The 57,671-nt window shown below is 58.2% G+C and carries 53 protein-coding genes (2 of these 53 only partly in view); 35 read left to right on the plus strand and 18 right to left on the minus strand.

Translation table 11 applies throughout. From position 1 onward, the window contains the following. The 25 genes from rpsA to fabF form a co-directional block, all read left to right on the plus strand. A protein-coding gene (gene rpsA / locus AAGQ88_RS07050) for a 30S ribosomal protein S1 (protein WP_093460660.1) crosses the window boundary here: on the plus strand, positions 1-1,353 show its 3' portion. Its footprint begins 333 nt before the window's first position; the window shows 1,353 of its 1,686 coding nt (coding positions 334-1,686); the start codon falls outside the window, past its left edge; its stop codon occupies positions 1,351-1,353. A 269-nt stretch (positions 1,354-1,622) separates the two neighbouring features. After that, positions 1,623-1,922, plus strand: a complete 300-nt coding sequence (ihfB, locus tag AAGQ88_RS07055) for an integration host factor subunit beta (RefSeq protein ID WP_037011901.1) — start codon at positions 1,623-1,625, stop codon at positions 1,920-1,922. 24 nt (positions 1,923-1,946) lie between these two features. Beyond that, on the plus strand, positions 1,947-2,204 hold the full coding sequence (locus AAGQ88_RS07060; RefSeq protein WP_093460657.1) for a LapA family protein: 258 nt from the start codon (positions 1,947-1,949) through the stop codon (positions 2,202-2,204). Positions 2,205-2,352: 148 nt separating this feature from the next. Next, entirely contained in the window at positions 2,353-3,420 is a 1,068-nt protein-coding gene (locus AAGQ88_RS07065; protein WP_342654830.1) for a Wzz/FepE/Etk N-terminal domain-containing protein, read from the plus strand. A gap of 160 nt (positions 3,421-3,580) precedes the next feature. After that, positions 3,581-4,666, plus strand: coding sequence for a Wzz/FepE/Etk N-terminal domain-containing protein (locus AAGQ88_RS07070; RefSeq protein WP_342654831.1), 1,086 nt, complete (start codon positions 3,581-3,583; stop codon positions 4,664-4,666). A gap of 115 nt (positions 4,667-4,781) precedes the next feature. Further along, a complete protein-coding gene (locus AAGQ88_RS07075; protein WP_342654832.1) occupies positions 4,782-6,233 on the plus strand; it encodes an MBL fold metallo-hydrolase in 1,452 nt (483 codons plus the stop codon). A gap of 117 nt (positions 6,234-6,350) precedes the next feature. Continuing rightward, entirely contained in the window at positions 6,351-6,872 is a 522-nt protein-coding gene (gene rfaH, locus AAGQ88_RS07080) for a transcription/translation regulatory transformer protein RfaH (RefSeq protein WP_285425075.1), read from the plus strand. Positions 6,873-6,950: 78 nt separating this feature from the next. Then, on the plus strand, positions 6,951-8,306 hold the full coding sequence (locus AAGQ88_RS07085; RefSeq protein WP_342654833.1) for a hypothetical protein: 1,356 nt from the start codon (positions 6,951-6,953) through the stop codon (positions 8,304-8,306). 2 nt (positions 8,307-8,308) lie between these two features. Continuing rightward, positions 8,309-9,307 carry a UDP-N-acetylglucosamine 4,6-dehydratase (inverting) gene (gene pseB / locus AAGQ88_RS07090; RefSeq protein WP_342654834.1) on the plus strand — a complete coding sequence of 333 codons (999 nt, stop codon included), beginning with the start codon at positions 8,309-8,311 and terminating at the stop codon, positions 9,305-9,307. A 2-nt stretch (positions 9,308-9,309) separates the two neighbouring features. After that, complete coding sequence (gene pseC, locus AAGQ88_RS07095) at positions 9,310-10,467, plus strand: UDP-4-amino-4,6-dideoxy-N-acetyl-beta-L-altrosamine transaminase (protein ID WP_342654835.1); 1,158 nt, start codon at positions 9,310-9,312, stop codon at positions 10,465-10,467. Then, entirely contained in the window at positions 10,467-11,165 is a 699-nt protein-coding gene (pseF, locus tag AAGQ88_RS07100) for a pseudaminic acid cytidylyltransferase (protein ID WP_342654836.1), read from the plus strand. Before pseC ends, pseF begins: the two co-directional genes overlap by 1 nt. 161 nt (positions 11,166-11,326) lie before the next feature. Then, positions 11,327-11,884, plus strand: coding sequence for a UDP-4-amino-4,6-dideoxy-N-acetyl-beta-L-altrosamine N-acetyltransferase (gene pseH / locus AAGQ88_RS07105; protein ID WP_342654837.1), 558 nt, complete (start codon positions 11,327-11,329; stop codon positions 11,882-11,884). Next, positions 11,881-12,948 carry a pseudaminic acid synthase gene (gene pseI, locus AAGQ88_RS07110; RefSeq protein ID WP_342654838.1) on the plus strand — a complete coding sequence of 356 codons (1,068 nt, stop codon included), beginning with the start codon at positions 11,881-11,883 and terminating at the stop codon, positions 12,946-12,948. The genes pseH and pseI overlap by 4 nt, the downstream gene beginning before the upstream one ends. Next, entirely contained in the window at positions 12,929-13,849 is a 921-nt protein-coding gene (locus tag AAGQ88_RS07115; RefSeq protein ID WP_342654839.1) for a hypothetical protein, read from the plus strand. Before pseI ends, AAGQ88_RS07115 begins: the two co-directional genes overlap by 20 nt. Further along, positions 13,839-14,963, plus strand: coding sequence for a hypothetical protein (locus AAGQ88_RS07120; RefSeq protein WP_342654840.1), 1,125 nt, complete (start codon positions 13,839-13,841; stop codon positions 14,961-14,963). The genes AAGQ88_RS07115 and AAGQ88_RS07120 overlap by 11 nt, the downstream gene beginning before the upstream one ends. 48 nt (positions 14,964-15,011) lie before the next feature. Next, positions 15,012-16,130, plus strand: a complete 1,119-nt coding sequence (gene gmd, locus AAGQ88_RS07125) for a GDP-mannose 4,6-dehydratase (protein ID WP_285425066.1) — start codon at positions 15,012-15,014, stop codon at positions 16,128-16,130. Between the two features lies 1 nt (position 16,131). Next, positions 16,132-17,106 carry a GDP-L-fucose synthase gene (locus tag AAGQ88_RS07130; RefSeq protein WP_342654841.1) on the plus strand — a complete coding sequence of 325 codons (975 nt, stop codon included), beginning with the start codon at positions 16,132-16,134 and terminating at the stop codon, positions 17,104-17,106. Positions 17,107-17,184: 78 nt separating this feature from the next. Next, the gene (locus AAGQ88_RS07135) at positions 17,185-18,600 is read left to right on the plus strand and encodes a mannose-1-phosphate guanylyltransferase/mannose-6-phosphate isomerase (protein WP_342654842.1); all 1,416 of its coding nucleotides are present in this window, start codon (positions 17,185-17,187) and stop codon (positions 18,598-18,600) included. Between the two features lie 4 nt (positions 18,601-18,604). Continuing rightward, positions 18,605-19,354 (plus strand): glycosyltransferase family 2 protein, encoded by a 750-nt coding sequence (locus AAGQ88_RS07140; protein ID WP_342654843.1) that lies wholly within the window; start codon positions 18,605-18,607, stop codon positions 19,352-19,354. 50 nt (positions 19,355-19,404) lie between these two features. Next, complete coding sequence (locus AAGQ88_RS07145; protein ID WP_342654844.1) at positions 19,405-20,424, plus strand: glycosyltransferase family 4 protein; 1,020 nt, start codon at positions 19,405-19,407, stop codon at positions 20,422-20,424. A gap of 63 nt (positions 20,425-20,487) precedes the next feature. Next, positions 20,488-22,482: a nucleoside-diphosphate sugar epimerase/dehydratase gene (locus tag AAGQ88_RS07150; protein WP_285425061.1), complete on the plus strand. Its 1,995-nt coding sequence runs from the start codon at positions 20,488-20,490 to the stop codon at positions 22,480-22,482. A gap of 269 nt (positions 22,483-22,751) precedes the next feature. After that, positions 22,752-24,128 (plus strand): phosphomannomutase, encoded by a 1,377-nt coding sequence (locus AAGQ88_RS07155; protein ID WP_342654845.1) that lies wholly within the window; start codon positions 22,752-22,754, stop codon positions 24,126-24,128. 223 nt (positions 24,129-24,351) lie between these two features. After that, positions 24,352-24,681: a helix-hairpin-helix domain-containing protein gene (locus tag AAGQ88_RS07160; RefSeq protein WP_342654846.1), complete on the plus strand. Its 330-nt coding sequence runs from the start codon at positions 24,352-24,354 to the stop codon at positions 24,679-24,681. 178 nt (positions 24,682-24,859) lie between these two features. Beyond that, positions 24,860-25,666: an SDR family oxidoreductase gene (locus AAGQ88_RS07165; protein ID WP_342654847.1), complete on the plus strand. Its 807-nt coding sequence runs from the start codon at positions 24,860-24,862 to the stop codon at positions 25,664-25,666. Between the two features lie 41 nt (positions 25,667-25,707). After that, positions 25,708-26,982, plus strand: a complete 1,275-nt coding sequence (gene fabF / locus AAGQ88_RS07170; protein WP_342654848.1) for a beta-ketoacyl-ACP synthase II — start codon at positions 25,708-25,710, stop codon at positions 26,980-26,982. 44 nt (positions 26,983-27,026) lie between these two features. Here the strand turns inward: fabF and AAGQ88_RS07175 are convergent, their stop codons facing one another. The 4 genes from AAGQ88_RS07175 to dsbD form a co-directional block, all read right to left on the minus strand. Next, positions 27,027-27,590, minus strand: coding sequence for a TetR/AcrR family transcriptional regulator (locus AAGQ88_RS07175; protein ID WP_285425056.1), 564 nt, complete (start codon positions 27,588-27,590; stop codon positions 27,027-27,029). A 125-nt stretch (positions 27,591-27,715) separates the two neighbouring features. Then, a complete protein-coding gene (gene dsbG / locus AAGQ88_RS07180) occupies positions 27,716-28,483 on the minus strand; it encodes a thiol:disulfide interchange protein DsbG (protein WP_342654849.1) in 768 nt (255 codons plus the stop codon). Further along, complete coding sequence (locus AAGQ88_RS07185) at positions 28,480-29,322, minus strand: prolipoprotein diacylglyceryl transferase family protein (RefSeq protein WP_342654850.1); 843 nt, start codon at positions 29,320-29,322, stop codon at positions 28,480-28,482. Before AAGQ88_RS07185 ends, dsbG begins: the two co-directional genes overlap by 4 nt. Continuing rightward, on the minus strand, positions 29,322-31,067 hold the full coding sequence (gene dsbD / locus AAGQ88_RS07190; RefSeq protein ID WP_342654851.1) for a protein-disulfide reductase DsbD: 1,746 nt from the start codon (positions 31,065-31,067) through the stop codon (positions 29,322-29,324). Before dsbD ends, AAGQ88_RS07185 begins: the two co-directional genes overlap by 1 nt. Before the next feature lie 205 nt (positions 31,068-31,272). Between dsbD and AAGQ88_RS07195 the strand changes: the two genes are divergently transcribed. The 5 genes from AAGQ88_RS07195 (at position 31,273) to AAGQ88_RS07215 (ending at position 36,236) form a co-directional block, all read left to right on the plus strand. After that, entirely contained in the window at positions 31,273-31,956 is a 684-nt protein-coding gene (locus AAGQ88_RS07195; protein WP_285425052.1) for a response regulator, read from the plus strand. After that, a complete protein-coding gene (locus tag AAGQ88_RS07200) occupies positions 31,953-33,281 on the plus strand; it encodes an ATP-binding protein (protein WP_285425051.1) in 1,329 nt (442 codons plus the stop codon). Before AAGQ88_RS07195 ends, AAGQ88_RS07200 begins: the two co-directional genes overlap by 4 nt. Before the next feature lie 283 nt (positions 33,282-33,564). Then, entirely contained in the window at positions 33,565-34,842 is a 1,278-nt protein-coding gene (locus tag AAGQ88_RS07205) for a serine/threonine transporter (RefSeq protein ID WP_342654852.1), read from the plus strand. 173 nt (positions 34,843-35,015) lie between these two features. Further along, the gene (locus AAGQ88_RS07210; RefSeq protein WP_342654853.1) at positions 35,016-35,957 is read left to right on the plus strand and encodes a diguanylate cyclase; all 942 of its coding nucleotides are present in this window, start codon (positions 35,016-35,018) and stop codon (positions 35,955-35,957) included. A 102-nt stretch (positions 35,958-36,059) separates the two neighbouring features. Next, positions 36,060-36,236, plus strand: a complete 177-nt coding sequence (locus tag AAGQ88_RS07215; RefSeq protein ID WP_285425048.1) for a hypothetical protein — start codon at positions 36,060-36,062, stop codon at positions 36,234-36,236. A gap of 85 nt (positions 36,237-36,321) precedes the next feature. Here the strand turns inward: AAGQ88_RS07215 and AAGQ88_RS07220 are convergent, their stop codons facing one another. Then, entirely contained in the window at positions 36,322-37,116 is a 795-nt protein-coding gene (locus AAGQ88_RS07220; RefSeq protein WP_285425047.1) for an SDR family oxidoreductase, read from the minus strand. Between the two features lie 604 nt (positions 37,117-37,720). Between AAGQ88_RS07220 and AAGQ88_RS07225 the strand changes: the two genes are divergently transcribed. After that, on the plus strand, positions 37,721-38,503 hold the full coding sequence (locus tag AAGQ88_RS07225) for a DeoR/GlpR family DNA-binding transcription regulator (RefSeq protein WP_285425046.1): 783 nt from the start codon (positions 37,721-37,723) through the stop codon (positions 38,501-38,503). On the opposite strand, the gene AAGQ88_RS07230 is transcribed toward AAGQ88_RS07225, so the two are convergent. The 4 genes from AAGQ88_RS07230 to AAGQ88_RS07245 form a co-directional block, all read right to left on the minus strand. After that, the gene (locus tag AAGQ88_RS07230; protein ID WP_342654854.1) at positions 38,497-40,047 is read right to left on the minus strand and encodes a sensor domain-containing diguanylate cyclase; all 1,551 of its coding nucleotides are present in this window, start codon (positions 40,045-40,047) and stop codon (positions 38,497-38,499) included. The two genes, AAGQ88_RS07225 and AAGQ88_RS07230, sit on opposite strands and share 7 nt — an antisense overlap. A gap of 304 nt (positions 40,048-40,351) precedes the next feature. Then, complete coding sequence (locus tag AAGQ88_RS07235; protein WP_342654855.1) at positions 40,352-41,677, minus strand: MFS transporter; 1,326 nt, start codon at positions 41,675-41,677, stop codon at positions 40,352-40,354. Between the two features lie 96 nt (positions 41,678-41,773). Then, positions 41,774-43,327 (minus strand): altronate dehydratase family protein, encoded by a 1,554-nt coding sequence (locus AAGQ88_RS07240; protein ID WP_342654856.1) that lies wholly within the window; start codon positions 43,325-43,327, stop codon positions 41,774-41,776. 202 nt (positions 43,328-43,529) lie between these two features. Next, positions 43,530-44,477, minus strand: coding sequence for a LysR family transcriptional regulator (locus AAGQ88_RS07245; RefSeq protein ID WP_342654857.1), 948 nt, complete (start codon positions 44,475-44,477; stop codon positions 43,530-43,532). 137 nt (positions 44,478-44,614) lie between these two features. Here AAGQ88_RS07245 and AAGQ88_RS07250 point away from each other — a divergent pair, with 137 nt between their 5' ends. The 3 genes from AAGQ88_RS07250 to AAGQ88_RS07260 all read left to right on the plus strand — a co-directional run bounded on the left by AAGQ88_RS07250 (position 44,615) and on the right by AAGQ88_RS07260 (position 46,797). Further along, positions 44,615-45,928, plus strand: coding sequence for an L-fuconate dehydratase (locus AAGQ88_RS07250; protein WP_342654858.1), 1,314 nt, complete (start codon positions 44,615-44,617; stop codon positions 45,926-45,928). 117 nt (positions 45,929-46,045) lie between these two features. After that, positions 46,046-46,462 carry a DUF202 domain-containing protein gene (locus tag AAGQ88_RS07255; RefSeq protein WP_093460565.1) on the plus strand — a complete coding sequence of 139 codons (417 nt, stop codon included), beginning with the start codon at positions 46,046-46,048 and terminating at the stop codon, positions 46,460-46,462. Beyond that, positions 46,459-46,797 carry a DUF202 domain-containing protein gene (locus AAGQ88_RS07260; RefSeq protein ID WP_342654859.1) on the plus strand — a complete coding sequence of 113 codons (339 nt, stop codon included), beginning with the start codon at positions 46,459-46,461 and terminating at the stop codon, positions 46,795-46,797. The genes AAGQ88_RS07255 and AAGQ88_RS07260 overlap by 4 nt, the downstream gene beginning before the upstream one ends. Before the next feature lie 41 nt (positions 46,798-46,838). Here AAGQ88_RS07260 and AAGQ88_RS07265 read toward each other — a convergent pair whose 3' ends face one another. Beyond that, positions 46,839-47,396 carry an Rrf2 family transcriptional regulator gene (locus AAGQ88_RS07265; protein WP_342654860.1) on the minus strand — a complete coding sequence of 186 codons (558 nt, stop codon included), beginning with the start codon at positions 47,394-47,396 and terminating at the stop codon, positions 46,839-46,841. A gap of 363 nt (positions 47,397-47,759) precedes the next feature. Here AAGQ88_RS07265 and AAGQ88_RS07270 point away from each other — a divergent pair, with 363 nt between their 5' ends. Beyond that, entirely contained in the window at positions 47,760-48,965 is a 1,206-nt protein-coding gene (locus tag AAGQ88_RS07270; protein WP_342654861.1) for an FAD-dependent oxidoreductase, read from the plus strand. 179 nt (positions 48,966-49,144) lie between these two features. Here the strand turns inward: AAGQ88_RS07270 and AAGQ88_RS07275 are convergent, their stop codons facing one another. The 8 genes from AAGQ88_RS07275 to dkgB all read right to left on the minus strand — a co-directional run. Then, positions 49,145-50,740, minus strand: coding sequence for a gamma-glutamyltransferase family protein (locus AAGQ88_RS07275; protein WP_342654862.1), 1,596 nt, complete (start codon positions 50,738-50,740; stop codon positions 49,145-49,147). A gap of 60 nt (positions 50,741-50,800) precedes the next feature. Then, a complete protein-coding gene (locus AAGQ88_RS07280; RefSeq protein ID WP_342654863.1) occupies positions 50,801-51,685 on the minus strand; it encodes an ABC transporter permease in 885 nt (294 codons plus the stop codon). Further along, the gene (locus tag AAGQ88_RS07285) at positions 51,685-52,629 is read right to left on the minus strand and encodes an ABC transporter permease (protein ID WP_093460557.1); all 945 of its coding nucleotides are present in this window, start codon (positions 52,627-52,629) and stop codon (positions 51,685-51,687) included. The genes AAGQ88_RS07280 and AAGQ88_RS07285 overlap by 1 nt, the downstream gene beginning before the upstream one ends. A gap of 43 nt (positions 52,630-52,672) precedes the next feature. Next, complete coding sequence (locus tag AAGQ88_RS07290) at positions 52,673-54,172, minus strand: ABC transporter substrate-binding protein (RefSeq protein ID WP_342654864.1); 1,500 nt, start codon at positions 54,170-54,172, stop codon at positions 52,673-52,675. Further along, complete coding sequence (locus AAGQ88_RS07295) at positions 54,169-55,290, minus strand: oligopeptide/dipeptide ABC transporter ATP-binding protein (RefSeq protein WP_342654865.1); 1,122 nt, start codon at positions 55,288-55,290, stop codon at positions 54,169-54,171. Before AAGQ88_RS07295 ends, AAGQ88_RS07290 begins: the two co-directional genes overlap by 4 nt. Next, positions 55,287-56,294: an ABC transporter ATP-binding protein gene (locus AAGQ88_RS07300; protein WP_342654866.1), complete on the minus strand. Its 1,008-nt coding sequence runs from the start codon at positions 56,292-56,294 to the stop codon at positions 55,287-55,289. Before AAGQ88_RS07300 ends, AAGQ88_RS07295 begins: the two co-directional genes overlap by 4 nt. Further along, positions 56,291-57,028, minus strand: coding sequence for an FCD domain-containing protein (locus AAGQ88_RS07305; RefSeq protein ID WP_342655757.1), 738 nt, complete (start codon positions 57,026-57,028; stop codon positions 56,291-56,293). Before AAGQ88_RS07305 ends, AAGQ88_RS07300 begins: the two co-directional genes overlap by 4 nt. 484 nt (positions 57,029-57,512) lie before the next feature. Then, on the minus strand, positions 57,513-57,671 hold the end of the coding sequence (dkgB, locus tag AAGQ88_RS07310; protein WP_285425030.1) for a 2,5-didehydrogluconate reductase DkgB. The gene runs 645 nt beyond the window's last position; 159 of the gene's 804 nt are visible here — the last part of the coding sequence; the start codon falls outside the window, past its right edge; the stop codon is at positions 57,513-57,515.

Here is a 57,671-nt window from a genome sequence, read left to right on the forward strand (position 1 = left end):
ATCAACGGTAAGGTTAAAGGCGGCTTCACTGTCGACGTTAACGGCATCCGTGCGTTCCTGCCAGGTTCTCTGGTTGACGTCCGTCCAGTGCGCGACACCACGCACCTGGAAGGCAAAGAGCTGGAATTCAAGGTCATCAAGCTGGACCAGAAGCGCAACAACGTTGTCGTTTCCCGCCGCAGCGTCCTGGAAGCCGAGAACAGCGCCGAGCGCGAAGCTCTGCTGGAATCCCTGCAGGAAGGTCAGCAAGTCAAAGGTATCGTCAAGAACCTCACCGATTACGGCGCATTCGTCGATCTGGGTGGCGTCGATGGCCTGCTGCACATCACCGACATGGCCTGGAAGCGCATCAAGCATCCATCTGAAATCGTCAACGTTGGCGACGAGATCGATGTAAAAGTCCTGAAGTACGATCGCGAGCGCAATCGTGTTTCCCTGGGCCTGAAGCAACTGGGCGAAGACCCATGGGTTGCTATCAAGGCTCGTTACCCGGAAGGCACTCGCGTCACCGCGCGTGTTACCAACCTGACCGACTACGGCTGCTTCGCGGAGCTGGAAGAAGGCGTGGAAGGCCTGGTACACGTTTCCGAAATGGACTGGACCAACAAGAACATCCACCCATCCAAAGTCGTTCAGGTTGGCGACGAAGTGGAAGTCATGGTTCTGGACATCGACGAAGAGCGTCGTCGTATCTCCCTGGGCATCAAGCAGTGCAAATCTAACCCATGGGAAGATTTCTCTGGCCAGTTCAACAAGGGCGACAAGATCTCCGGCACCATCAAGTCGATCACCGATTTCGGTATCTTCATTGGTCTGGACGGCGGCATCGACGGTCTGGTTCACCTGTCCGACATCTCCTGGAACGAAGTGGGCGAAGAAGCCGTACGTCGCTTCAAGAAGGGCGACGAGCTCGACACCGTGATCCTGTCTGTTGATCCAGAGCGTGAGCGCATCTCGCTGGGTATCAAGCAGCTGGAAAGCGATCCGTTCTCCGAGTACGTCACTGTCAATGACAAAGGCGCTATCGTTCGCGGTACCGTTAAAGAAGTTGACGCCAAAGGCGCCATCATCACTCTGGCCGACGACATCGAAGCTACCCTCAAAGCCTCCGAAATCAGCCGTGACCGCGTTGAAGACGCGCGTAACGTCCTGAAAGAAGGCGAAGAGATCGAAGCCAAGATCATCAGCGTTGACCGCAAGAGCCGCGTGATCAGCTTGTCCATCAAGTCGAAAGACGTTGAAGACGAGAAAGAAGCGATTCAGAGCCTGCGTAGCAAGCCTGACACCGCTGAGAACACAGGTCCTACCACTCTGGGTGACCTGCTGCGTGCTCAAATGGAAAAGCAGAACTGAGTTCTGTCTGACCATTGAAAAGGGCGACTTCGGTCGCCCTTTTTTGTGGGCGATGGTTTTGCGGGCTGCAACCCAGGGTCCTGAAGCTTAAGTCGTCGCAGCGAGCCATAAGGTCGCCAGGCCACGGTTCATGAGGCTTGGGCGCGATAATGGCCTCTTGCCTGGAAACGGCTTTCACATAAGTCGAAACATGGGCTGTTCAAAATCTTCCGGTCATGCTAAAACCTTCAAAGCGCTTTACCTAGCTGCTTGAAAAAGAAGGGAAAAATATGACGAAGTCGGAGTTGATCGAACGAATTGTCACCCATCAAGGACTGCTCTCATCCAAAGATGTGGAGCTGGCCATCAAGACGATGCTTGAGCAGATGTCGCAATGCCTTGCCACTGGCGACCGTATCGAGATACGGGGCTTTGGCAGTTTCTCCTTGCACTACCGCGCGCCCCGCGTCGGTCGCAATCCCAAGACTGGACAATCCGTCAGCCTCGACGGGAAATTCGTCCCTCACTTCAAGCCTGGAAAAGAATTGCGTGACCGGGTGAACGAAGAGGAAGAGCACGAACTCCAATAGCCGGTATGGGGGAGTGGGTGCTGTATGAGAAATCTAAAACGTCTGAGCTTTTTCGTAGTCGTCCTGCTGATCGTATCGGCGACGGTAGTATTCGTGCTTGAAAACCAGCAGTCCGTGACGCTGGTGTTTTTCGGATGGACTGCACCCGAGCTGTCCATTGCCGTGCCGGTTATTCTGGCGTTTCTCTTGGGTATGTTGATTGGTCCGGTAGTAGCCTTTATTTTGGGGTTCGGAAAGCGCCGTCGGCTTGCGGTTCGCGGGAATCGGCAGGCTGTGCAGTAAACAATTTGCAAAACATATCGCTTGGGATGTCCTGTTCGGACATCTATCATGCCGCCCCTCCCGCAATCTCCTATTGATCAGGCTACTCTTGATACGCTCTGTTTCGTATCTGCCGTTTGATCTTGCTCCAAATATAAAGGACTAATACATGACGACTTCTTCCCGATATTCGCAGGACGCGGACGAGATTGACTTGATCGAAGTGGCCCGGGAACTGTGGGCTCAAAAGACGTTGATTATCCTCATCACCCTTATCGTTACCGTCGCTGTCGGGGCTTACGCGTTTCTGAGCAAGCCCGTGTACGAAGCGAAACTGTTCCTGCAGCCTCCCACCTACAACAGCATCGCTGATTTCAACTATGGCCGCACCAAAGAGGCCGAACTTGATCCGTACTCGGTGAAGGATGTCTACGATGTATTCATTCGTCGTCTTCAATCCGAGTCATTGCGTCGCAAGTTCTTTGATGATGTTTATCTGCCATCACTTCCCAAAGATAAACAAGAAGGTTCCAGAGAACTGCTATACGCCGCCTTGCTGGCTGATCTGACCATTGCCCCGGTTCGAGGGTCATCAGACCGCTATGAAATCAGTGCGCGGACGAACGATCCCTCTGTAGCAGTCCAGTGGATAACGGAATACCTCAAGCGCGCGGATGACGTTGCGAAAGCCGAGATGATTCGCAACGTGACCCGCGAGGCCGAGGTCCGCGCTCGCAATATCGAGCAGCAGATCGAAACCCTGCGCATCAGCGGCAAGGAAGCTCAGGAAGACAGCATCGTGCAGTTGAAGGAAGCGCTGCGCATCGCAGAGTCGATTGGTCTGGAGAACCCGCCCCTGATCTCCGGCAATCTCTCTTCTGAAGTCTCTGCTGCCATGGACGGTCAACTGACCTACATGCGCGGTGCGAAAGCGCTGAGGGCCGAGATCAGAAATCTCGAAGAGCGCGAGTCGAACGACCCCTTCATCGAGAACCTGCGCGACCTGCAAATCAAGGCCGGCTTTTATCATGGGCTTAATGTTAACCCCGAAGATGTTGCCTTATATCGACAAGATGGCAACGTGGAAGAGCCCGATCGTCCAATCAAACCGAAGAAGGCGCTCTTGTTGCTGCTGGGTGTATTAGGTGGCGGCATCTTGGGTGTCGTAGTCGCGATCGCTAGGTATGTTGTGAGACGCTTCCGAAGTGCGAAGAGAATAGAGTCATCACAATTGTAGGAAAATTCGTTACGCATTGATGTCAAGTCTTGGAAATCCACTCGTTTGATGGCACGATGACTTCATACCTGTAGGTGGAAACATGCCGTGGCATTTCCAAGCACATCAACCGTTAGAGTTGACGCGCCTGCATTGATTGGACTGATGACAGGCGGTTGGTTTGAACAAGGCTGTTTTAGAACGCAGTGATTCTCATTTAGAGTCAATTAATCTCTTTTCTTTTCTTGAAGTGGTCTGGCAGCGCAAGTTGTCAGTCGCGCTAAGCGTTGGCGTGTGCCTTATCGTTGCGTGCGCTTACTTATTCCTGACCCCGTCAATGTATGAGGCCAGGACTTCCGTGCTGCCACCTTCGGCGAACGGCATAGCCGCTTTCAACGCGGGCCGTTCGGAAGACGAAGGGGTCGTGCCTTTCACCGTTGATGACGTCTACGGCATCTTCCTGCGCAATCTGCAATCCGAAGCGTTGCGTCAGAGATTCTTCGAAGAGCTCTACCTGCCTTCGCTCAGTGCCGAGCAACGCGCGGGTTCGCGCACCGCGCTGTACAGCAAGTTCATGCGGTCCATTTCGGTTGTGGCCACCGATCCCGTGGTGCGTGGGCAGAGCCTTGCTCCACTTGGCCGCAATAGCGTGCGCTTCCTGCACACCAACGCGCCACAAGCAGCGCACTGGCTGCAGACCTATATCGACTGGATCGAAGAAGCGTCCAAGACCGAGATGATCCTCAACGTTTCAAGCGAGAACCAGGTGCTGGCGCGCAATATCGAATTGCAAATCGCTGGCCTGCGCGAGAGCGCGCAGTTGAACCGTCGCGACTTGCTGGCTCGTTTGAATGAGGCCTTGCGCATCGCCGAAAACATCGGCCTGGAGAACCCACCCATTATCACGGCCGGTGGGCCCTCGCGTATTTCCGCAGACATGAACGGCTCGCTTGTTTATATGAGGGGCGCCAAAGCATTGCGCGCAGAGATCGACAATCTGAAGGCGCGTACTTCCGACGATCCTTTTATCCCGAACTTGCGAGCCCTGCAGGCGCGCGCCGAATACCTGCATGCCATCCAGATCGATCCTGCCACGGTGAGGGTATATATCGGCGATGGTGCGGTCGAGGCGCCTGAGAGACCTGTCAAACCGCAGAAGGTATTGATCGTCTGCCTCGCACTGATTCTGGGTGCCGTCATTGGCGTGCTGATCGCCAGCATTCAGCATTTGGCAGGCATGCGTCGCAGCAGACCCCTCTTCAAGTGAGCCGATACCTGGTCATACCTTGAAACGTTAAAGACAAGACGTCGCTGGCTCAGCCGCTATGCTACGTCGCCCTTTTTGAGGGCGTGGTTCTTTAAGTCTGTTGAGAGGGACTCTCATGCAATACCCGAAAATCATTCACCATGGTGCAGTCGAGGGCGTCACGGGTTCGTGTCACCAGTTGGCGCTGGACGCCGCGCTGAGCCTGTTGATTGACTGTGGGCTGTTTCAGGGTGAGGAGGCAGCGACCCAGCACCGGCTGAACCCGGAGGGCGCTCCGTTTGAAAACGTGGTTGCCTCGATCAAGGCGCTGGTCATCACCCATGTACACGCCGATCATGTAGGAAGACTTCCCGAACTTCTCGCCGCCGGGTTCAAGGGCCCGATCCTTTGCAGCGAACCATCGGCGTTACTGCTGCCAGTAGTGCTTGAAGACGCGTTCAGCATTCAGTACAGCCACGATGGTGCGCTGGTCGAGCGCTACCTCAAGCAGATCGCCGAACGCGTCATTGCACTGCCGTTCGATCACTGGTTCGGCATCGTCGACACCCCTGAGCTCAAATGCCGCATCAGGCTTCAGCGTGCCGGGCATATTCTGGGGTCGGCGTACGTCGAATGTGACATTGAGTACCCGCTGGAAAACCGGAGCAAGCGGATCGTATTCTCGGGTGATCTGGGAGCATCGGACACGCCGATCCTGCCGAGTCCGATGTCACCCGAGCGCGCCGACACGCTGGTGCTGGAAAGCACCTATGGTGATCGCCTGCATGAAGACCGCAGCACGCGGCATGAGCGCCTCGAGAAGGTGATCGAACAGGCGCTCGCCGATCAGGGCACGATCCTTATCCCTGCATTCAGTCTGGGGCGCACGCAGGAACTGCTGTACGAAATCGAGGATATTCTCCACCGCAAAGCCATTCCCGTTAGCGTGGCGGCCAAGAGCGAAACGGCGCAAGCGGGCGGAATGGGCATTGACTGGCCAACCCTTCCGATCATCCTCGACTCGCCATTGGCGACCAGGCTGAGCGCGGTGTACGAGGGGCTTGCCGATTACTGGGACGAAGAAGCAACCCTTCGTGCGGCTGGCGGGCGAAACCCGCTCAATTTCAAACAGCTGATCAAGGTCGAAACCCATGCCGACCATTTGCAGGTAGTCAATTACCTGACCAGCACCCGCAGACCGGCTATCGTGATTGCGGGCAGCGGCATGTGCTCCGGCGGTCGCATTGTCGACTACCTCAAAGCCATGCTCGGTGACCCGAGGCATAATGTCGTATTCGTGGGTTATCAGGCCAAAGGCACGCCCGGCGCCTCGATTCAAAAGCATGGGCCGCAAGGCGGTTATGTCGAGCTTGATCGAGAGCGTTACGACATTCATGCGGGAATCACCACATTGGGCGGATATTCTGCACACGCCGATCAGCAGGGTTTGGTAAAGTTCGTGACTGAAATGTCACAGTGGCCGTCCGAAATCCGGCTTGTCCACGGCGAGCCACAAGCAAGGAAGGCATTACGCAGCGTGCTGATGAGGAAATACGAACTCAAGCGCATGCCGTTGATTATCGAATAAGCGGTCCTCCAACGATCTGCCTGGATGAAATCTGCCAGGCAGACGGACCGACTCAAGACGCATCAGCCAGCAGTAAGGCCGCAATGCGATGGACGCATACGCAAGCGGTGACAGGAGATGGATATTTTAAGCGTTACCAGTGCCCCACGTCAGATACCGCAGGAAAGCTGGTATCTGGTGCAATGCAAGCCTCGTCAGGACGCGCGTGCTCAAGACAACCTGCTTCGTCAGGGCTATGAGTGTGTTCGGCCCATGTGTGTGCGCCAGGAAGTGGTCAAGGGATCCATGCAGTCCCTTTCCGAATCGCTTTTTCCGGGTTATCTGTTCATCAACCTTCCATACGACACCAGTTGGGCGCCTTTGCGCTCGACTCGCGGCGTGGCCCGTATCGTCAGCTTTGGCGGTAAGCCACTGGCCGTTCGCGCGTCGTTAGTCGCCGAGTTGAAGAACCGGGTGATCGATACGACGGCTGCGCCGCTGAAGGCGGGCGTAACCGTGAAATTCCAGCACGAAGAGTACGCAGACCTCGACGCCGTTTTCCTCGGGAAGGACGGCGAGGAGCGTGTGATTCTGCTGATCAACATTTTGAACCGCCAGCAACAGGTCAGTGTGCCGCTGGCGAGCATAGCGTTGGGCTAAACCGGGCCGGCTTGTCGTCGGCCAGACAATCAGAAGCTGCGTTTTCAGGAAACGAACGTTAAATCCTGGGGCGGTAGCGTGTCCGAAGAGACCTATGACCAAGAATACAGACCTGCTGCTCACTCGTTCGCACCTTGCCCGACGTTCAGCGGAACCTTTGCGATGATGCCGGCAAGTTATCGAAGACTTCTGAGCGTGGCACTCCGCAGTCTGACGCTCGGCTGCAAATTTGTGCTCGTCTTTTTTTTGGCCCGGTTGCTGAATCCTGAGGACCTCGGGTTATACGGTTTGATGGTCGTGACTGTCAGTTATGCACTGTATGTGTTGGGTTTTGATTTCTACACCTACACGACCCGCGAACTCTTGAAATATGATCGGAGTCGTTGGGGTGAATTTTTGAAGTCTCAAGTTGCACTGACAGCAGTGCTGTACGCATTGGCGATGCCGGGGCTATCCATCTTGTTCTACCAAGACCTGTTGCCTTGGACGTTGATGAGCTGGTTTTTTTGTCTATTGGTGTTGGAACATCTCAATCAGGAGCTCAGCAGATTGCTCGTAGCAGTCTCAGAGCAATTAACGGTCAGCGTGATGCTGTTTGTCAGGTCAGGCGCTTGGGCGATTTTGGTGACGGCCTTGATGTATTACGACGTAGATTATCGTACGTTGTCAATGGTGCTGGGCGCTTGGCTGATTGGTGGTGGCGTGGCTATGGTGATCGCCCTCCATAAGCTTTCGCGGCTGAATATCGGAGGCTGGCGGGCCGACGTTGATTGGCGTTGGATTGCGACAGGCTTGAAGGTAGCGGTTCCTTTGGTGATCGCTACCTTAGCACTGAGAGGAATATCGACGGTTGACAGGTATTGGTTTGAACACACCGCCGGGCTGCGCTATTTGGGCGCTTATGTTCTATTCGCCGGTCTCAGTGCGGCGCTAATCTCATTTTTAGATGCTGGTGTATTTTCATTCATATATCCCAACATGATCAAATTGCATCATGACGGAAATGATGATGGATTCAATACAGAGTTTAAGAGGCTAGCGATACATACGATCGTCGTGAGTGTTTTATTTGGTTTTATTGCATTGTTAGCAATTGGCCCGATTCTAGAGTGGCTGGGGAAGGACCTTTACATCCAAGAAAAATATCTCTTCCCTTGGGTGCTGGCTGGGTCCGTGATGAGTGGCCTGAGTATGATTCCTCATTATGGTCTATATGCCAAGGGACTCGACTCTCCTATTATTAGAAGTCATTTGGCAGGATTTATAGTTTTCTGCGGTTTGGCGTGGGTCTTGGTTGATCTAATAGGCGCGATCGCAATTCCAGTAGCAGTGTTGGCGGCGCAGGTACTAATTCTGTGCTGGAAAACATTGAGTTATTTTTACGACACAAGATGTGCTCGTCAAAAAACCTATCAAAAGTATGTAAGGAAGTGAATATGTTCACTAATAAAACTATTCTTATCACCGGTGGTACAGGGTCCTTTGGTAACACCTTTGTTCCGATGACCCTGGCAAAATACAACCCGAAGAAGATAATCATTTTTTCTCGCGATGAAATGAAGCAGTGGGAGATGGCGAAGAAGTTCGCTAATGATCCAAGAGTGCGGTTTTTTATCGGTGATGTCAGGGATAAAGATCGCCTTTATCGTGCGTTAGACGGTGTGGATTTTGTTGTGCATGCGGCAGCTACTAAAATTGTTCCTACGGCAGAATATAATCCATTCGAATGCATCAAAACCAACATTAACGGCGCAATGAATCTGATTGACGCTTGTATCGACAAAGGCGTGAAGCGAGTAGTGGCGCTGTCTACTGACAAGGCCAGCAGTCCAATCAATTTGTACGGCGCTACCAAACTTGCGTCCGACAAGATGTTCGTAGCAGGAAACTCCTACGCCGGCGGACACGATACTCGGATGGCGGTAGTGCGGTACGGCAATGTCATGGGATCAAGGGGCTCGGTTATTCCGTTCTTCATGTCAGTGAAGGGCACAGGCGAAGTTCCAATCACCGATGCGCGAATGACGCGCTTCATGATCTCGCTGGAGGAGGGAGTTGAGCTAGTGTGGCACGCGTTCGAGGATATGGAAGGAGGCGAGATTTACGTCAAGAAAATTCCTTCCATGAAAGTTACGGATCTTGCGCGCGTAGTCGCTCCCAATGCCAGTCAAAAGATTGTCGGTATTCGCCCTGGGGAAAAACTGCACGAGCAGATGATTAGTGCAGAAGATGCTTACTATACGTACGAATACCCTGAGCACTTCAAAATTCTTCCTGTCATCAATGAGTGGGCTAGCTGCCCAACCAGAATAAAAGATGGCAAGAAAGTCCCCGAAGGGTTTGTTTATTCGAGCGATAATAACACTGAGTGGATGTCTGACGAAGATTTGCAGCGATGGATTAAAGCAAATGAAGGAAAAATAGGGAGTATCTAAGAATGATTCCATATGGCCGGCAGGACATCACGCAGGCGGACATCGAAAGCGTTGTTGAGGTTTTGCAATCTGACTTCCTGACGCAGGGACCCAAGGTTCCTGAATTCGAGGCCAGAGTGGCGAAACATGTAGGCGCGAAATATGCCCTCGCTGTTAACAGTGCAACTTCCGCCCTGCACATTGCCTGTTTGGCTTTGGATCTGGGTCCGGGAGATTGGTTGTGGACGTCGCCCGTGACCTTCGTAGCATCCGCGAATTGTGGTGTTTATTGCGGGGCAAACGTCGACTTCGTCGATATCGATCCGAAAACGTACAATCTTTGCCCAAACGCATTGAGCCTTAAGCTGGAAGATGCAGCTCGCGAAGGAAAGCTGCCGAAGGTACTGGTCGTCGTGCACCTTTGCGGCCAATCTTGTGATATGCAAGCCATACATGCTTTGGCGATGCGTTACAGTTTCAAGGTGATAGAGGATGCATCTCACGCGATTGGCGGTAAGTATAAAGATCAATTTATAGGTGGTTGCCAGTACAGTGATATTACGGTATTCAGTTTTCACCCTGTAAAGATTGTTACCACCGCCGAGGGCGGATTGGTGCTAACCAATAGCGCAGCGCTTTCGGGAAGGATGGAGTTGCTGCGAAGCCACGGTATTACGCGCAATCCAGATCTCATGGAAGAGACCAGTCCTGCTCCTTGGTATTATGAGCAAATTGATCTAGGGTACAACTATCGGATGACTGAATTGCAGGCCGCGTTGGGAATCAGTCAACTGGACCGCCTCAATGAGTATGTCAGTAAGCGGCACGCTCTTGCAGCTCGGTATGATGACTTGCTTGCCTCGCTACCGGTAGTAACGCCTTGGCAGCATCCTGAAAGCTATTCAGGCTTTCATCTCTATGTGATACGCCTTCAGTTAAATAAAATATCAAAAGGCCGCCTGGAAGTGTTCCGTTCTCTGCGCGCCCAAGGCATTGGTGTGAACGTGCACTACATTCCCGTGTATAAACAGCCTTACTATAAGCAAATGGGATTCAGCGGCGAGGGCTTTCCCGAGGCTGAGGCCTATTATGAGGAAGCGATTAGCCTCCCGCTTTTCCCAACGATGTCTGAAGTCGACCAGGATACTGTAATCGTAGCTCTACATCAGGCGTTGCTGTAATGAGACTGGCCATCATTCCTGCCCGCGGAGGAAGTAAGCGAATTCCTCGTAAAAATATTAAGGATTTTTGTGGAAAGCCCATGATAGCTTGGTCGATTCTGTCAGCGATCGAAAGCGGATGTTTTGACCAAGTGGTGGTTTCAACTGATGATCCAGAAATAGCGGACGTCGCCATGAAATACGGAGCTTCAGTCCCTTTTTTACGGCCATCAACTCTTGCTGACGACTATGCCGGGACAATACCGGTGATACAGCACGCAATACGAGAGTGCCAGCTGAGCAGTCTACATGATCAGGTTTGCTGCATTTACGCGACTGCGGCGTTCGTATCACCTTTCTATTTAAGAGAAGGCTTAAACCTACTCTTGGACAGCAATGCAAATTTTGTTATGTCGGTAGGCAGGTACTCATCGCCCATTCAACGCGCAGTTAAAATTGGCGCTGCGGGCAAAATACAGATGATTGACCCCTCATCTTACCAAAGTCGTTCGCAAGATTTGGAAGAAGCATTTCATGATGCAGGTCAGTTTTACTGGGGTACAGCTCGGGCCTGGCTAGAAGGCTTGCCGGTGTTTGCAGACCATACGGTACCAGTGGTATTGCCAGCGCATCTCGTGCAGGACATAGACACTCCCGAAGATTGGGTCCGCGCGGAAATCATGTTTCAGGCAATTCAATCGCTAGCGTTTGCTGAATAGCGCCAACGATAATGATGATAATGTCATGCAATCGTACTGCTCCCACGCTTAAAGTATGAATGCTCTTTTCAAAGCGTTTAATGCTTGGGCTAATTTTTTTATTTAAAGTACGAGTTGTTCATTTGATTGGTGCTCCTTGTCGGGGTTGAGGAAAGAAAAGTATGGACGGTTTTGGGGTGCTCAGGCCTATCCGTGACGAGGAGTTGGAGTTAATGCTCCAGTGGCGCAATGCTCCGAGCGTCAGAAGGAATATGTACACCAATCATATTATTTCAATAAGTGAGCACATCAATTGGTGGCGCAACGTTCAGGATCGAACTGATCAAATCTATTTTATGTATGAGTACGATGGATTGGCATTGGGTATCGTAGGATTCAATAAGGTCAATTTAGTAAGTAGAACTGCTGAATGGGCATTCTACGCTTCACCTGAAGCACCGCGTGGTACCGGAAGCCGGATGGAATTTCTAGCATTAGATTATGCATTTAATAACCTCCGCCTTCATAAATTGAGTTGTGAAGTTCTTGACTTTAATCAGTCGGTAATAAAATTACACGAAAAGTTCGGGTTTTCAACTGAGGGGGTATTTCGTCAGCAGCACTTCGTTGACGGAGCTTATTATGATATTCATCGGTTGGGTATTTTAGCCTCAGAGTGGGCAATGATTTCTGAAGATGTTTGGTGTAAACTTAGTACATTATTTAGGATAAAAAAATGAACCCTTTCATTGCGATCGATGGCAGGAAAATTGGAGTTGACTATTCACCTTATATAATTGCTGAGTTGTCTGCTAATCATAATGGCAAACTTCAAACAGCCAAAGATATTATATATCAGGCGAAGGCTGCAGGAGCTGATGCAGTCAAGCTCCAAACTTACACAGCGGATACAATCACACTAAACTCGGACTCCGACGAATTTCGTATCCGCGGCGGGCTTTGGGATGGTCGGACATTGTATGACTTGTATCAAGAAGCGCAGATGCCATGGCAGTGGCATGCCCCTTTGTTCGAATTTGCTCGAAGTTTGGGCATCACTATCTTTAGTTCCCCATTCGACAATACTGCCGTGGATCTACTTGAGGATTTAGGCGCTCCGGCGTATAAGATTGCATCATTTGAAGCTGTCGACTTGCCGCTGATTAGATACGTTGCGTCAACCGGCAAGCCAATGATAATTTCGACGGGTATGGCTGATGCTGAAGAGATTTATGAGGCAGTCAATGCTGCACGAGAAGGTGGTTGCTCAGAGCTTGCAATTTTGCACTGTGTAAGTGGATATCCGGCTCCAGCGGCTGACTATAATCTTCATACTATTTCAGATATGAGGGAGAGGTTTGGATTAGTGACAGGTTTGTCTGACCACACTTTGGATAACACTACTGCAATAACTAGCGTTGCGCTGGGGTCATCAATCATCGAAAAACATGTAACGCTTGATCGAAATAATGGCGGTCCTGACGACTCGTTTTCTTTACAGCCTACGGAACTGGCAGCGCTTTGCCGTGACACCAAGACCGCTTGGAGCGCCTTGGGAGGAATCGACTATGGGCGAAAGTCTAGTGAAATTGGAAATGTACAGTTCAGACGTTCCCTGTATTTCGTCAAAGCGCTTAGAGCAGGTTCTGTAATTACAGAAGACTGTATTCGAAGCGTCAGGCCTGGATTTGGTGCGTCTCCGAAAATGTTCGATAAAATTCTGGGATGCTCGGTGACACGTGACGTCTCAATTAACACGCCGGTAATACTCGATGAGCTCAAATTTGATCAAGAAAAAAATTAGATGGTTGCTGCAGCGGCTACCAGTACCGCTGCAATTGTTCATCGCTGATGCGTTCTGGGTGTTGTGGGAGTCTAAAGTTCAACTATATCGCGTGGGTCGTCTCCGCAAAGCTGGCATGGTCGAGTTCAAAGTGTCCGACCAGCATTCCTTAAAGTCGGATTGCCATATTCTTGCGTCAGGCTGGAGTCTCAATTACACTTTTTCCAGTATTCCTAGACCAGCCGCTTTTGTTATAGGATTTAATTATTCTTTTTTAAAGTGTTCTGATCCAGACCTACACTTCGTAGAATGTGCTTCATGTAAGAATCAACGTTTCCTGCACGGGTCAGTATTGCTATATTCTGGTCTTAAAAAATTAAAAGCATTTGATCATTCACGAGTCATATTTAAAAACATATCCGAACTAAAAAATTCCGTTGGCATGGTGGTTGGGCTTTATGGTGATAATGCGCTCTTCATGAAAGATCGTCACTTTCGAATTTTTAGCCCGGAAGGCGTCCCTTACGTTTTAAAAAAAGCATTGGCCGAACGTAGTGTTCTACCTCAGGCGGTTTCCAGCGTAGTCAGCATGATATTACTTGCGAGAAATATGGGATTTAAGAATATCGTTGTTCATGGATTGGACTTCGGCGGACCACATTTTTATGGCGGCAGCCCTGACGCTATGATTTTTGACGACGCTGCAGATATCGGCCCGGTTCCCCTTTCAGATGACTTGGCTACGCCGCATAAAACGGCGATTGGAGAGAATGGGGTGGGAACGCGTACTCTTCTAACACAGCTTAAGCGCTCACTGGAGCGTGAGGGCGTGACTCTGCTTTCTGCATCTAAGATATCTCCCTCGTCTGAAGTATTAGGCGTTTGGGCTTCGCCTGGTTCCGGAGTCGATAATGCGCCATAAGATCTTTACCAAATTATGCCATTTCACTTTGCTCGGGCTCAGTTTCGTTTACGTTGGGCTATGTGCCGCAGCGTTTTATTATGGCAACCTCACGTTGAGGACTTGTGTAGTTGTCATTGGTACACTTATTTTTTTTATTATGCTTATAAATCGAGATAGAAGAGCCGGGCAGCCATTCGTCTGTACTATTTTGGTATTTATATGCATATTTGGATTTTCATGGTTGAATTACGATGAGACGGCTTTTAGAAGTGTGTTTACATTTTTTATACTTTTGGGGTGCTTTGGTGTCGCATGGTTCATTGTAGATGCCGAAAAGTCTTTTGTGCTCTTCGAATGCCCATTTTACTTGATGCTTGGCTTCAGCTTGTACCTCATCGTCGCGGAGGGGTTCGGCCCTTCGCAGTTTAATAGCCTCCTAGAGGGTTCTAGTAGGAATGTCTATTCAGGTGCCTTGATAGCGCTTGCAAGTGGGTATATTTATTCCCGAATTTCAACAGGGAAAGTAATAGCGCTGTGGCCTTTGTTTTTAGTAGTCGTTGTGAGTATTCCTCTCTATAGTCGCAACGGGCTTGTTATTTCAGCCCTTCTATTTTCTTCTGTATTAATTAAGCGTAGCCCCGTAGCAGCAGCGCTGTGCGCGTTTTTTTCAATGCTTTCAATTGCTCTGTTTTGGGGCCAGATAATGGAAGTTATCATGATGGACACCAATCTTGGCGCAGGGCTCACAAGTGACCGTTTCAAAATTGCCGGAGATTTTGTCGATCACTTGAATTTCTTGAACATCCTGAAAGGTATGGACTTAAGTCAGGTGAATGCTGTTGTCGATTTCGGTGGGAACCCGCACAACGCTTATATCAGATTGCAATCCTTCTATGGTGCTGCTCTGTTGCCCTTTCTTGTTATAGTATTTGCTTCTTTCGTTCAATTGGTAATAGATAAACTATATTTGCTAGCATTCGTTCTTTTTTTATATTTGTTTAGAGCCTATTTCGATATTTTTTATTTATTCAATCTTTTCGATTTCCTCGTTTTCCCATTGGTTTTTCATTGGTACTTCCGTAGGTATCTGAACCAGTCTCGTAATAGTGGTGACGCGCTCTTGAGGTCTTGAGGCTCTCTTTAGCTAGTTGGCGAAAATAAACTCCAAGGTTAACTCTTCATGAAAAAAGCTTTAATTACCGGTATTACTGGCCAAGACGGCTCCTACCTAGCTGAGCTGCTGTTAGAAAAGGGCTACGAAGTTCACGGCATCAAGCGCCGTGCATCTTCATTCAATACCCAGCGGGTCGATCATATCTACCAAGACCCACACATCGACAATCGCAACTTCGTGCTTCACTACGGCGATTTAACTGATTCGTCAAACCTCACCAGGATCATCCAGGAGGTGGCTCCTGATGAGGTTTACAATCTCGGCGCTCAATCGCACGTTGCGGTGAGTTTCGAGTCGCCCGAATACACTGCCGATGTGGATGCCATGGGCACGTTGCGTATTCTGGAAGCGATTCGACTCCTGGGGCTTGAGAAAAAAACCCGGTTTTATCAGGCATCGACTTCTGAGTTGTACGGCTTGGTGCAGGAAACACCGCAGAAAGAAACCACTCCCTTCTATCCAAGGTCTCCCTACGCAGTCGCAAAGCTCTATGCGTACTGGATTACGGTCAATTACCGTGAGTCATACGGCATGTTTGCGTGCAATGGCATTCTGTTCAACCATGAGTCGCCACGTCGGGGAGAGACGTTTGTAACCAGAAAGATTACTCGAGCGCTTGCCAATATCTCTCAAGGTTTGGAGCCGTGTCTGTATCTGGGCAATATGGATGCGCTGCGTGATTGGGGGCATGCGAAGGATTATGTGCGCATGCAGTGGATGATGCTTCAACAAGACACCCCTGAGGACTATGTGATCGCGACCGGTGTGCAGCACTCGGTGCGCGACTTCGTACGGTGGTCCGCGGCTGAGTTGGGTATTGTTCTTAGATTCGAAGGAACAGGTGTTGACGAAGTCGGTATCGTGGACAGCGTAGACAGGGCCATTTCGACCGTCCTGAATGTGGGAGACGTCATCGTCCGCGTTGACCCTCGCTATTTCCGTCCGGCAGAAGTCGAAACATTGCTGGGGGATCCTTCAAAAGCGAAAGAAAAGCTTGGCTGGACCCCTGAGATCACCGTTCAGGAAATGTGCGCGGAAATGGTCAGGGAAGACTTGAAGGCAGCCCAACGGCATGCCCTGCTGAAGTCCCACGGCCACGAAATTCCCGTATCTGTGGAGAATTGAGATGGCTATGGAAACGTCAGCGAAGGTTTTTGTCGCCGGACATAAGGGCATGGTCGGGTCCGCGATCGTCCGCCAATTGAAGAAGCTTGGGTACACGAACATCGTCTGCGCTGGGCGTGATGAAGTAGATTTTCTCAATCAGAATGCGGTCAACGAATACTTCGGCGCGCATTCGTTTGATCAGGTTTATCTGGCTGCTGCAAAGGTGGGGGGGATTCACGCCAATAACGTCATGCCCGCCGACTTTATCTATCAAAACCTCATGATCCAGGCAAACATCATCCAGGCCGCGCATTTGTCTGGTGTGCAAAAGCTGTTGTTTCTCGGGTCGTCCTGCATCTATCCCCGTGATGCTGAACAACCTATGAAAGAAGACGCGCTATTGACCGGCGTGCTGGAGCCTACCAATGAGCCGTACGCGATCGCGAAGATTGCAGGCATCAAGTTATGTGAAAGTTACAATCGCCAGTTTGGGCGTGACTATCGAAGCGTGATGCCAACGAACCTGTATGGCCCCAACGACAATTTTCATCCTGAAAACAGCCACGTTATCCCTGCACTGCTGAGAAGATTTCATGAGGCTGTGTCGGAGAATGTAACTGAGGTGGTGATCTGGGGGAGCGGTAAACCGATGCGCGAGTTTCTCCACGTTGACGACATGGCCGCAGCAAGCGTGCATGTCATGGAGCTGCCTTCCGATGTCTATGCCACACACACACAACCCATGCTTTCCCACATCAACGTTGGCACAGGGGAAGATTGCACGATCAGGGAGTTGGCCGAGACCGTTGCTCAGGTAACCGGCTTTCGCGGCAACCTGGTTTTCGACAGCACTAAACCTGATGGGACGCCTCGTAAACTGATGGATGTCAGTCGTCTACAACGCTTGGGCTGGAAGTCCAGCATCAGTCTGGAAGCCGGCCTGGCAGATGCTTACCGTTGGTTCGTGGAGCATCGTCTTGAGGCGAGAAGCTGACGTTTGCATCCCCCGGAATTCAGCTCATTTTAAAGTCACCAGCAGCGTTAACCCTGCATCCGTGTGAAGGATTGCACAATGTTTTATCCGGTAATTTTGGCGGGTGGCTCTGGCTCCAGGCTCTGGCCACAGTCGCGGCATTTGAACCCAAAGCAGTTTTTACCTCTGGTCGATCCCGAAGTATCAATGCTGCAATCGACGGTAGGTCGTCTGACTGGCTATACGTTCGGTGCGCCGATCGTGATTTGCAATGAAGAGCATCGCTTTCTTGCAGCTGAACAGCTGAGGCATCTCAAAGGTATCCACGCGCATATTTTGCTTGAGCCAGAGGGTAGAAACACCGCCCCAGCGGTAGCATTGGCAGCGTTGCACGCCTTGGAGTTCGAAGATGACCCGACGCTTCTCGTTCTGCCGGCGGATCATTTCATAGGAGACGTGAGCGCTTTCCACTCCAGCCTAGCTGACGCTGAGCGGCTTGCCGATAATGGAAAGCTTGTTACTTTTGGAATCGTGCCGACCTACGCAGAGACTGGATACGGGTATCTCAAATCCGGGGAGCCTTCTACGAACAGCAGCTACCTGTTAGATCAATTTGTTGAAAAACCTGATCGTCAGCACGCTGAAGAGTTCGTTAGCAAGGGCGGTTACTACTGGAACAGTGGCATGTTCATGTTCAAGGCACGTCGATATCTGGCGGAGCTGGATGTACATGCGCCTGCTATCGCTTCAGCATGTCGGGCCTCGATGGCCAGCGCTCGAAAAGATCTGGATTTCGTGCGCGTTGGTGTCGATGCTTTCGTGGGGTGCAAAAGCGACTCGATCGATTATGCCGTCATGGAGCACACCCAAGATGCGGTTGTTCTGCCGCTGAAGGCTGGCTGGAGCGACATCGGATCCTGGTCAGCGCTGTGGGATATTGGCGAGAAAGACAGCGCCAATAATGTCGTAGTAGGCGATGTGGTCACCGAAGCGAGCAAGAACAGCTATATCAGCGCCAATCATCGCCTCGTGGCTACGCTCGGCGTTGATAATCTGATCATCGTAGAAACAAAAGACGCCGTCCTGGTCGCCCAGAAGGACTGCGTTCAGGATGTTAAGCGCATCGTCGCACAGCTTGAGGAAAAAGGTCGTCAGGAACACCTTGAACACAGAGAGGTATACCGGCCGTGGGGCGTGTATGACTCTATTGATCAGGGCCCCCGATATCAGGTTAAAAGAATCACCGTCAACCCAGGCGCGAAGCTTTCCGTACAGAAGCATCATCATCGTGCGGAACACTGGATTGTTGTGAGCGGTACCGCGCAAGTGACTAATGGTGAGGATACCTATCTGGTCACTGAGAATCAGTCGACCTACATTCCAATTGGGCAGATCCACGCGCTTGAAAATCCGGGCGTCATTCCCCTTGAATTGATTGAAGTTCAGTCCGGCTCTTATCTGGGAGAGGATGATATCGTTCGTTTCGAAGATAAATACGGCCGGGTAAAAGGTTAAGCATTTGAAAATTTCTATAATTACAGTTTGCTACAACAGCGCGGCGACTATTCGCGATACGATCGAGTCCGTCCTGGCGCAGAGTTATCCTGAAATTGAATATATTGTTGTGGACGGTGCATCAAAGGATGCCACCGTTTCTATCGTGGGCGAGTACGAAGGGCGAATAGCGAAATTCATCAGCGAGCCCGATAAGGGAATCTACGATGCGATGAATAAGGGGGTTGCGCTCGCCACGGGTGATTACGTCGGGATCTTGAACTCTGATGACGTATTCAAGGATGCCAGTGTTATTGCTTTACTGGCCGAAGAATTGAAGCGTCAACCTGATATCGGCGCCGTGTACGCAGATCTTGTATTCGTCGAGAGAACCAACACCGATGCCGTCACGCGCACCTATTCTTCTGCTGGCTTTTCCCCATGGAAAATACGCTTTGGCTTCATGATTCCCCATCCTACCTTCTATGCGCGCCGCGAATTATTTTCGAAGTTGGGTCACTACAAGATTAATTACCGCGTCTCGGCTGACTTTGAATTGATGGCGAGGTTTATGTCGAAGGGCGTCACAATGGCGCGGATACCGGCGACGTTTGTGAAAATGCGCGATGGTGGCATCAGTACCACAGGATTTTGGTGGCGCGTGCACCAGAATATGGAGATCGTCAGAGCGTGCAGGGAAAACGGGATCTACACCAACCTGGCAATGATCGCGTTAAAGGTGCCCTTTAAGTTGGCAAGCTATCTAAAGCGCTGATGCTTGGTTTTTGCCCTCGGATGGAGTCCTTGGTACATGGGTGCGTTATCGTGAAAGTGTTATGGCTATCGGCGCTGGTCGTTTTTCTGTTGTCCGTTATTTTGACCTGGCTCTTGCGAATGTATGCGCTGCGAAACAGCGTGATCGATATTCCGAATGAGCGCAGTTCGCACAGTGTTCCTACCCCTCGTGGCGGCGGGGTGGCTATCGTCATCTCCTTCATGGCGGTGCTGCCTTACCTCTGGTATTCAGAGCTATTGCAGTTCTCCGATATGTGCGGGTTGCTTGGCGCAGGCGGCGCTTTGGCGATCCTGGGTTTTCTTGATGATCACGGGCATATCGCTGCTCGTTGGCGTCTAGCCGGGCACTTCATTGCTTCAGGATGGATTCTGTTCTGGCTTGGAGGCTTGCCAGCGATCGAGATGTTCGGCACCCGCTTTGACTTGGGGTGGATCGGAACCGTTTTGGGTGCTTTTTATATCGTCTGGCTGCTCAATCTCTATAATTTCATGGACGGTATTGACGGCCTCGCCAGTGTTCAAACCATTACTACATGCGTTGGCGCCTGCGTTTTGTATTTCTGGATTGGCGAGAACAAGCTCATCCCCACCTCGCTGCTTTTAGCCGTCAGTGCAGGTGGATTTTTGTGTTGGAATTTTCCGCCGGCCCGAATTTTCATGGGTGATGCGGGGAGCGGGTTCCTCGGCATTGTGCTGGCAGCGTTGTCACTGCAGGCCAGCCAAAGCAACCCTGATTTTCTGTGGGCCTGGTTAATTCTGTTAGGCGTGTTCATCGTCGACGCGACTTTCACCCTCATGCGCAGACTCCTTCGCGGTGAGCGTGTTTATGAAGCCCATCGCACCCATGCCTACCAATATGCTTCCCGCCGGCACAAGGCGCATTTGCCGGTCACCCTCACCGTATTGCTGATCAATGTACTTTGGTTGTTTCCCTGGGCGGCTGCCGTGGTGCTGTTCAAACTTGACGGTCCTGTTGCTCTATTGGTCGCCTATGCTCCACTGGTCGCACTGGCAATCAGATACAATGCTGGAACGCCTGAACACGTCTAGCGCGAGGTTATCGGGCTGTTTGAGGGCTGTCGTTTTTTCTGGAGAGTTTTGAGGCGTAGGATGATGGATAAATTGAAGGCTTATTTGTTGAGCTTGACCCGTCGCCAAAAACGATTTTTACAAGTCCTGGTCGATGTTGCTCTGGTGTGGCTGGCGCTTGAGATGGCATTCATCGTCAGGTTAGGCATTGAAAACCCGTGGATGCCCCTGACGCAGCATCGTTGGTTGTTTCTCACTGCACCGATAGTTGCACTGCCATTTTTCATCAGGATGGGAATGTATCGCGCAGTGCTGCGGTATTTCGGCAATGATGCGCTTATCACGATCATCAAAGCGGTCAGTCTGTCCTCACTGACTCTGTCGCTGATTGTCTACTGGAACAACCAACATATTCCGGTCGTCCCACGCTCCATTATTTTCAATTACTGGTGGCTTAGCCTGATTTTGATAGGCGGGCTGCGCCTTGCCATGCGCCAGTATTTCCTGGGTGACTGGTTTTCCGCGACGCGTCATGTTCCGTTCGTACCTCGTCATGATTCGCTTCCCAGGGTCGCAATCTATGGGGCAGGGGCCGCTGGCAATCAGCTGGTCGCGGCTTTGAGGATGGGCAGACTGATGCGCCCGGTTGCATTCATCGATGACGATCCGACGATTTCCAACCGCGTTATATCGGGGCTGCAGGTCTATAAGCCCAAGCATATTCAACAGATGCTGGATGTCACCGGGGCACAGGAAATACTGCTCGCAGTCCCATCATGTACCCGCACGAGACGCAGAGAGATTCTTGGTTTTCTCGAGCAATTCCCGCTGCATGTTCGCAGCGTTCCGGGATTTATGGATCTCGCCAGCGGGCGAGTGAAGGTCGACGATATTCAGGAAGTCGACATCGCTGATTTGTTGGGCCGCGATCCTGTACCTGCGCAAGCTGACCTTCTGGAGCGTTGCATCAGGGACAAAGTCGTGATGGTCACCGGCGCAGGTGGCTCCATAGGCTCGGAGTTGTGCCGTCAGATTCTTTCGATCGGTCCCGCTACGCTGTTGCTGTTTGATCACAGCGAATTCAACTTGTACAGCATCCTCTCGGAGCTTGAACTGCGCACGCGTCGTGAATCGCTGCAGGTCACAATTCTGCCCATTTTGGGCACTATCCGTAATGCGCCAAAGTTGCTGGACGTGATGAAAACGTGGCGGGTGGAAACTGTGTACCACGCCGCCGCGTACAAACATGTGCCTATGGTCGAGCACAACATCGCTGAGGGTGTGCTCAACAATGTCATAGGAACGCTGAACACAGCGCAATCTGCGTTACAGGCGGGCGTTGCTAACTTCGTGTTGATCTCGACGGATAAGGCCGTCAGACCTACCAATGTCATGGGAGGCACAAAACGGCTAGCCGAACTTGTCCTGCAGGCGCTCAGCAAGGAAGCTGCTCCGGTCATGTTCGGGGAACCGTCGAACGTGGCCAGGGTGAACAAGACGCGATTCACGATGGTGCGTTTCGGTAATGTTCTGGGATCCTCCGGATCGGTCATTCCACTGTTCCACCGGCAGATAAAATCCGGAGGACCCGTCACCGTGACTCACCCGAACATCACGCGTTATTTCATGACCATTCCGGAAGCAGCGCAGCTGGTTATTCAAGCTGGATCAATGGGCCTGGGGGGTGATGTGTTTGTCCTGGACATGGGCGAGCCCGTGAAGATAGTCGAGTTGGCTGAGAAAATGGTTCACCTGTCAGGGCTCAGCATATGCTCCGAACAAAATCCTCATGGCGACATCGAGATCGAGTTCACCGGTTTGCGCCCCGGAGAAAAACTCTACGAGGAGCTTTTGATCGGGGATAACGTGGTGCCCACTCGACACGCGATGATTATGAGTGCACACGAAGACTTTCTTACTTGGGATGTACTCAAAGCGAGATTGTCTGAGTTGCTCGCAGCTACTGGAGTGGATGATTACGGCAGAGTCCGTTCGATATTGCGCGAAACAGTGAGCGGCTACACTCCAGAAGGGGAAATCGTCGACTGGATTCATATGGCAAGAAAACCAAAGGTCTGAGACGTTTCAGATTTTTCAGGTGGTCAGCGCTGCCGTAAGCGACGCCCTGTTCCTTTACCTGACGCAAGCCCAGGCCTTTCCGGCCTGAGCCGCGCTGTATTCCTCGGCCCCGCCCAGAAAAATTTCCACCCCCCAGTTAACAAATCCCGTTTTCCACTGCCTAACCCTCGCCTCCGGACTGAAGTGCGCGAGGGATGCGTGTGGCCTGTCGTTTGGGCTGCTTCATACTGAACGGAACCCGTGGGTTCTTTGCATATAGGTTTTTAGACATGAATTCCGTCTATCCCGCTATTCAGACCCGCTGTTTCAAAGCTTATGACATCCGTGGCCAGGTCCCCACCGATCTGGACGACGACATTGCCTACCGTATCGGGCGGGCATTGGTGCTGGAGTTGGGTGCGAAAAATATCGTGGTGGGCCGCGACATGCGTCTCGAAAGCCCGCCGCTGGCTCAGGCGTTGATGAAAGGCATTCAGGATGCCGGCGCGGATGTCATCGACATCGGCCTGTGCGGCACCGAAGAAGTGTATTTTGCGACCAGCCACTACGAAGCCGACGGCGGCGTGATGGTGACCGCCAGCCATAACCCGAAAGGGTACAACGGCATGAAGCTGGTCAAGGGCCAGTCTCGGCCGATCAGCGGTGACACCGGGCTGGACGCCATCCGTGAGCGCGTCGATGCCGGCAATATCGGTGACAAGGCCGAACGTCCGGGCCGTGTGGATTCCCGCCCCGACAAGGCCGCTTACATCAAGCATCTGCTGAGTTACGTCAGCGGCGTCGATCTTCGCCCGCTGAAGATCCTTGCCGACCCGGGCAACGGCGCGGTCGGACCGGCACTTGAAGCCATCAGGTCGCAGCTGCCGTTCGAGTGGGTGATCATCAACGCCGAGCCAGATGGCAATTTCCCTAACGGTGTGCCAAACCCGCTGCTGCCGGAAAACCGCAGCATCACCCGCGACGCATTGCTCAAGCACGGTTGCGACATCGGCCTGGCGTGGGACGGCGACTTCGACCGTTGCTTCTTTTTCGACGAGAAAGGGCGCTTCGTAGAGGGCTATTACCTGGTCGGTCTGCTGGCAGAAATGCTGCTCAAGAAAGAGCCGGGTTCGAAGATCATTCACGACCCGCGCCTGACCTGGAACACCATCGATCAGGTTCAGCAGGCAGGCGGTACGCCGGTTCTGTGCAAAACCGGTCACGCGTTCATCAAGGAGCGCATGCGTAAAGAAGACGCGGTGTATGGCGGCGAGATGAGCGCCCACCATTACTTCCGCGACTTCGCCTACTGCGACAGCGGCATGATTCCGTGGCTGCTGGTGACTGCGTTGATGTCCGTTTCGGGCAAGAAGTTCTCCGAACTGGTTGACGAGCGCATGGCGGCGTATCCGTGCAGCGGCGAGATCAACTACAAGGTGGCCGACGTCAAATCGGTGCTGAGTCAGGTGCTCGAGCATTACTCGCCGAGCGCGTCGAACATCGATCGTACTGACGGCATCAGCCTTGAGTTCGCCGAATGGCGCTTCAACCTGCGTGGCTCCAACACCGAGCCGCTGCTGCGCCTGAACGTTGAAAGCCGTCGCGATCCGGCGTTGGTCGAGGCCAAGGTCAAAGAAATCGAAGGCCTGCTCAAACAAGGTCAGTAAGCTGCAACGAAACCCTTGGTCCGGTGACCAAGGGTTTCAATTTATCTCCCGCCGCCTGTTCTGGCTGGCAGATCGTCGTCGATCTTCGTAAAACACGCCGTCATTCACCAACGTTACACATCCCGTCACGCACACCCTCATCCGGGTTCCATCAGCATCGTCTAGGTTTGCAGGGCAGCTCAGGAAAGCTGCTTCCACTTACGATGTCCATGGAGCACCCCTCATGCGTATTCCCTACCTGTCCTCTTTGATTTTTGCACTGCTGGCCAGCACCTCGGTTGCAGTGACCGCAGCCCCCGCTGCGCCCGTCGAAGCCGCGAAACCTGCGGTCGCCTCGGCCAAGGTCGAGCAGACCGGCAGAGTCAATATCAACACCGCCAGCGCCGAAGTCCTGCAAAAAGAGCTGTCCGGCATCGGTGCAGCCAAGGCCGCCGCGATCGTCGCCTACCGTGACGAGCACGGAGGCTTCACCTCGGTCGATGAGCTGATCGAGGTCAAAGGCATCGGCAAAGCGCTCCTGGACAAGAACCGCGAAAAACTCTCGATGGACTGAAGCACCTCAAGCCAGAAAGACCGATCAAGCGATCGGTCTTTTTTTTTGCCCGTCAATCACCGGCCTGCCGCCCTGTTCTTCACGCTTGACATTAAAAATGTCGATCGACATATAATTTGTAAAATTACGAGCGTAATATGCGCTGGCGACTAACCTGAACATCCTTGGAGAAATGCCCATGAGCACTAACAGCAGCAAAGGTACAGCCCTGATCACCGGCGCATCCTCTGGCATCGGTTTCACCTACGCCGACCGCCTGGCCAAGCGGGGTTTCGACCTCTTGCTGGTGGCGCGCGACCAGTCACGTCTGGAAGCGCTTGCCAATGATCTGCGGGCGAACACGTCGGCCAGCGTCGAAGTGCTCAAGGCTGACCTGACCGATGTTGCCGACGTTGCCAAGGTCGAGCAGCGTCTGCGTGACGATGCGGCGATCACGCTGCTGGTCAATAACGCGGGCGTGGCCTTGAACGCGCCGCTGTCGGAAGCAGACCTGGGCGACGTCGACCGACTGATCTCGCTGAACATCACCGCGCTGACGCACCTGGCCGCAGCGGCCGCCGCTGGTTTCGTCGCTCGCAAGCGCGGAGCGATCATTAACATCGCGTCTGTGGTGCCGATGATTCCCGAGCGTTTTAACGCGGTCTACACAGCGAGCAAGGCATACGTGCTGAGCCTGACCCAATCGTTGAATGCTGAAATCGGTGAGAAGGGCGTGCAGGTTCAGGCGGTGATGCCTGGCGCGACGCGCACTGAAATCTGGGAACGTGCCGGCATGGACCTGAGCGCCTTCCCGGCAGAGATGGTGATGGACGTCAACGAAATGGTCGACGCGTCGCTGGCCGGCTTCGATCAGAAAGAGCTGGTCACCATTCCATCGCTGCCAAACGCAGAGGACTGGCAGAACTTCGTCAACGCGCGTCTCGCGATGGGGCCGAATCTCTCGCTGCAGCACGCAGCGGCGCGTTACAAAACGTCGGGTGCGTGAAACGTACCTGTTTACGCCATGAATGTTGAAAAGGTGAATGCATGAGCGAACGTCGCATCGTAGTGACGGGAATGGGGCTGGTCACGCCATTGGGCACAGGTGTCGAGGCGGTCTGGCGGCGCTTGCTCGAAGGGCGTTCCGGCATCGTCCGGTTGCCCGAGGAGACCGTTGCTGACTTGCCGGGCAAAGTGGGCGGGCCGGTTCCGACGCTGGCGGAAGATCCTGAAGCCGGTTTTGACGCCGACGCTGCAGCGCCTCCCAAAGAGCAGAAGAAAATGGACCGCTTCATCCTGTTTGCCCTCGGCGCTGCGCAACAGGCCGTGGCGCAGGCAGGCTGGGCACCCTCGACCGACGAAGAGCGCGAGCGTACTGCGACGATCATCGGCGCGGGCGTTGGCGGTTTCGGCGCCATTGCCGACGCGGTGCGCACGACCGACTCGCGCGGCCCGCGGCGTCTTTCGCCGTTCACCATTCCGTCGTTTCTGGTCAACCTGGCGGCCGGCCACGTGTCGATCCAGCACGGTTTCCAGGGTCCGCTCGGCGCACCGGTGACGGCCTGCGCGGCCGGGGTTCAGGCGATTGGCGATGCGGCCCGGCTGATCCGCAATGGCGAGGCGGACATCGCGATCTGCGGCGGTGCCGAAGCCTGTATTGATCGCGTCGCGCTGGGTGGATTCGCGGCTGCACGGGCGCTGTCCAGCGGTTTCAATGACACGCCGGAACGCGCTTCAAGGCCGTTCGACCGCGACCGCGACGGCTTCGTCATGGGCGAGGGCGCCGGCATCATGGTCATCGAGACCCTGGAGCACGCGCTTGCCCGGGGCGCCACGCCGATTGTCGAACTGGTGGGTTACGGCACCAGCGCCGATGCCTATCACCTCACTGCCGGTCCGGAAGACGGCAACGGGGCGCGTCGTGCGATGCAGGCGGCCATTCGGCAGGCGGGCATCGAGCCTGCGCAGATCCAGCACCTCAATGCGCACGCGACGTCCACGCCGGTCGGCGACAAGGGTGAAATGGCGGCGATCAAGACGGTATTTGGCGATCAGAATGGCGTCGCCGTGACCTCGACCAAATCCGCGACCGGGCACTTGCTGGGCGCGGCGGGAGGCATCGAGGCGATTTTCACGGCGCTGGCGATTCGCGATCAGGTCGCGCCGATGACCCTAAACTTCGAAAACCCGGACGAAGTTGCCGAAGGCATCGATATCGTTCACGGCAAGGCCCGCGAGATGGAGATCGAGTACGCGCTTTCCAATGGTTTCGGATTCGGGGGCGTGAATGCCAGCGTGCTGTTCCGTCGCTGGCACCCCTGAGTGACGCAAAGCTCCCCTGTCATCGCTGACAGGGGAGTGCGGGGTCAGGCGGCTTTGATCTGTTGCTTCAGCTGCTCACGGGTGCTGCTGAGAATGCGCTCGGCCAGTGCCGGATCCTTTGCACTGCGAGAGAGCACCAGTGCACCGACGAGGCTCGACATGAGCATCACGCTTTTTTCGCTGTCCTCTTCGGTTGCCATGCCCGACTCAAGGGTCTGCAGCATGTCGGTGATGAGTTCGTCGGTGATTTCGCTGGGCTGACCGCGCTGGCCCAGCTCCGACGCCATGGTGGGCAACGGGCAGCCTTTTTCCGGCTCGTCGCGATGGGCCTTGCTCAGGTACATATCAATGAAAGCCTGGGTCGAAGCGTCCCCGGCCAACTTCTCGTCCCGGGTCTCGCTCATCTGGTCCACTGCGCAACGCAGGGCTTTTTCGACCAGATCATCCTTGGATTTGAAATGGGCATAAAAGCCACCGTGGGTCAGGCCCAGGGCTTTCATCAGCGGCTGCAACCCCGTGGCACCGATACCGTCGCGACGAAAACGTGCGGCAGCCTCGTTGAGGATTCGCTGATGAGTCTGGGCTTTGTGATCTTCGGCGTAACGCATGGAACGAGCCTCCCGCTTGGCCCTTGAAATGTTGATCGACATTTTTACATGTATGGTGAGCCGATGCAGTATCCACTTTTCGGGCCAGGTTGCCATTGGTCAGTTGGTCACACGCGCGCAGACACTTATTTGGGGCCCATCATCTTCGCCAGCACCTCAGGCCGGGGCGCGCCTTGTTGCTGTTGCACGTGGCCGTTTTCGTCCTTGTAGAAGATCGACGGCGTTGCCGACAGTCCCATGTCTTCCATCAGTTTCATGTTGCCGTCGAGCTTGGCCTGAATGTCTTTGGGGATGGTCTGCAGAGGCTTCAGCGAACTGCTTTTGCCGGCTTGCTCGTGCTTTTGCAGCGCCATTTCCGGGTTGGCACCGGCCATCAGGGCGGCGGCTTTGGCAGCGCTGTCCTCGCGAATCACACCGACCATGATGTGGCGCAACTGCACTTTGCCGGACTTGACCCACGGCCGCGCCTGTTCCCAGAACATGTTGCAGTAGGGGCAATTGGCGTCGCTGAACAGATAGATCACCTTAGGCGCGGTCTTTGCGCCGTCCTCGATCCAGGCGCTGTTCTCCATCTGGGTCCACATGGCCTTGGTCATGGGCTCGTAGACCAGCTTCTGCAGCGGCGCTTCGCTGATGTCCTCGCCCTTTTCGTCGAACAGATTACCCGCCAGCACGTGCTTGCCATCGGGCGTGAGGTACAGCGCCATGCCCTGATTCTGGTATTGCGCGGCGTAACCCTTGAGCCCGCCGGGCGCATCGAAACTGCCCTTGATGGTCGCGCCTTTTGCCTCCAGCGCCTTGATCGGCGCGGGTAATTCTTCGGCCTGCAATAGCGTGCTCTGCAGGGTGAGCATGCCGGCTGCGGCCATGATCGATAAACGCATGAAACTCATTGAGTGCTCCTTGGCTGGGAGGAAGAAGGCATCGCCGGTGCGCTGAGGTTGTCCAGATAATGCTTCAGGCTGGCGTCGGAAAGTTCGCCCAGATGGCTGCCCGACAGGCTCGCGTCCGGGTTGTAGAACAGGGTGGTGGGCAGGGCGGCGGAACCGACGCTTCTGGCCAGCTCACCGCTGTCATCGAATAAAACGTTATCCAGATGCAGACCCTGGCTGGCGAAAAAAGTCGCCACCTCCCGAGGACTCTCTGCCTGATTGACGAACAGGAACACGACATCGGGATTGAGCCGTTGCGCGGCCTGCAGCACCGGCATTTCACGACGACACGGCGGGCACCAGGTCGCCCACAGGTTGATGACCAGCTGGCGTCCGGCATAGTCGCTCAGTTGCACCGGCCGTCCCGCGGTATCGCGCAGCGTGAGGTCGGGCAGGGAAACATTCTGATGCTGCGCGCTGACGACGAGCCCCGCCAGCCACCAGAAAAGCAATCCGCTCGCGACGCCAAGTCCCAGGGGCATGCGTTGCAGCGGCCGCTTCCAGGCCAGCACTGTGGTGGCGATCAGCACGGCGACAACGCCAGGCCAGATCAGAAAGCCGCCGTCACGAATGTCGACGATGCGCAGAATCTGGCTTTGATACTGCGGCCAGTACGCGGCGACGAAGGCCAGTCGTGCGACCAGAAGCCCGAGAAGGAACAGCGCAAACAGCGCGCGCTCCGGATTGATACGCTGCCTGCGACCGGCCAGCCAGCCGACCAGTGTCGCCAGCGCCAGGGCCATCAACAGCAGCAGATGCGTCAGCGAGAGCACGAACGGGCCGAGGGAAAAACTCAACATCAGCCGCGCTCCCGCGTCGCTTGCCAGTGCTCGGCGAAGCCTTTGGCGTCGATTTCACCGGTGATCCGCCGGTCCCGGCGCTCGCTGCCGTCAGGTCCGATCCACAACAGGCTGGGCGGCCCCGGAACCTGATAGCGACCGAGCAGCTCGCGGCTGGCGGCGTTGTCGGCGGTGACATCCAGACGCAGGAGTCGCACGCTGCTCAGCGCTTGCAGCACATCGTTTTTGCCGAACACTTCTTTTTCCATGATCTTGCACGACACGCACCAGTCGGCGTAGTAGTCGATCAGTACCCATTGGCTTTCTGCCCTGGCGCGGGCCAGTTCGCGGTCCAGTGCCTGCGGATCGCTGACGTTGATGAAGGCGTCGTGGCTTACGCCTGCGGCTTCGCTTGCCGAACCGCTGAAGACTTTGAGCGGCTGCCAGGGATCATGGCCGCCGCCTGCTGCGCCGATCAGCATCAGCACGCCCCAGAGGCTGATGATCGCACCGCCGGGCGCTCCCATCAGTGCGAAACGCTGAAGGGCGCGGGTCTGAACCACAGCGCAGAATCCGGCGACGACCAGCAGCGCGCCGAACAGCCCCAGCCACACGCTTTCGGCCAGCAGAGGGCGGACCATGATCAACGCCGTCCCCAGCAACAGGAAGCCGAAAACGCCCTTGACCGCATCCATCCACGCGCCGGGCTTGGGCAGGAAGCGACTTCCCACCGTGACCAGCAAGAGCAGCGGCAGCCCGATGCCCAATCCCATGGCGAACAACACCAGGCCACCGTGCACGGCATTGCCGCTTTGCGCGATGTAAAGCAGCGCGCCGGCGAGTGGCGCGGTCATGCACGGCCCGACCATCAGCCCCGACAGCGCACCGAGCAACGCTGCGCCCGGCAGGCTGCCGCCTTGACGCTGGCGCCCGGCGTTGGCCAGACGATCACGCAGGAAACCCGGCAGCTGCAGCTCGAAGAAGCCGAACATGGGTAACGACAGGATCACGAATAACCCGGCAAAGCTGCCGAGCAACCAGGGCTGTTGCAGCGTCGACTGCAGGTTGGCGCCGAGCAGCGCGGCGAGCACACCCAGCCCGGCATAAATCAGCGCCATGCTCAGGACATAGCAGCCCGCGAGCGCAAGACCACGACGCGGGCTCGCACCGCTGCCCACCACGACACCCGCCAGAATCGGCAGCATCGGCAACGAACAGGGCGTGAACGCCAGCAGCAGGCCCAGACCGAAAAAGATCAGCAGACTCCAGCCCAGCGAGCGTCGTTGCAGACCGGTTGCCAGCGCCTGATCTGGCGCCAGACCCTGGCTGACGGCAGGGCTGGTAGCAGGGCTGTCAGCGCCCAGATCGACCCGCAGACTCTGAGGCGGGTAACACAGGCCCGCGTCGGCGCAGCCCTGCCAGCCGATGGTCACCTGACCGCTGGCCGACGCTGGAATCGTCAACTCCAGGCCTTGCCGATAGACCTGTTGCTGGCCGAAGTACTCGTCGTTGTGATCCTCCCCGGCCGGCAGTGCAGGCTGCTGTTGCGGGGACAGGCCGTCGAACTTCAAGCGTTTCTGATAGAGGTAGTAACCGTCCGCGATCTGCCAGTACAGCCGCGTTTCCCCGGAATCCAGCCGCTCGGAACTGAAAATGAAAGCCTGCCCGACCGGCAGAAAATCAGGCTTCTTGAACAAGTCCCCACCGGGAAGCGCATGCGCCAACAGTGGAAACAACACCAGCAACAGCATCCATACCCTACGCATGCCCAACCCCAGCCAATCATCAATGCCCCGCAGCGTGGCGATCGGTGATTAAGGCCTCGTTAACGTCGGGTCCGCATCCGCCACCTGGTGTTGCCCGACGACGACTTTTCGGCAATCAACAAGACGACCAGCGACGCCTCGGGCCGGTGCATAATCCACGCTTAATCCCACGCTGTTCCAATCGCCTTTTTCTCCGGGGCCAGCCATGCACGTATTGCTTTGCGAAGACGACGACCTGATTGCCAGCGGCATCGCCGCCGGTCTGGACGCTCAAGGCCTGACGGTCGACCGGGTCGCCACCGCATCGGCGGCGCGGGCGATGCTGTCGGCGGCGCATTTCGATGTCATGGTGCTGGACTTGGGGCTGCCCGACGAAGACGGCCTCAAGCTGCTGCGTCAGTTGCGCCATCAAGGCGTCGAGATTCCCGTGCTGATCCTCACGGCCCGCGACACCGTCACCGATCGCGTCGACGGTTTGCAGGCCGGTGCCGACGACTATCTGCTCAAGCCCTTTGATCTGCGTGAACTGAGCGCACGCCTGCACACGCTGGTGCGGCGTATGGCCGGGCGCAGCGTCAATGTGATCGAACACGGCGTTTTGAGTTATGACCCCAGCACCCGCGAAGCGCGTCTGGCAGGCCAGCCGGTGGATTTGTCACGCCGAGAGCAGGCGCTGCTGCACGCGCTGCTGAACAACAACGGTCGGGTGCTTTCGGGCGAGCAACTCAAGGACTGCGTCTACGGTTTCGGCGACGAAGTCGAGAGCAACGCGCTCAACGTCCACATCCATCATCTGCGCCGCAAACTCGGCGGCGGCATCATCGAGACCGTACGCGGATTGGGTTATCGCCTCGGGCCGGCAGGTGACGGCCGGGAGTCGCCGCGATGATGAGCCTGCGCACCCGCCTGAGCCTAATCCTGGGCTCGGCGTTCATTCTGATCTGGGTGCTGGCCGCCGCGTGGATGCTGCGCGACCTGCGCACCCAGATGATGCAGTCGCTGGACCAGCGCCTGGAGGCGTCGGCACGCATGGTCGCCGGATTGCTTGAACAGATGCAGATGCCCGCGGCGGCTGACGGACGCTCGCTGCGCGCAGGCGACCTCGGGATTCCCAACGGCATGGCGTGCCAACTGAGCTCGCAGCGAGGCCAGGTGCTGGCGCGCACCGAAAGCTCGCCGATGGAGCCGCTGAAAGCCGACGCCAGCGGCTTCCATGACCAGATGATCAACGGCGATCACTGGCGCGTTTACACGATGATGCACGGCAGCATTCGGGTGAGCACCGCCGACCGCCAGATAGAACGCGACGTGCTCGGCCATTCGGTGTTGCTTGCCGCCTCCGTGCCGGTGCTGGTGGCGCTGTTCGGCAGCCTGATACTGGTCTGGTTCGGTATCGGACGCGGGCTGGCGCCGCTGAACCGAATGCGTGATGCGTTGAACCGCCACAGCGCCGATTCGGTCGAGCCGCTCGATGTGCCGAACCTGCCCAGCGAATTGCAGCCGCTGCTCAAGAGCCAGAATCAGCTGTTCCAGCGCATCGCCCAGACCCTTGAGCGTGAGCGCAGGCTGACCGGCGATGCGGCCCACGAATTGCGCAGCCCGCTGACGGCCATCAAGACCCACCTGCAAGTGGCGCGGATGACCGAAGGCGACAAACGCGACAAGGCGCTGGCCCATGCGGAGGAGGGCGCCGACCGGATGCACCGGACCCTCGAACAGCTGCTGTTGCTGGCGCGTGTCGAGGGCAGTCTGTCGTTCGACGACGGCGTGCAGTGTGACGCGGAAAAAGTCGCGCGGCTGGCGATCCATGACGCCAATCACGGCGACGACACGCGCATCGAGCTGATCCTCGCCTCGCGGCTCTCCACTGCGCCGGTGGAAATGCCGGCTGCACTGGCCGTGGCGGCGCTGCGCAATCTGCTCGATAACGCCCTGCGTCATACCCACGCGGCAGCGCGGGTGGAACTGAGCGTGGAGACTTTCGACGGCCAGGCGCACTTCCGGGTGCGTGATTACGGCCCGGGCATCCCCGAGCCTGATCTGGAAAAACTCACCCAGCGGTTCTGGCGCAATGGCAAGAGCCCGGGCGCGGGACTGGGGCTGGCCATCGTTCAGGCCATCGTTCAGCGCTGCGCCTGCTCGCTGCGTTTCGACAGCCGAAGTGATGGATTACGGGTCGAGTTGAGCATGCCGCTGAGGCCGATGTCGGCCTGACCGGTGTGCGCGAATGCAGGCGGCGCCTTTACAGCGCCGGGCATTTCGTTGCCGTGCGCGAGGGTGTGCGATCGATCGCCATGCCTGCGTAATCTTGTCGCAGTTACCCGTCAGAGGCGTCTGAAAGCATGACCATCCCTCCGACAACCCTTTGATTCTGCTCCCTAATCCCGGACAATCGCGCCCCTTTCCCTGTAGAGAACCGGTCAGGGGCGCCGACTGCCGAGCTTTTTGACGCGCTTTTGACCTTGTAGCTATCACCGGCAACGGAGAAATCGACCGGATGAATGATCAGGCCAACAGCGTCGAACAACGTCTCGACGCCGCGCCCGCGAGCGTGACTTCATGGAACCGCCAAGACACCACCTGGATGCTCGGGTTGTTCGGCACCGCCATTGGCGCAGGCACTCTGTTCCTGCCGATCAACGCCGGCATCGGCGGCTTCTGGCCGCTGTTGATTCTCGCCGTGCTGGCCTTCCCGATGACGTTTTATGCGCATCGCGGGCTGACCCGTTTCGTGCTGTCGGGCCGTGAAGGCGCAGACATCACCGACGTGGTCGAACAGCACTTCGGCAAAAAAGCCGGCGCCTTGATCACGCTGCTGTATTTCTTCGCGGTGTTCCCGATCCTGCTGATCTACAGCGTTGCGCTGACCAATACCGTCGGCAGTTTCCTCGAGCATCAACTGCACATCCAGCCGCCCCCGCGCGCGCTGCTGGCCTTCGTGCTGATCGTCGGCCTGCTCGCCGTAGTGCGTTGCGGCGAACAGATCATCGTCAAGGCCATGAGCCTGATGGTCTACCCGTTCATCGTCGCGCTGCTGATTCTGGCGGTGTTCCTCATTCCGCACTGGACCGGCGGCATCCTCAGCACCGCAAGCAGCGTGCCCGCGCCATCGGCCTTCGTGCACACCTTGTGGCTGGCGATTCCGGTGATGGTGTTCTCGTTCAACCATTCGCCGATCATCTCCGCCTTTGCAGTCGACCAGAAGCGTCAGTATGGTGAACAGGCCGAGCGACGCAGCTCGCAGATTCTCGCCCGCGCGCACCTGCTGATGGTGGTCATGGTGCTGTTCTTCGTGTTCAGTTGCGTGCTGACCCTTTCGCCGGAGCAACTGGCCGAGGCCAAGGCGCAGAACCTGTCGATCCTGTCTTACCTGGCCAACCATTTCAGCAACCCGACCATCGCGTTCGCGGCGCCGCTGATTGCGTTCGTGGCGATCACGAAGTCTTTTCTGGGTCATTACATCGGTGCCAGCGAAGGCCTGAAGGGGCTGGTGGTAAAAACCGGCCGTCGCCCTTCGCCACGCACGCTCGATCGGCTGACGGCGGGCTTCATGCTGGTGGTGTGCTGGCTGGTGGCGACGCTCAATCCAAGCATTCTGGGCATGATCGAAACCCTTGGCGGCCCGGTCATTGCCGCGCTGTTGTTCCTGATGCCGATGTATGCCGTGCGCAACGTGCCGGCCATGCGTCAGTACGCGGGCAAGGCGTCGAACGTATTCGTCGTGGCCCTGGGGCTGGTGTCGATTTCGGCGCTGGTTTATTCGCTGCTGCCTTGACCGCCTGACGGTCAGCCGGACGGCTGGGTGATCTGCCGGCGTGCTTCGTGGCGCTGGCGGATAACCGGTTGTCCGGAAATCCCGCGCCCCAGCCGCGGGTCCGTCGCGAGCTATTGCGTGGCGAAGATGGTGGCAACATGATGTCGCCATTCTTTCCTGCAGCGTGGCCGACCATGAGCGACGAATCCCTGCCTCCCGGCACCGACAGCGACGTCTACAAAACCCTTCTCGAATCGACCAAAGCCATCCCGTGGCGCATTGACTGGCAAAGCATGACCTTCAGCTACATCGGCCCGCAGATCGAGCAATTGCTGGGCTGGGAGCAGGGCAGTTGGGTCGGCATCAATGACTGGGTCGAGCGCATGCACCCCGATGATCGCGATTACGTGGTCAATTTCTGCGTGTCGCAATCCAAAGCCGGTGTCGACCATGAGGCCGATTATCGTGCGTTGACCAAAAGTGGCGATTACGTCTGGATCCGCGACGTCGTTCATGTGGTGCGCAAGGACGGTGAGGTCGAGGCACTGGTCGGCTTCATGTTCGATATCAGCGAGCGCAAGAAAACCGAGGAGCATCTGGTGCGGCTGCAGAAGCAGCTGGAAGCGTTCTCCTATCAAGATGGCCTGACCGGAATTGCCAACCGGCGCATGTTCGACACGGTTCTGGAACGCGAGTGGGCGAAAGCGCAGGAGACTCGTCAGCCGCTGTCGCTGATCCTGATGGATATCGATTACTTCAAGCAGTACAACGACCATTACGGCCATATCAAGGGTGACGAGGCGTTGCGCGCGGTAGCCCGCACGCTCTCGCTGGCGGCGAACAATCCGGGCGATTTCATCGCGCGCATCGGTGGCGAGGAGTTCGTCTGGCTGCTGCCCGACACGTCTCAGGAAAAAGCGCGTCAGGTGGCAGAGAAGTGCATGCAGCTGGTGCGGCAGCAGCAGATCGCTCATGCGAAATCCGACGTCTGCCCGCTGCTGACATTGAGTCTGGGCGTGGGCACCGTCGTACCCGATGCAGGCGACAATGCGCTGGCCTTCATCGAAAAGGTCGACGGCCTGCTGTACCGCGTCAAACGCAATGGCCGCATGCGCGCGGAGTATGCCGAGTTCTGATCCGTGTATGACCGCTGAGTCGCGAATCGACGAGCGGTTCATGGAGCTGGTCTATATTGACTCGGCGTTCTTACGCGCATCTTTGGACAGGGAGGCTCAAACATGGCTGACACATCCGTAGTATCGACGAGCGCCGAGATCGGTGATGCGTCCGTTTCGTTCAAAACCACTGACTTTCCCCGCATCGGGAGGGCCAGAGCGGAGTCAGGCAATTTCGAGCTGAGCGAACTGAAACCCTGGTTCACGTTAGTGGACGACGAGGAAGAAGAGGAGGAATAGACACCTTGAGACCGCCGAGACAGACCAGGGGCGTCACTTGAGGGCGCCTCTGGTCACTTGCTTCACTTGTTGCCCATCCTGCGCTTCACGCGATGGTATCGACCACGCCGCCATCGACCCGCAATGCCGCGCCACTGGTGGCTGATGCCTGCGTCGACGAGACATAGACCACCATGTTCGCGACCTCCTCAACCGTTGCCGCACGCTGAATCACCGAAGATGGACGGTGGGCCATCACGAATTCGGCGGCTGCGTCTTCCAGCGATTTCCCGGATTTTGCCACCTCGTCCTTGAGCATGTCGGCCACGCCTTCAGACAACGTCGGGCCCGGCAGGACCGCATTGACAGTGACGCCCGTGCCCGCCAGGCGCTTGGCCAGACCGCGGGAAATCGACAGATTGGAGGTTTTGGTGAAGCCGTAATGGATCATGTCGGCCGGAATGTTCAGGGCCGATTCGGACGAGATGAACACGATCCGCCCCCAGCCGCGTTTGGCCATGTCATCGGCATACGCACGGGACAGCCGCACGCCGGACAGCACATTGACCTCGAAAAAACGCTGCCAGACTTCATCCGGCGTTTCGAAGAAGTCCTGAGGGCCGTAAATGCCGACGTTGTTGATCAGAATGTCCACCTGCGGCACCGCCTTGACCAGGGCATCACAACCGTCGGCCGTCCCGACATCGGTCGCCACGCCACGCAGGCGCGCGCCGGACACTTCCTTCTGCAGGCTGGCGATGGCCTTGTCCACCGCATCCTGCTTGCGGCCGTTGACCACCACCTCAGCCCCGGCCTCGGCCAGCCCTTTGGCGATGGCATAACCGATGCCCACCGTAGAGCCTGTCACCAGCGCCGTCTTGCCCGTCAAATCGATCTTCATCACATGTCTCCGTTGAGGGTGCAAAGAAAGATGGAGTGCCGCAGACGAGCAGGGGTTCAGGCCGATGTGCAATCTTCATGTTGCCTCGCCGACGACGGGGCCTGAATCGTTGTCGCTGCGCAGCCATTCGTCCGAGTGCGGCCCAGAGCAAGCGCGCTTCTACGGGGGTTATGTATAGCCGGAGAATTCGGGAATGCTCGCAGATCTCTGTAGGAGTGAGCTTGCTCGCGAATTGGCCGGTACATCCGGTGGAGATGCAGCGGCTGGTAATCAGTCTTCGCGGGCAAGCGCGCTCCTACGGGATTTGGGTGTGGCCGGAGGATTCGGGAATGCCCGTAGATCATTGTAGGAGCGCGCTTGCCCGCGATCGGCTGCGCAGCAGTCGCAAACCAGCCGCCGCGTATGCCTGACATACCGCGTTCACCGGTCTTGCTGCCGGTCCCCGGCAGATCGTCCGAGTGCGGCCCAGAGCAAGCTCACTCCTACTGGGCTTGGGTGCGGCTGGGGAACTCGGGAATGCCCCAGCAAGTTTGACTTTTGCTTTTGACCGCACGCATGATTCTGCTCGTTTCTGATCGTTCAAGCGTGATGTGAGGTCCTTGTTATGTCTGCCAGTCCTGAAGCGTTTCCCGGCGAGCGTCAGCGTTTGATCACCGAGCGGCTGGCGATGCACGGTCGGGTGCTCGCGGCGGATCTGGCGACCGAGTTCAACGTCTCCGAGCATTCGATTCGCCGGGATCTGGGTGCGCTCGCCGCTGCCGGCTTGTGCAAACGGGTATACGGCGGCGCGATTTCGCTGGCGTCGGATGGGCCGCTGACCGCGCGCATCGAACACCAACCCAGTCGCAAACGTGACTTGGGCATCGCCGCCGCTGGCCTCATTGCGGCAGGCCAGCATGTCTTCATCGACGGAGGTTCCACCAACCTCGCCATCGCCAAGGCCATCGACCCTCACATGGCGCTGACGGTCACCACCAACGCGCCGCTGATCGCCGTGGAATTGATGAAGCTGCCTTCCGTCGAGGTCATCCTGCTGGGCGGGCGACTGAGTCCGGTGGCTGGCAGCACCTACGGTTTCACCACCATTCAGCAGCTGGCGCATTTCAATTTCGACCTGTGTTTTCTGGGCGCCTGCGCGCTGGATGCGCTCAAAGGCGTGACCGCTTTCGACATGGACGTTGCTGAATTCAAGCGGGCGGTGGTCGCGCGCAGTGGTCAGGTGGCGGTGGCGGTGATCAACGAGAAGCTCGCCAGCATTGCCCATTATCAAGTCGCGCAGTGCGAAGAAGTGGGGGCGCTGGTGGTCGAGCACGACGCGCCTGCCGACCGGCTCGACCTGTTCCGCGGCAAGGTCGCGCAGATTGTCCGGGCGCAGGCCGCTCAGTAACCGTCCGAAGCCTCCAGCCAGGCGACCGTCCGGTTGCGGCCCTGGTGCTTGGCCATGTACAACGCGGCGTCCGCCCGCTCGACGAACACTTCCATGCTCGGGCACTCCTGCGAAAGGCAGCCGTAGACCCCAAGGCTGATGCTGACGATGCCCAAAGGGTTGCCATGGTGCTCCAGGGCGCGGGCGAGCACTGACTGACGAATCTTTTCCGCCAGCGCGAATGCGCCCTGCAGGTCGCTGTAGGGCAGGAACACCGCCATTTCCTCGCCGCCGTAACGCACGGCCAGATCGCCTGTGCGATTGAGATTGCTGCGAATGCACTCGGCCACTGCGACGATGCATTTGTCGCCCGCCACGTGCCCATAGTTGTCGTTGTAGCTTTTGAAAAAATCGATGTCGATCATGATCAGGCTGAGCGGGTGAAGATTGGGCTGCCCCTTGGCGAACTCCAGACCGAGGATCTCCTGAAAATGCCGCCGGTTCGCCAGCCCTGTCAGGCTGTCCTGCAACGCCAGCTTTTCCAGCGAGTGGCTGGCGATGCGCAGCTGTGATTCGGCGTTTAGGCCGAAGCGGATCTGTTGAAACAGCAACACCCCGAACAACAGATTCGCCACCACCACGCACACGATGATCGCCAGCGAACGCCAGGCATACTGGCGCCATTCATCGAGCACTTCCTTCTCCGACAAGCCGGCGAGCACCACCAGCGGGTAACGGTCCAGGCGCTTGTAACCGTAGATGCGCACTTCATGGTCAAGCATCGACTCGACCGTGGCAGTGCCTTCGTAATGCTCCTTCAGGTATTTGCGGAACAGCTCGCCATCGCCAATGGACACGCCCCTCAGGTTCTGCAGGTCCGGGCGGCGGGCCAGCACCTTGCCGTCGGCCATCGCCAGGGTGAGGACCCCATGCTGACCGATGTCGAAGCGGTCGAAGAACCGTTCGAAATAGCCCAGCTCGATGGTTGCCAGCACCACACCTGCAAATTGCCCGGTCGAATCGTTGACCCGGCGGGAAACCGGAATGATCCAGTCGCCGGTCGTGCGGCTGCGGATCGCCTCGCCGATGTGAGTCAGGTTGCTGTCAATGGCCTGGTGAAACTTGAAGTACTCGCGATCGGCGTTGTTGGCATTGGCGGGCATGTGGCTCAGCGAGGTGGCGGCCCAGTTGCCGTTCTTGTCGTAGATGAACAGGCCTTGAATCTGCTCGACGCTGGCGGCGGTGGCGCGCAGGTAATCGTGCATGCGTGAACTGGTAGCGGCGCCGAAGCCATCGTAGGACAGTCGCTCGACGATACCGACGACGGGGATATCGGCCTGATCGAATGCGTCGTCGGCCTGCTGCGCCATCGAGCGGGCGAGATTGGCGGCATTGGTGTTGGCGATTTCCAGCTCGTGGGCGCGGCCCTGACGCAACTGCCAGACCGTGATGCTGGTGATCGAAATGCACACCAGCACGGTGAACAGCCCGGCCAGCCAGAGCACCGGCATGCGCTTGAGCCGCCGGTGCCTGGCGCCGAAGTCCGAACCTTCTTCCTGTCTCAATCCCCATCCTCGCTGACATCTACGATTTCAGACCCGCCGTTTTATGCGAACGACACACATCGTTCAGGCGCTTGGCATCGCAACAGCGACCGTCTGACACACAGAGTAGGACAAGTGCGGGATTTTGAAGGGGAAAATGGTCAATGACACGTCAGATAGGAGGATCGGCAAACGATGCCGGCTTGTGCCCGGCGGCGGGGCAGGCGTGGCTGAGCATGGCGCGCTGCCCCGGTCCTGCCCTCGGCAGCGTTTACGAATCGCTGCCGTTGGCAAACCCAGGACCGGGCAATGCTGGCGTGATTGCTCAGACGTGCCGGCCCTGAACCTCATCCACCTGCGGCTGCCAGGCGCCTTTGTCGAAGCCGGTGTGCACGGGAATCGGCGCCTTGAGCAGGACGAAGTAAGCCACCGCCGAGAGCAAGGCGACGATGGCGCTGACCGCGAAGGCGGTGGCGAAGGTGCCGGAATACTGCACGCTGAAGCCAGTGACGATCGGCGCAATGGAGCCTGCGATGTAACCGCCGAAGTTCTGGATCGAGCCCAGCGACGCCACGCGTTTGGTGTCGACCACGGTGTTGACCACCATCCAGGCGGTTGCGCTGGAGAGGTTGATCCCGAACAGCGCCAGGCACAGCAGTGCCACGCAACCGCTCAGGCTGGTGACGAAGGTCAGCGGCAAAGTGAACACGGCGGCGAACACCAGGCCGCCGATCACCGTGTATTTGCGGCTGTTGAGGACGCCGACGCCACGCTTGACCAGCCGGTCGCAGATTCTTCCTGCGGCGATCGTGCCGATGGCACCGAACACATAGGCAAACGACACGACCCACGCGGTCTGATAGGGGTCAAGGCCATGCTCGCGCTGGAAGTACCCCGGCAGCCAGGTCAGGTGCAGCCAGAGCATGTAGATCACGCCCATGAAACCAAGGAACGTGCCCCACGTGCTGCGGTGTCTGAACAGATCCACCCACCCGGCGAAAAACGAAGGTTTCGGCCCGGCCTCGGCAACAGGCGCCGGACTCACCGGCAGCTCGCCCAGTGCGTCGCGCTCCTTGAGGTATTGCGCGCGGCTCTTGTAGAACATCATCCAGCACAGGGCAAGCACGATGCCGAGCACGCCGGTGATGATGAACATGCCGCGCCAGCTGAAGTTGACCATGAACAGCGTCAGCAGCGGCGGGGCCAGGCAGGGGCCGATGCACGTGGCCGACCAGACGATGCCGGTCGGTGTGCCACGCTCATGCTCTTCGAACCACTCATTGAGGGTTTTCGCCGCCGATGGAAACATCGGCGCTTCGCCGATCCCGAGCAGGACCCGCAGCGCGAAAAAGCCGCTGAAGCTGTTGATGAAGCCCGACGCCGTCTGCGCGATGGACCACACCATCAGTGCGCCGCCCAGGGCAATCTTGCTGCCCAGCTTGTCGATCACCATGCCCATCGGCAGTTGCGCGAAGGCGTAGGCCAGCGAGAAGGCCGACAGCAGAATGCCCATCTCCGAGGGGCTGATCAGCATGTCTTTCTGGATGGATGTGTTGGCGATGGACAGCGCGCTGCGGTCCAGATAGTTGACGATGCCGAACAGCATCAGAAAGACGATGGTGATCGTCTGGTAGGTCTTGAGGGTTTTCATAGGCACCTTTTTTATTGTTGTTAAGGTTGCTGGCTGCCGGTCGGGATCACCGACCGGCAGTGGATTTCCGACCCCGCATGCTGCCTGGTCGGGCGATCAGGTGATCGCGCCGATGTGCCACGGCACGAACTCGTTCTGCCCATAGCCGTGTTGCTCGCTCTTGCTCCGCGCGCCGGACGCGATGTCCAGCATCATCTGGAAAATGTGCGCGCCGCGCTCCTCGATGGTCGTGCTGCCGTCGGCGATCCCGCCGCAGTTGACGTCCATGTCCTCTTCCTGAAATTCGAACACGCGATGGTTGGTCGCCAGCTTGATCGAGGGCGTAGGCGCGCAGCCATAGGCCGAGCCGCGCCCGGTGGTGAAGGCGATGAGGTTGGCGCCGCCAGCGACCTGACCGGTCGCCGAAACCGGGTCGTAACCGGGCGTGTCCATGAACACCAGGCCGTTAGCGCGGACCGCTTCGGCGTATTCGTACACGCCCACCAGATTGGTCGAGCCAGCCTTGGCGACGGCGCCGAGGGACTTTTCCAGAATCGTCGTCAGGCCGCCGGCCTTGTTGCCCGCCGAAGGGTTGTTGTTCAGCTCGGCGTTCATGCGCTGGCAGTAGTCCTCCCACCAGCGAATGCGCTGGACCAGTTTTTCACCGACGGCGCGGCTGGTAGCGCGACGGGTCAGCAGGTGTTCGGCGCCATAGATTTCCGGGGTTTCCGAGAGAATCGCCGTGCCGCCCGCGGCGACCAGCCGGTCCACCGCGTTGCCCAGAGCCGGGTTGGCGGTGATCCCGGAATAGCCGTCTGAACCGCCGCATTGCAACCCGACGATCAGATGCCGGGCGCTGACCGTTTCCCGAGTGATCCGGTTGGCCTGGGGCAGCAGCGACTTCACCTGTTCAATGCCGCTGGCGATGGTCTTGGACGTGCCGCCAGTGCCTTGAATCGTGAAGGCACGCAGCTGGTCGGTGGCCTTGAGTCCCTGACTGTCGAGCAGGTCCTGAATCTGGTTGGTCTCGCAGCCCAGTCCCACCACCAGCACTGCGGCAAAGTTCGGATGCACGGCGTAACCGGCCAAGGTGCGACGCAGCAGGTCGATGGCTTCGCCTTTCGAGTCGATGGCGCAACCGGAACTGTGGGTCAGCGCTACGACACCGTCGACGTTGGGGTAATCGGCCAGGGCTTCGGGATGGATGTCGCGGCGAAATTGGTCGGCAATGGCCCGCGCAACGGTCGCCGAACAGTTGACCGAGGTGAGAATGCCGATGTAATTGCGAGTGGCGACCCGGCCATCGGCGCGCACGATGCCTTGGAAAAACGCCTCGGTCTGAGGTGTTTCATGGGCGTCGACACCGAACGCGTAATCTCGGGAGAAATCGCCCATTTCAACGTTCTGCACGTGCACATGCTCGCCCGGCTCGATGGGCCGTGAGGCGAAGCCGATGATCTGTCCGTAGCGGCGCAACGGCTGGCCCTGCTCGACGCGCACGGTCGCCACTTTGTGTCCGGAAGGAATGGCCTGAAGAACGGTGATGCCTTCATCGGTCAGCACCGTGCCTTCGGTCAAAGGCTGCCGAGCGATCAGTACGTTATCCAGAGGGTTGAGGCGGATGACCAGCGCGTTGCTGTCGAACGCGGGCGTTTTGACGATGAGTTCCATGCGGCCTCTCAGAACGGTTGCCACCTGCGTCTGTATTCGACACAACGGCTCCCGGGCAAGGGAACAACACCGTCACAGGCGGCCAGATCTTTCTTGTTTGAGGATCGGAGCGGGCCGACCCGGTTTGTGACTCACTCTATGAAGCGGGCTGATAATTTCCCAATGAAAGGTTTCGATTGATTGATAACGATTGGTTATCGAATCACGCGGCCATTTCATCCTGCAGAAACCCCAGCAGTGCGCGAACCGCTGCCGACATCGGCCTCGCCCTGGAGGTCAGCAGGCCAAGGTTCGCCATCGCTAGCGGCAGGTCCACCGGCAACACCGCGATCATGCCGTAGCGGGCATAGTGCTGCGCCACGTCGTTGGGCACCACCGCAATCATGTCGGAGGACTCGATCATGGCGGTCGTCGCCAGAATCGAGCTGGTCTCGATGATGTCCAGCGGTTCGATCAGTTGCGCGGCCTGCAGGGCATTTTCCACCTGACGCCGCATCGGGCTGCCGGGCGGGTGGAGGATCCAGGTCAGTGGCGCAAGATCCGCCAGCACCGGCGTGGAGCGGGTCAGCGGGTGATCGGCGCGGGCGATGATGCGCATGCGTTCGCCTTGCTCGAACAGACGGATGTCCAGTTCGTGGGCGTGCAGCTGACCGGGCAAACGCCCCAGCACAACGTCGAAATCGCCCCGGATCAACGCCGGCAGCAGGGCGTCGCTGGTGCCGACTTCCAGAGCAATGCGCACTTTTGGATGCGCTGCTTTGAACGCAAGCAAGCCACGCGTCAACAGCGTCGGCACCGGACCCATGACCGTGCCGATGCGCACCATGCCTGTCGCACCTCGGGCCAGCTCGGCCATCTGCGTTTCGGCGTATTCGAACTCGTGCAGCGCGCCTTGGGCATAGCGAATCATGACCTCGCCGGACAGTGTCGGCTGCATGCCGCGCGGCAGGCGTTCGAACAGCTGCACGCCGAGGCGATCTTCGAGCTGTTGCAGCAGAAGGCTGGCGGCCGGCTGAGTGGTGTGAATCGCCGCAGCCGCTTTGCGCAGATTGCCCAACTCACCAAGCGCATTGAGCAGGGCGATCTGGCGGCTGGAGATTTTCAGCGTGCTGAATTTGCCGGGCAGGTCAGGTGGGGTTTTGTCAGGCATACCAGATTCGATATCGATGATTAGGATTTCGCGATTATGCCTGTATCGGTAATGGGCCTACAGTCAAATCATCACTGAGCGCAGGTCCTCTGGCCGCCTGCTTGCTTGATCAACATCGAAAACAACAAGAGTTTCCCATGCAGATCACCTCCGTCTCCCTTCGCGATATCCGCTTTCCCACTTCACTGTCCCTTGATGGCTCCGACGCAATGAACAGCGCGCCGGACTACTCGGCCGCCTACGTCGTGCTTCACACCGATTCATCCGAGGGCCTGGAAGGCCACGGTCTGACGTTCACCATAGGTCGGGGCAACGAAATCTGTGTCGCCGCCATTCAGTCCCTGGCGCCGCGGGTGGTGGGCCTGAGTCTGGAGCAGATCACCGCTGACATGGGCGCGTTCTGGCATGACATCACTGCAGGCGACAGCCAGTTGCGCTGGCTGGGGCCGGAAAAGGGTGTGATTCACCTGGCCACCGCCGCGCTGGTCAATGCGGTGTGGGACCTGTGGGCCAAGGTCGAGGGCAAGCCGGTCTGGAAGCTGTTGGCCGACATGACGCCCGAACAACTGGTCAAGTGCCTGGACTTCAGCTACGTCACCGATGCGATCACGCCTCAGGAAGCCATCGCGCTGCTGCGTCGACAGGCGCCAGGTAAGGCCGAGCGCGAGGCGCACATGCTCGAAGAAGGCTATCCGGGCTACACCACGGCGCCGGGCTGGCTGGGTTATTCGGAAGAGAAGATGCGCCGTCTGGTCCGCGAAGCGGTGGCGGAGGGCTGGACCCACATCAAACAGAAGATCGGCTCGGACATTGAGGAGGACATGCGCCGCGCGGCGATTCTGCGCGACGAACTGGGCTGGGAGCGCACCCTGATGATGGACGCCAATCAGGTCTGGAGCGTCGAAGAGTCGATCAGCAACATGCGTCGGCTCGCGGCGTATGAGCCTTGGTGGATCGAAGAACCCACCAGCCCTGATGACATTCTCGGCCACGCGACCATCCGCCAGCGCATTGCGCCGATTGGCGTGGCGACGGGGGAGCATTGCCATAACCGGGTGATGTTCAAGCAGATGTTCCAGGCTGGCGCGCTGGACTTCTGTCAGGTCGATGCCGCGCGCCTGGGCGGGTTGAACGAGGTGCTGATCGTGCTGCTGATGGCCGCCAAATTCAACGTGCCCGTCTGCCCTCACGGCGGCGGCGTGGGGTTGTGCGAGTACGTGCAGAACATTTCGCTGTTCGACTATATCGCGGTGTCCGGCTCCCTGGAGAATCGCGTGCTCGAATACGTCGATCACCTGCACGAACATTTCCTCGATCCGGTGGTAATCCGGCGCGGGCGCTACATGCCGCCGCAACGCCCCGGTTACAGCATCGAAATGACCGCCGAGACTCTGGAGCGGTACCAATACCCGAACGGACCGGTGTGGCTGGACCTGGCGGATAAAGGCTGACACACAGGCCTGGTGCTTTCCGGCGTCGGCAATGGCGTGGGTCGGGTCGTTGCGAGGACGGGCCTTTGGCGGCGATGACCGGTATGATCGCGGTCATCTACCCGACCTCGGTGCGACATGAATTCTCCGGATCCCGGCAACGTCACTCCTCCCGCCACGCCTCCCGATCGCGATCGTCTTTCCACGTCTCTGCTGGGCGGCGGTTGCGAACCTGACCCGCGCTTTACCCTGGCCAACGAACGCACGTTTCTGGCGTGGATCCGCACGGCGCTGGCGTTTCTCGCGGGCGGCATTGCCGTGGAAGCCTTCACGGGCGACGTGTTCAGCCCCGGACTGCGGCGCGCGGTAGCGTTGTCGTTGCTGCTGCTGGCGATGCTGGTCAGCGCCAGCGCCTGTGTCCGCTGGCTGAAAGTGGAGCGCGCGATGCGTCATCGCAAGCCGCTGCCCTTGCCGGTGTTGGTGCCGATCCTCTCGCTCGGCGGCGCACTGGTCGCGGCAGGTCTGATCGTCTTCCTTATATATGGCGCGTCGTGAGTCGCCGGGACGCGGTTTCGCTCGGGCACGACGACCCTGGCCTGCAACCTGAACGCACGCTGCTGGCGTGGCGCCGGACACTGCTGACGCTGATCGTGGTGTGCACGATCTTCCTGCGCTGGATCCCTCACTACGGCCTGATCGCACTGTTGCCGATCATCGTTTCGCTGATCGCCAGCCTGCTGATCCAGATCGCCCTGAACGCCCGCTACCGAAAGAGCGCCCGCGGCCTGAAAAATGAACGCGTGCCCGCGCCGCTGCGTGAGGTAGTCGTCCTGGGCGGGACGGTGATGGTGCTGAGCTTGGTGGGCATCTATGCGGTGCTGTTCGGGTGAGTTGACGCTCACGCCGACCAGGTTTCGTCACCGCGGACAGGCTAGTCCTCGAGCTGTTTCACGCTGATGGTGGAAGGGTCCGCGGCTGCTGCCCGACTGTCTTTACGCTCGCTCAACCAGCCGCTGATCTGACTCGAAAACTCAGGCGGCGCCTTGCGACCGGTGCGCCGTGCAAGATCGAGAATGGTCTGTTGATCCAGCGCTTCTTCCATGCGCTTCTGCGCTGTGAGCATCGCCGCATTGATGCCGCACAAGCCCTCCGTCGCCCAGGCTGGCGCGCAGCCGTCGAACACCGCGCAGCGTCCGCGAATGTCCCGGCAATCGAAAATCAGCTTTCGCCCGTCGATCGCCGTGACGATGTCCAGCAACGTGATTTCGTCTGCCGGCCGCCCCAGCCTGAAGCCGCCGCGCACCCCTTCGGTGGCAGCCACCAGCCTGGCTTTCGCCAGCTTCGTGAACACCTTCGCAAGGTATTCCTGAGGCACGCCTTGCAGTTCGGCCAGGTCCCGCACGCTGGCCTCGCGGCTGTCACCGCGTTCATCCACCAGATAGAGCAGGCAGTGGATGCCGTACTCGACACCGGCGCTGTAAAGAGACATCTGAATCTCCGACTGATTTGATCGTGCAACGCTAACAATTAGCCGGCGCTCATGCAAGGTATTCGGCGCCTTGGGCGACCGATGATGCTGACGCCTTAGGCGCATGATCAATCCTTTGGTGGTCGAGATCACATGATAAATAACTGATTTATACCGAAATTATCTAGATACGCCCGACATCTTCGTACGCGTGTCGAAAAAAGTGCTTGCCGAATCTAACTACGATCAATAAAGTCGTAGTTTTTCTGAGGTGGTCGAGAACTCCGACCAGATCAACCGGCATTGGTATCCCAGGCCATGACCTGAGCCCGCCACTGCGCACCCCACCTGAAAATGACTGATTACGTTTCTGGAGCACATACAATGAACAAGCACATTTTGATTGTCGGCGCAGGTTTTGGCGGGATGTGGAGCGCGCTGTCTGCCACGCGTTTGCTGGATAACCACGGCCGCGAGGACGTCCGCGTCAGCGTGCTGGCGCCCGAAGCTGTGCTGGGGGTTCGTCCGCGCTTCTACGAACAGGAAGTGCACCAGATGCAGTCGCCATTAGGCCCGCTGTTCGACGCAGTCGGCGTCAATTTCGTCCAGGGCATGGCGAACGAGATCGATACAGTCGGCAAAAAAGTCGGCTATGTGGACGCCAACGGTGCGATCGCCACGCTCAACTACGACAAACTGGTTCTGGCGACCGGCAGCCGCGTCGTGCGTCCTGCCTCGGTGGCGGGCGTGGAGCATGCGTTCGATGTCGACCTGATGGCCGAAGCCACTCGGCTTGACCAGCACATCAAGTCATTGGCCCGGCTGCCTGAATCCGCGCCGCGCAATACCGTCGTGGTCGCGGGCGGTGGCTTCACCGGGATCGAAACCGCAACCGAAATGCCTGCTCGTCTGCGTGCCGCACTGGGTGCCGATGCCAGGGTTCGCGTAATCATCGTTGACCGTGGCGAGAAAGTCGGCGCCGCACTGGGTGCGAACATCAGCCCGTCGATCATCGAAGCCACTCAGGCGCTGGGCGTGGAGTGGGTCGTCAATGCATCGGTGGCCGCAGTGGACGCCGATGGCGTGACCCTTGCCGACGGTCGTCGCATCGACGCCATGACCGTGGTCTGGACCGTGGGTGTGCGGGCCAGTTCGCTGACTGAGCAGATCCCGGCCGAGCGCGATGCTTTCGGTCGTCTGCACGTGGACCGCAACCTGAAAGTCATCGGCCAGGACGACGTCTTCGCCACCGGCGATACCGCTTATGCGGCCACCGACGACGAAGGCAATTTTGCGCTGATGACCTGTCAGCACGCGATCGCACTGGGGCGCTCGGCCGGCAACAACGTCGCTGCGGATCTGCTGGGTGAGGCGCCGATTCCGTACAGCCAGGTCAAGTACGTCACCTGCCTGGACCTTGGCGCATGGGGCGCCGTCTACACCGAAGGCTGGGACCGTCAGGTCAAGCTGATCAAGGAAGAAGCCAAACAGCTCAAGCAGCAGATCAACTCCGTCTGGATCTACCCACCGGTCGCCGAGCGTCAAGCGGCGCTGGCGGCGGCGGACCCGATGATCCCGGTTGTTGCCTGACACACCCCATTGGCGAACAAGCAAGCCGGCGGATATCCGTCGGCTTGCGCGATTCTTCGCAGGAGCGCATCAGGATTCGGTGGGGTTTCAGGGGTAGTGGACTCAGGAAGCGCCATCTGCGGTACCGGCAGATGGCGTGTCGCGATGTGCCACGGTCAGTCAGCGTGGCGCGAGGTGGGTCAGTACGCGGCGACGAGGCCGTCTTTTCTGGGGTCCGTTCCGCCGACGTATCCGTGCGCGGTGCGCTGGATGATCTGCGCGCCGCCGAAGGCGAACACGCCGCTCGGGTCTTCGATTTCAACCTCGTGGCCCTTGGCGCGCAGTTCCTCGACCACCAACCGGTCGAACGAGCGCTCGACCGCCACTTTCAGCCCGGCCTCGATCCGCCAGCGCGGCGCATCGGCAGCCGCCTGCGGGTTCTGTTTGTAGCGCAGGATGCGCATCATCATCTGCAGATGACCCTGCGCCTGCATCGGGCCGCCCATCAAGCCGAACGACATCAGCGGCGTGCCGTCGGCATTCATCACGAAGCCCGGAATGATGGTATGGAAGGGGCGTTTGCCCGGCGCAACGATGTTGACATGTTCAGGGTCGAGGCTGAAACCGGCGCCGCGGTTCTGCAGGCTGATCCCCGTGCCCGGCACGACGACACCCGAGCCGAAGCCCATGTAGTTGGACTGGATGAACGAAACCATCATGCCGTTTTCGTCCGCGGCTGACAGGTACACCGTGCCGCCGGCCTTGGGCGCGCCATGCTGCGGGTCGGCGGCCTGCTCGGTGATCAACGACGCACGCTCCATCAGGTACGCAGGGTCCAGCAGGTGTTCGGAAGCGACGCGCATGTGATCGTTGTCGGCGACATGGTGATTGAGGTCGGCCAGCGCCAGCTTCATCGCCTCGAGCACCGGGTGAACGGTTTCGACGCTGTCCACCGCATGCTCGCCGACGCCCAGCGCTTCTAGCATGGTCAGCCCGGCCAACGTGGCGATGCCCTGGCCGTTGGGCGGCAGCTCATGGACCACCGCGCCGGCATAAGGCACCGACAGGGTGTCGATCCAGTCGACGTCGTGACGGGCCAGATCGTCTAGGCTCATGACGCTGCCATTGGCGTTGGCATGGGCAATGATCTTCTGCGCCAGTTCGCCGCGATAGAACGATTCGCCCTTGGTCTCGGCGATCAGCTCCAGCGTTGTCGCATGGTCTTTGAGCGTGACCTTCTCGCCTGGCTGCGGAGCCTTGCCGCCTTGCAGAAAGCACTCTGCGAAGCCCGGCTGATCCTTGAGCAGGGCCGAACCGCGTCGCCACAGTTCGGCGATGATGGGCGTCACTTGATAGCCGTCTCGGGCGTAGCCGATGGCAGGGCCTGCGAGGGTGGCGAAGGGCAGCTTGCCGTAGCGCTCCGACAGCGCGACCCAGGCCGAGACCGCGCCGGGCACCGTCACGGCACCCCAGCCACGCTGCGGCATTTCGGTCTGACCGGCAAAGTGTTCCGGCGACCAGGCTTGCGGCGAGCGCCCCGACGCGTTCAGGCCCTGGAGTTTTTTGCCGTCCCAGACGATGGCGAACGCATCGCTGCCGATGCCGCAGCCGGTCGGTTCGACCACCGTCAGCACCATGGCGGCGGCGATGGCGGCGTCCACCGCATTGCCGCCGCGACGCAGCATGTCGAGCCCGGCCTGCGCTGCCAGAGGCTGCGAGCAGGCGACCATGTTGTTGCCCATCACCGGCGAGCGGGCGGACGCGTAAGGTTGGCTGTAATCCAGATCATCGAACATGAAATCATCTCTTCGGCAGTTGATCAGCGTTTAAGTCGCAAGGGAATGGAATCAGTGGCGTCAGCTTTTCGGATCGAGCGCATCGCGCAGCCCGTCGCCCAGCAGGTTGAAGCACAGCACCGTGATATAGATCGCCACGCCGGGCGCGATCGACATCCACGGCGCCTGCTCCATGAAGTTCTTCGCGGTATTGAGCATCGAGCCCCAGGACGGCGAGGGCGGTTGCTGGCCCAGGCCGAGGAACGACAGACTGGCTTCGGCCAGAATCGCCGAGGCGATGGTCAGCGTGGCCTGCACCACCAGCGGCGAGAGCACGTTGGGCAACACGTAACGCAGGATGATCCAGCGGTCGGGCAGGCCGATCGCGCGGGCGCCTTCAAGGTAGTCTTCGTGCCGGATCGCCAGCACCTGACCCCGTGTCAGGCGCGAGAAAATCGGCATGGCCGACAGGCCGATCGCGATCATCGCGTTGGTCAGGCTCGGGCCGAGGAAGGCGCCCAGCGCAATCGCCAGGACCAGAAACGGGCAGGACAACAACGCTTCCATGATGCGCGATATCACCGCGTCCAGCTTGCCGCCGAAGTAACCGGCCAGCAGGCCCAGCGGCACGCCGATCACCATCGCGATGGCCACGGAGACGCCGCCCGCCAGCAAGGAACTGCGCGCGCCCCACAACAGCCGGGAGAACAGGTCGCGCCCGAGCTCATCGGTGCCCAGCCAGTACATCATCGACGGCGCTTTGCGCACCGCGAGAAAGTTGGCTTTCAACGGATCGTAGGGCGCAATCCACGGCGCGAGCAGTGCCGCGAGAATGAACAGGATCAACACCACCGCGCCCACGACCGCGCCCTTGTTGGCGAGGAATTTTCGGGCGAACGGCGAGCGCGTGCGCGGTTTCAGCGGCTCTTTGACAGGCAGTGCAGGATTGGGGGCAATCGAGGTCATCAGGCAGTCCTCAGACGCGGGTTGATCAGGCGATACAGCACATCGGCGAGCAGATTCAGCAGCAGAAAACCGATCGCCACGCACAGCACCACGCCTTGCACCACGGCGTAGTCACGGTTGAAAACGGCATCGACGATCATCTTGCCGAAGCCCGGAATACTGAACACCTGCTCGGTCAGGACCGCGCCACCGAGCAGCTCGCCGAACAGCAGCGTGGTCAGGGTGACGATGGGCATCAGCGCATTGCGCAGCGCATGCTTGAGGATCACCGTGCGTGGGAACAGTCCCTTGGCCCGCGCGGTGCGCACATAATCGGCGCGCAGCACTTCAAGCATCGCGCTGCGGGTGTGCCGCATCAGGACGCCCGACAGCCCGGCGCCGAGCACGAATGCCGGCAGGATCAAGGTCTTGAGGTTTTGCCCCAGGTTTTCGCCCAGCGGCACGAAGCCCGACGCCGGCAGCCATTGCAGCTTCACGGCGAAGATCATGATCAACAGAATCCCCAGCCAGAAGTGCGGAATGGAGATCCCCGACAAGGCGAACACGTTAGCACCGTAATCCACTGCCGTGCCTTTGCGCACGGCGGAAATCACCCCGGTCGGGATGCCGATCAGCAGTGCGATGACCAGCGCCAGCACGGCCAGCTCGATGGTCACCGGCAACTTGGACGCCAGCAGCGTCGTCACCGGTTGCTCGGTGCGCAGCGAGGTGCCGAAGTCGCCTTGCAGCACGTTGCCGACCCAGTGCACGTATTGCAACGGCACCGGATCGTTGAGGCGGTATTTCTCACGCAGGTATTCCATGACCGCCGGATCGCGCTCTTCGCCCGCCATGGCTTGCACCGGATCGCCCGGCAGCAGTTTCTGCAGGGTGAAGACGAACAGCGAAACCAGAATCAGCGTAGGTATGGCGCTGAGCAGGCGGCGCAGGATGAAGATCAGCATGGCGATTCCTCGCGGCCGAAGCGGTTATCCACAGACATCCCGATCATTTGAAGGCAACGTCGTTGAGGCGGATCAGCCCGTCCGGGTTTGGCACGAAGCCGGTCAGGTTGCTGCGCATCGCGATGATCCGCGGATCGAAGTAGAGGTAGCTGGTCGGCACGTCGTCGGCCAGCAGACGCAGCGCTTCGAAGTACAGCGCCTGACGCTGCGCCTGGTCGTTCACGGTGCGCGCCTTGTTCAGCAGTTCGTCGAGTTTGGGGTCACAGAAACGGCCGTCGTTCTGGCCGCCTTTGCAGGTCACGAACTGATGGATATCGCCATCCGGATCGGGGCGACCCGACCAGGCGCTCATGCCGATCTGGAAGTTACCGGCCTGTTGCTCGCTGAGCAGGGTGGCGTATTCGGTGGCAACCAGATTGACCTTGAAGCCGGCTTCTTCGGCCATCGCCTGAATGATCTGCCCGACCTGCTGGGCGATCGGGTTGTTGGCGACCTTGAGCTCGACGCTGACCGGGGTCTTCACGCCCGCTTCGGCCAGCAGTTTTTTGCTGGCCTCGACATCACGGGCCGGGATGGGCAGGTCTTTGTCGTAGTAAGGGCTGCTTTTCGGGAAAGGCTGCGCGCTGGGTGCGTAGAGGCCTTCGAAGACCACCTGATTGATCGCATCGCGGTCGATCGCCAGCTCGAAGGCTTTGCGCACGCGCTTGTCCTTGCCCAGCGGGTTGTTGGCCTTGTCACCGTTGTTGGTGTTGTACATCAGCTGCATGTAGCCAAGGCCCGGGGTGCTGAACACTTGCACGTGGCTGTCGGCCTTGGCGGTTTTCACGTCGGTGGGCGCGACGCGTTCGATGATGTCCAGATCGCCCGAACGCAGGTTCGCCAGGCGCACGGAGGTGTCCGGAATCGGCAGGAAAATCACTTTGTCGAAGTGGTACGCCTGCTTGTTCCAGTAGTGGTCGAAACGCTCCAGCACGATGCGATCCTGCTGCACCCGCTGAACGAATTTATACGGGCCGGAGCACACCGGTTTCGAGCCGACGTCGGTCGCCGACGCCTTGGGCGCGAGCATCATTCCGGCGCGGTCGGACAGTTGCGAAATCAGTGTGGCGTCCGGTTGCTTGACCTTGATGGCGACGGTCTTGGCATCGATCACGTCAACGCTTTCCACCGACGACAGTTCGCTTTTGCGCAGCGAGTCGGGCAGGGTGCGCGCACGGTCCAGGTTGAATTTCACGGCTGCGGCATCGAAGGCTTCGCCGTCATGAAAGGTGACGCCCTCGCGCAGGGTCATGGTCAGGGTCTTGCCGTCTTCGCTCCAGTTCCAGGCCGTGGCCAGTTGCGGCACGTAAGTCAGGTCAGGGCTGATATCGACCAGTTTGTCGCACAGCGCGGTGTACACCAGGCGGCCTGAATACGTGCGCGAACGGTGCGGGTCGAGCACGTCCGGATCATCCTGAATACCGATGCGCAACGTGGTTTCGGCGACAGCCGCATTCGCGGCGAGCAGCAACAGCGCGGTGGTCATCAGAGGGGCGAACTTCATGGCTGACTCTCCAGAGAAAGGGCTTGATGGCTTTTGAACAGGTTCAGGCGCTGGCTGTAGGCCGCGCTGGGTGTCGGTACGATCAATGAGCCGGCGCCCGCGTTAGCGATTTCGCGCCAGTAATGGCACGCCACCTGGCGACCCGGCTCGACGGTCTCGAACGCGGGTTTGAGCTCGCGGCACAGCGGCCTGGCGTGCGGGCAGCGCGTGTGAAAGCGGCAGCCGGAGGGCGGTTTGCTCGGGCTTGGCATGTCGCCTCCGAGCAGCGGACGAGGCCGGCGCAAGTCAGGGTGGCTGACCGGCACAGCGGCCATCAGCGCCTGGGTGTAGGGATGGAAGGGCGTCTCGAACAGCGCGTTGACCGGGGCCAGTTCGACGATCTCGCCCAGGTACATCACCGCCACTCGATCACTCATGTGACGAATCACCGCCAGGCCATGGGCGACAATGAGCAGCGTCAGGCCGAACTGGTGCTTGAGGTCCTCCAGCAGATTGACCACTTGCGCCTGCACCGACACGTCCAGCGCCGACACCGGCTCGTCGCCGAGGATCAGCCGTGGCTCGGAGGCCAGTGCCCGGGCGATGCCGATGCGCTGGCGCTGCCCGCCGGAAAACTCGTGAGGGAAGCGGCTGCCGTGCTCAGGCGCAAGACCGACGGTGCGCAGCAGTTCCGTGACCTTGTCCTGCCGTGCGCTGCGGCTGTCATCGCGATGCAGCCAGATCGGTTCGCCGATGATCGACTCGACGCTCATGCGCGGGTTCAGCGACGCGAACGGGTCCTGGAAGATGATTTGCAGATCGCGGCGCACCTGACGTAGCTTGTCAGCGGGCAGATTGCCCAGATTGCGTCCTTCATAAATCACATCGCCCGCCGTGGGTTTGAGCAGATTCAACAGCACGCGGCCGAGGGTGGATTTGCCCGAGCCGGATTCACCGACCAGCGCCAGTGTTTCGCCCCGGCGAACGGCCAGCGACACTTCATTGACTGCCTGCACGGGCGGTTTTTTGCGTTGGAACAGGCCTGCTTCACTGTGGAAGTGCTTGCTGACCGCAATGCTTTCCAGAATCGGTTTTTCCAAGGCGTCGGCGGCGACGTCGATGTGCTGCGGCGTGCTCATGCACTGACTCCCAAATGCTGTTCCAGCGGCGCGCGAATGCAGGCCGCGAAATGACCACTGGAGACTTCCAGCAGTGGCGGGCGCGCTTCACGGCACGCATCGATGACGAACGGGCAGCGACTGGCAAAGCGGCAGCCGCCGGGCATTTCGGCCGGGGTCGGCACGCGTCCGTTGATGGTCGCGAGGCGTCCTTCGCGCGGGCCGACCGAGGGCATCGAGCCCATCAGGCCGATGGTGTAAGGATGTTGCGGGTCGTCGAACAGCGTCTTCACTGAACCGCTTTCGACGACGCGACCGGCGTACATCACCATGACGTCGTCGGCGACTTCCGCGACCACGCCCAGGTCGTGGGTGATCAGGATCATCGATGTGCCGGTCTCGGCCTGCAGGCTGGCGACCAGCGACAGGATCTGCGCCTGAATCGTCACGTCCAGCGCGGTGGTCGGCTCGTCGGCGATGATCAGTGCCGGATCGTTGGCCAGCGCCATGGCAATCATCGCCCGCTGACGCATGCCGCCGGACAGCTCGTGGGGATAGGCGTCCAGACGCTGCTGCGCATCGGGCACGCGAACTTTTTCGAGCATTTCCAGCGCGCGCTGACGGGCCGCACCCGCGGACAGGCCCTGATGACGGATCACGCTTTCAGCGATCTGCTCGCCGATGGTGAACACCGGGTTGAGTGAGGTCATGGGCTCCTGGAAAATCATCGCCATGCGGTTGCCGCGAACGTCCAGCAGGCGGGCATCGGACATCCCCAGCAGCGGCTCACCCAGCAGGCTCGAGGCGCCGGCGCCAACGGTTGCGGTGTCCGGCAGCAGGCCCATCAACGCCATGGAGGTCACGCTTTTGCCGCAGCCGGATTCACCGACGATGGCCAAGGTTCTGCCGGGCCTGATCGCAAAGGAAACGCCATCGACGACGTTGGCCGGGGCACCCTTGAAGCGCACGGTCAGGTCGCTGACGCTCAGAACCGCAGGCTGATCGTCGCGGGGTTGGTCGTTCATACGCTGGCCTCAAGGTCTTGTTGGATGACGTGGTCCAGGGCCTGCTGCAAGGCGCGCAGATGCCCGCGCATGGCAGTAGCGGCCTTGACCGGATCACGGGTTTCGATGGCACTGACGATGTCGTCGTGATCGTGGCTGTAGGTGTCCAGCCGGTCGGTGTTGCGCGCACGCTGGCGCAAATCGCGCCAGGTGGGGTCGAGGCGAATCGCGTCGAGCATTTCGAAGATGTCCAGCATCAGGCGGTTGCCGGCGGCTTCGGCGATGCCGCGGTGCAGGGCGCTGTCCCACAGCTCGATGCCCTCGGCGTCGATTTCGGTGGCGTGTTGCTGCCGTGTCGTGCGCTCGGCCAGACGGCGCAGGATCGCCATCTGTTCACCGTTGGCGCGTAACGCAGCCAGCGAGGCGAGTGCCGGTTCCAGATAAAGGCGCGCTTCCATGACCTCGCTGAAATTGGTCCGGCTCGACAACTTGGCGAAACTCATCGCCGCGCTCGGCGGGGTAGGGCCGACAAAGGTTCCCTTTCCCTGCCGACGCCAGATCTGGCCTTCCGCTTCGAGCACCGCCAGGGCACGGCGAATGGCGCGACGACTGACGCCGAAATCCATCGCCAGATCGCGCTCGGTGGGCAAGGCCCGCTGGGGGAACGCGGCATGTTGCGCCACCATCTGGCGCAGCGCGTCCAGGGCCAGTTTCGACGAGTTGTCGTGCGGGGCGTCGGTGTCGAACCTTTCCATCATGGTCTCTCGTCACAGCATGAAAACCCGATGCCGTTTGCAGCGTGAAGCGGCGCGCGGCGTTAAGGGAGCGATACAGAGAGGGTGCAATAGCGATGCCAATCAGAATTGGTTCATGCATCGGACAAGCAGTCCGCCCGCACGGGTACGCGCGATTCAGGCCGCTTGGGCCAATCGCCAAAGGTTCACAAGCTTGGTTCGCGGGATGAGGCAGGATTGGTTCGGGGGATAAGTGAACCAATTATTCGCGGGTTTCAGACGGGTGCCTGATTATGGTTCGGGTGCATTGTTACAGGGCATTTTCAGGACAGCGCCCACGCGGAATTCCGTAGGACCGGCTTTAGCCGGGAATGCGTTCGTTGCCATACCGCACGACTGAGGTCGCACATACCGGGCTCTTCCCGGCTGAAGCCGGTCCTACTTACCGCGTGGCCTGTAGGACCGGCTTTGGCTGGCAGCGAGCCAGGTCAGCAGTCGGTGGCGATCAGTCCCACTCGGGCGCCAGGCTGGCCGGGCTGGTCAGGCGCTGGCCCCGGTCCAGCTTGGCGATGCGGGTCATGTCGTCATCGCTCAGCTTCAGGTCCACAGCCTTGAGGTTGCTTTCCAGGTTGGCGCGTCTGGTCGACGACGGAATCACCGCGTA

The sequence above is a fragment of the Pseudomonas sp. F3-2 genome, assembly GCF_038804275.1.
Classification (GTDB): domain Bacteria; phylum Pseudomonadota; class Gammaproteobacteria; order Pseudomonadales; family Pseudomonadaceae; genus Aquipseudomonas.

Coding starts and splice junctions, on each gene's coding strand:
- AAGQ88_RS07285 (WP_093460557.1), bottom strand. CDS start 52,629: ATGCTGATCTTCATCCTGCGCCGCCTGCTCAGCGCCATACCTACGCTG.
- AAGQ88_RS07290 (WP_342654864.1), bottom strand. CDS start 54,172: ATGAAGTTCGCCCCTCTGATGACCACCGCGCTGTTGCTGCTCGCCGCG.
- AAGQ88_RS07185 (WP_342654850.1), bottom strand. CDS start 29,322: ATGTTGAGTTTTTCCCTCGGCCCGTTCGTGCTCTCGCTGACGCATCTG.
- AAGQ88_RS07130 (WP_342654841.1), top strand. CDS start 16,132: ATGGCTATGGAAACGTCAGCGAAGGTTTTTGTCGCCGGACATAAGGGC.
- pseH (WP_342654837.1), top strand. CDS start 11,327: ATGGACGGTTTTGGGGTGCTCAGGCCTATCCGTGACGAGGAGTTGGAG.
- AAGQ88_RS07245 (WP_342654857.1), bottom strand. CDS start 44,477: ATGCCTGACAAAACCCCACCTGACCTGCCCGGCAAATTCAGCACGCTG.
- dsbG (WP_342654849.1), bottom strand. CDS start 28,483: ATGAGTTTCATGCGTTTATCGATCATGGCCGCAGCCGGCATGCTCACC.
- AAGQ88_RS07265 (WP_342654860.1), bottom strand. CDS start 47,396: ATGTCTCTTTACAGCGCCGGTGTCGAGTACGGCATCCACTGCCTGCTC.
- AAGQ88_RS07255 (WP_093460565.1), top strand. CDS start 46,046: ATGAATTCTCCGGATCCCGGCAACGTCACTCCTCCCGCCACGCCTCCC.
- AAGQ88_RS07060 (WP_093460657.1), top strand. CDS start 1,947: ATGAGAAATCTAAAACGTCTGAGCTTTTTCGTAGTCGTCCTGCTGATC.
- AAGQ88_RS07225 (WP_285425046.1), top strand. CDS start 37,721: ATGTCTGCCAGTCCTGAAGCGTTTCCCGGCGAGCGTCAGCGTTTGATC.
- dsbD (WP_342654851.1), bottom strand. CDS start 31,067: ATGCGTAGGGTATGGATGCTGTTGCTGGTGTTGTTTCCACTGTTGGCG.
- AAGQ88_RS07305 (WP_342655757.1), bottom strand. CDS start 57,028: ATGGAAAGGTTCGACACCGACGCCCCGCACGACAACTCGTCGAAACTG.
- AAGQ88_RS07215 (WP_285425048.1), top strand. CDS start 36,060: ATGGCTGACACATCCGTAGTATCGACGAGCGCCGAGATCGGTGATGCG.
- AAGQ88_RS07120 (WP_342654840.1), top strand. CDS start 13,839: ATGCGCCATAAGATCTTTACCAAATTATGCCATTTCACTTTGCTCGGG.
- pseB (WP_342654834.1), top strand. CDS start 8,309: ATGTTCACTAATAAAACTATTCTTATCACCGGTGGTACAGGGTCCTTT.
- AAGQ88_RS07250 (WP_342654858.1), top strand. CDS start 44,615: ATGCAGATCACCTCCGTCTCCCTTCGCGATATCCGCTTTCCCACTTCA.
- AAGQ88_RS07220 (WP_285425047.1), bottom strand. CDS start 37,116: ATGAAGATCGATTTGACGGGCAAGACGGCGCTGGTGACAGGCTCTACG.
- AAGQ88_RS07160 (WP_342654846.1), top strand. CDS start 24,352: ATGCGTATTCCCTACCTGTCCTCTTTGATTTTTGCACTGCTGGCCAGC.
- pseI (WP_342654838.1), top strand. CDS start 11,881: ATGAACCCTTTCATTGCGATCGATGGCAGGAAAATTGGAGTTGACTAT.
- AAGQ88_RS07240 (WP_342654856.1), bottom strand. CDS start 43,327: ATGGAACTCATCGTCAAAACGCCCGCGTTCGACAGCAACGCGCTGGTC.
- AAGQ88_RS07270 (WP_342654861.1), top strand. CDS start 47,760: ATGAACAAGCACATTTTGATTGTCGGCGCAGGTTTTGGCGGGATGTGG.
- AAGQ88_RS07065 (WP_342654830.1), top strand. CDS start 2,353: ATGACGACTTCTTCCCGATATTCGCAGGACGCGGACGAGATTGACTTG.
- pseF (WP_342654836.1), top strand. CDS start 10,467: ATGAGACTGGCCATCATTCCTGCCCGCGGAGGAAGTAAGCGAATTCCT.
- AAGQ88_RS07200 (WP_285425051.1), top strand. CDS start 31,953: ATGATGAGCCTGCGCACCCGCCTGAGCCTAATCCTGGGCTCGGCGTTC.
- AAGQ88_RS07165 (WP_342654847.1), top strand. CDS start 24,860: ATGAGCACTAACAGCAGCAAAGGTACAGCCCTGATCACCGGCGCATCC.
- AAGQ88_RS07275 (WP_342654862.1), bottom strand. CDS start 50,740: ATGTTCGATGATCTGGATTACAGCCAACCTTACGCGTCCGCCCGCTCG.
- AAGQ88_RS07300 (WP_342654866.1), bottom strand. CDS start 56,294: ATGAACGACCAACCCCGCGACGATCAGCCTGCGGTTCTGAGCGTCAGC.
- gmd (WP_285425066.1), top strand. CDS start 15,012: ATGAAAAAAGCTTTAATTACCGGTATTACTGGCCAAGACGGCTCCTAC.
- AAGQ88_RS07175 (WP_285425056.1), bottom strand. CDS start 27,590: ATGCGTTACGCCGAAGATCACAAAGCCCAGACTCATCAGCGAATCCTC.
- AAGQ88_RS07295 (WP_342654865.1), bottom strand. CDS start 55,290: ATGAGCACGCCGCAGCACATCGACGTCGCCGCCGACGCCTTGGAAAAA.
- AAGQ88_RS07205 (WP_342654852.1), top strand. CDS start 33,565: ATGAATGATCAGGCCAACAGCGTCGAACAACGTCTCGACGCCGCGCCC.
- ihfB (WP_037011901.1), top strand. CDS start 1,623: ATGACGAAGTCGGAGTTGATCGAACGAATTGTCACCCATCAAGGACTG.
- AAGQ88_RS07155 (WP_342654845.1), top strand. CDS start 22,752: ATGAATTCCGTCTATCCCGCTATTCAGACCCGCTGTTTCAAAGCTTAT.
- AAGQ88_RS07135 (WP_342654842.1), top strand. CDS start 17,185: ATGTTTTATCCGGTAATTTTGGCGGGTGGCTCTGGCTCCAGGCTCTGG.
- AAGQ88_RS07210 (WP_342654853.1), top strand. CDS start 35,016: ATGAGCGACGAATCCCTGCCTCCCGGCACCGACAGCGACGTCTACAAA.
- AAGQ88_RS07150 (WP_285425061.1), top strand. CDS start 20,488: ATGGATAAATTGAAGGCTTATTTGTTGAGCTTGACCCGTCGCCAAAAA.
- AAGQ88_RS07280 (WP_342654863.1), bottom strand. CDS start 51,685: ATGACCTCGATTGCCCCCAATCCTGCACTGCCTGTCAAAGAGCCGCTG.
- AAGQ88_RS07195 (WP_285425052.1), top strand. CDS start 31,273: ATGCACGTATTGCTTTGCGAAGACGACGACCTGATTGCCAGCGGCATC.
- fabF (WP_342654848.1), top strand. CDS start 25,708: ATGAGCGAACGTCGCATCGTAGTGACGGGAATGGGGCTGGTCACGCCA.
- AAGQ88_RS07235 (WP_342654855.1), bottom strand. CDS start 41,677: ATGAAAACCCTCAAGACCTACCAGACGATCACCATCGTCTTTCTGATG.
- rfaH (WP_285425075.1), top strand. CDS start 6,351: ATGGATATTTTAAGCGTTACCAGTGCCCCACGTCAGATACCGCAGGAA.
- AAGQ88_RS07075 (WP_342654832.1), top strand. CDS start 4,782: ATGCAATACCCGAAAATCATTCACCATGGTGCAGTCGAGGGCGTCACG.
- pseC (WP_342654835.1), top strand. CDS start 9,310: ATGATTCCATATGGCCGGCAGGACATCACGCAGGCGGACATCGAAAGC.